At 62.2% G+C, this 55,314-nt stretch carries 56 protein-coding genes and 1 tRNA gene (2 of these 57 only partly in view); 35 read left to right on the top strand and 22 right to left on the bottom strand.

All coding sequences use genetic code 11. The features are described from left to right. Positions 1–1,890, bottom strand: the 5' portion of a protein-coding gene (gene rnr / locus AB7828_RS08890; protein WP_441229957.1) for a ribonuclease R. Its footprint begins 507 nt before the window's first position; 1,890 of the gene's 2,397 nt are visible here — the first part of the coding sequence; its start codon is at positions 1,888–1,890; its stop codon lies beyond the left edge, outside the window. Between the two features lie 11 nt (positions 1,891–1,901). Continuing rightward, positions 1,902–4,646 carry a type I DNA topoisomerase gene (gene topA / locus AB7828_RS08885; RefSeq protein WP_089263759.1) on the bottom strand — a complete coding sequence of 915 codons (2,745 nt, stop codon included), beginning with the start codon at positions 4,644–4,646 and terminating at the stop codon, positions 1,902–1,904. 232 nt (positions 4,647–4,878) lie between these two features. Here topA and AB7828_RS08880 point away from each other — a divergent pair, with 232 nt between their 5' ends. Continuing rightward, positions 4,879–5,085, top strand: coding sequence for a hypothetical protein (locus AB7828_RS08880; protein ID WP_441229956.1), 207 nt, complete (start codon positions 4,879–4,881; stop codon positions 5,083–5,085). On the opposite strand, the gene AB7828_RS08875 is transcribed toward AB7828_RS08880, so the two are convergent. Further along, the gene (locus tag AB7828_RS08875; RefSeq protein ID WP_441229955.1) at positions 5,074–5,523 is read right to left on the bottom strand and encodes a winged helix-turn-helix transcriptional regulator; all 450 of its coding nucleotides are present in this window, start codon (positions 5,521–5,523) and stop codon (positions 5,074–5,076) included. The genes AB7828_RS08880 and AB7828_RS08875 overlap by 12 nt on opposite strands. Positions 5,524–5,649: 126 nt before the next feature. Between AB7828_RS08875 and AB7828_RS08870 the strand changes: the two genes are divergently transcribed. After that, positions 5,650–6,423: a glucose 1-dehydrogenase gene (locus tag AB7828_RS08870; RefSeq protein WP_120292057.1), complete on the top strand. Its 774-nt coding sequence runs from the start codon at positions 5,650–5,652 to the stop codon at positions 6,421–6,423. A gap of 172 nt (positions 6,424–6,595) precedes the next feature. On the opposite strand, the gene AB7828_RS08865 is transcribed toward AB7828_RS08870, so the two are convergent. Further along, positions 6,596–7,204: an FMN-dependent NADH-azoreductase gene (locus AB7828_RS08865; RefSeq protein WP_120292059.1), complete on the bottom strand. Its 609-nt coding sequence runs from the start codon at positions 7,202–7,204 to the stop codon at positions 6,596–6,598. 97 nt (positions 7,205–7,301) lie between these two features. Here AB7828_RS08865 and AB7828_RS08860 point away from each other — a divergent pair, with 97 nt between their 5' ends. Further along, a complete protein-coding gene (locus AB7828_RS08860) occupies positions 7,302–7,682 on the top strand; it encodes a winged helix-turn-helix transcriptional regulator (RefSeq protein WP_244528459.1) in 381 nt (126 codons plus the stop codon). Positions 7,683–7,686: 4 nt separating this feature from the next. Here the strand turns inward: AB7828_RS08860 and dprA are convergent, their stop codons facing one another. Beyond that, the gene (gene dprA / locus AB7828_RS08855) at positions 7,687–8,829 is read right to left on the bottom strand and encodes a DNA-processing protein DprA (RefSeq protein WP_441229954.1); all 1,143 of its coding nucleotides are present in this window, start codon (positions 8,827–8,829) and stop codon (positions 7,687–7,689) included. Positions 8,830–8,912: 83 nt separating this feature from the next. Here dprA and AB7828_RS08850 point away from each other — a divergent pair, with 83 nt between their 5' ends. Further along, entirely contained in the window at positions 8,913–9,374 is a 462-nt protein-coding gene (locus AB7828_RS08850) for a hypothetical protein (RefSeq protein WP_441229953.1), read from the top strand. 28 nt (positions 9,375–9,402) lie between these two features. Here the strand turns inward: AB7828_RS08850 and AB7828_RS08845 are convergent, their stop codons facing one another. From AB7828_RS08845 to AB7828_RS08815, 7 genes are all read right to left on the bottom strand, one after another. After that, positions 9,403–10,599, bottom strand: a complete 1,197-nt coding sequence (locus AB7828_RS08845; protein ID WP_441229952.1) for a carboxymuconolactone decarboxylase family protein — start codon at positions 10,597–10,599, stop codon at positions 9,403–9,405. Positions 10,600–10,750: 151 nt separating this feature from the next. Then, positions 10,751–11,182 carry a MerR family transcriptional regulator gene (locus AB7828_RS08840; protein ID WP_441229951.1) on the bottom strand — a complete coding sequence of 144 codons (432 nt, stop codon included), beginning with the start codon at positions 11,180–11,182 and terminating at the stop codon, positions 10,751–10,753. 214 nt (positions 11,183–11,396) lie between these two features. Continuing rightward, positions 11,397–11,987 (bottom strand): glycerol-3-phosphate 1-O-acyltransferase PlsY, encoded by a 591-nt coding sequence (gene plsY, locus AB7828_RS08835; RefSeq protein WP_441229950.1) that lies wholly within the window; start codon positions 11,985–11,987, stop codon positions 11,397–11,399. A gap of 85 nt (positions 11,988–12,072) precedes the next feature. After that, positions 12,073–13,374, bottom strand: coding sequence for a dihydroorotase (locus tag AB7828_RS08830; RefSeq protein WP_089263768.1), 1,302 nt, complete (start codon positions 13,372–13,374; stop codon positions 12,073–12,075). A gap of 5 nt (positions 13,375–13,379) precedes the next feature. Next, on the bottom strand, positions 13,380–14,333 hold the full coding sequence (locus AB7828_RS08825) for an aspartate carbamoyltransferase catalytic subunit (protein WP_089263769.1): 954 nt from the start codon (positions 14,331–14,333) through the stop codon (positions 13,380–13,382). A gap of 226 nt (positions 14,334–14,559) precedes the next feature. Beyond that, positions 14,560–15,699: an MFS transporter gene (locus AB7828_RS08820; RefSeq protein WP_441232214.1), complete on the bottom strand. Its 1,140-nt coding sequence runs from the start codon at positions 15,697–15,699 to the stop codon at positions 14,560–14,562. A gap of 99 nt (positions 15,700–15,798) precedes the next feature. Then, the gene (locus tag AB7828_RS08815; RefSeq protein ID WP_175368475.1) at positions 15,799–16,416 is read right to left on the bottom strand and encodes a TetR/AcrR family transcriptional regulator; all 618 of its coding nucleotides are present in this window, start codon (positions 16,414–16,416) and stop codon (positions 15,799–15,801) included. Between the two features lie 271 nt (positions 16,417–16,687). On the opposite strand from AB7828_RS08815, the gene AB7828_RS08810 reads away from it, so the two are divergent. The 3 genes from AB7828_RS08810 (at position 16,688) to AB7828_RS08800 (ending at position 19,936) form a co-directional block, all read left to right on the top strand. Further along, entirely contained in the window at positions 16,688–17,431 is a 744-nt protein-coding gene (locus AB7828_RS08810; RefSeq protein ID WP_441232213.1) for a M15 family metallopeptidase, read from the top strand. Positions 17,432–17,498: 67 nt separating this feature from the next. Further along, positions 17,499–19,145, top strand: coding sequence for an isovaleryl-CoA dehydrogenase (locus tag AB7828_RS08805; protein WP_441229949.1), 1,647 nt, complete (start codon positions 17,499–17,501; stop codon positions 19,143–19,145). Continuing rightward, complete coding sequence (locus AB7828_RS08800) at positions 19,142–19,936, top strand: lysostaphin resistance A-like protein (protein ID WP_441229948.1); 795 nt, start codon at positions 19,142–19,144, stop codon at positions 19,934–19,936. Before AB7828_RS08805 ends, AB7828_RS08800 begins: the two co-directional genes overlap by 4 nt. Before the next feature lie 62 nt (positions 19,937–19,998). Here AB7828_RS08800 and AB7828_RS08795 read toward each other — a convergent pair whose 3' ends face one another. Genes AB7828_RS08795 through AB7828_RS08785 form a run of 3 tightly spaced genes read right to left on the bottom strand, consistent with a single transcriptional unit; the run spans position 19,999 to position 22,026 of the window. Then, positions 19,999–20,925, bottom strand: a complete 927-nt coding sequence (locus AB7828_RS08795) for an AEC family transporter (RefSeq protein ID WP_441229947.1) — start codon at positions 20,923–20,925, stop codon at positions 19,999–20,001. 4 nt (positions 20,926–20,929) lie between these two features. Further along, positions 20,930–21,421, bottom strand: coding sequence for a Holliday junction resolvase RuvX (gene ruvX, locus AB7828_RS08790; RefSeq protein ID WP_441229946.1), 492 nt, complete (start codon positions 21,419–21,421; stop codon positions 20,930–20,932). A gap of 47 nt (positions 21,422–21,468) precedes the next feature. Beyond that, the gene (locus AB7828_RS08785; RefSeq protein ID WP_441229945.1) at positions 21,469–22,026 is read right to left on the bottom strand and encodes a GNAT family N-acetyltransferase; all 558 of its coding nucleotides are present in this window, start codon (positions 22,024–22,026) and stop codon (positions 21,469–21,471) included. An 83-nt stretch (positions 22,027–22,109) separates the two neighbouring features. Here AB7828_RS08785 and AB7828_RS08780 point away from each other — a divergent pair, with 83 nt between their 5' ends. The 9 genes from AB7828_RS08780 to AB7828_RS08740 all read left to right on the top strand — a co-directional run bounded on the left by AB7828_RS08780 (position 22,110) and on the right by AB7828_RS08740 (position 31,711). Further along, on the top strand, positions 22,110–22,334 hold the full coding sequence (locus tag AB7828_RS08780; protein ID WP_068732430.1) for a hypothetical protein: 225 nt from the start codon (positions 22,110–22,112) through the stop codon (positions 22,332–22,334). A 148-nt stretch (positions 22,335–22,482) separates the two neighbouring features. Beyond that, entirely contained in the window at positions 22,483–23,559 is a 1,077-nt protein-coding gene (locus AB7828_RS08775; protein WP_439064165.1) for an NAD(P)H-dependent flavin oxidoreductase, read from the top strand. A 90-nt stretch (positions 23,560–23,649) separates the two neighbouring features. Further along, positions 23,650–23,937: an Asp-tRNA(Asn)/Glu-tRNA(Gln) amidotransferase subunit GatC gene (gene gatC / locus AB7828_RS08770; RefSeq protein WP_093761362.1), complete on the top strand. Its 288-nt coding sequence runs from the start codon at positions 23,650–23,652 to the stop codon at positions 23,935–23,937. A 31-nt stretch (positions 23,938–23,968) separates the two neighbouring features. After that, positions 23,969–24,202, top strand: coding sequence for a hypothetical protein (locus tag AB7828_RS08765; protein WP_068732436.1), 234 nt, complete (start codon positions 23,969–23,971; stop codon positions 24,200–24,202). After that, entirely contained in the window at positions 24,203–25,681 is a 1,479-nt protein-coding gene (gene gatA / locus AB7828_RS08760) for an Asp-tRNA(Asn)/Glu-tRNA(Gln) amidotransferase subunit GatA (RefSeq protein WP_441229944.1), read from the top strand. It abuts the gene before it with no gap. A gap of 87 nt (positions 25,682–25,768) precedes the next feature. After that, positions 25,769–26,866 (top strand): sensor histidine kinase, encoded by a 1,098-nt coding sequence (locus AB7828_RS08755; RefSeq protein WP_309945308.1) that lies wholly within the window; start codon positions 25,769–25,771, stop codon positions 26,864–26,866. Between the two features lie 201 nt (positions 26,867–27,067). After that, the gene (locus AB7828_RS08750) at positions 27,068–28,456 is read left to right on the top strand and encodes a patatin-like phospholipase family protein (RefSeq protein WP_441229943.1); all 1,389 of its coding nucleotides are present in this window, start codon (positions 27,068–27,070) and stop codon (positions 28,454–28,456) included. An 86-nt stretch (positions 28,457–28,542) separates the two neighbouring features. After that, a complete protein-coding gene (gene gatB / locus AB7828_RS08745; protein ID WP_441229942.1) occupies positions 28,543–30,027 on the top strand; it encodes an Asp-tRNA(Asn)/Glu-tRNA(Gln) amidotransferase subunit GatB in 1,485 nt (494 codons plus the stop codon). A gap of 1,414 nt (positions 30,028–31,441) precedes the next feature. Beyond that, entirely contained in the window at positions 31,442–31,711 is a 270-nt protein-coding gene (locus AB7828_RS08740; RefSeq protein ID WP_068732448.1) for a hypothetical protein, read from the top strand. A 65-nt stretch (positions 31,712–31,776) separates the two neighbouring features. Here AB7828_RS08740 and AB7828_RS08735 read toward each other — a convergent pair whose 3' ends face one another. Then, positions 31,777–32,169, bottom strand: coding sequence for an AprI/Inh family metalloprotease inhibitor (locus AB7828_RS08735; protein WP_231080355.1), 393 nt, complete (start codon positions 32,167–32,169; stop codon positions 31,777–31,779). A 151-nt stretch (positions 32,170–32,320) separates the two neighbouring features. Here AB7828_RS08735 and AB7828_RS08730 point away from each other — a divergent pair, with 151 nt between their 5' ends. After that, entirely contained in the window at positions 32,321–32,647 is a 327-nt protein-coding gene (locus tag AB7828_RS08730; RefSeq protein WP_231080356.1) for a hypothetical protein, read from the top strand. Positions 32,648–33,111: 464 nt separating this feature from the next. On the opposite strand, the gene AB7828_RS08725 is transcribed toward AB7828_RS08730, so the two are convergent. Then, positions 33,112–34,011: an AraC family transcriptional regulator gene (locus AB7828_RS08725; RefSeq protein WP_231081111.1), complete on the bottom strand. Its 900-nt coding sequence runs from the start codon at positions 34,009–34,011 to the stop codon at positions 33,112–33,114. 173 nt (positions 34,012–34,184) lie between these two features. Here AB7828_RS08725 and AB7828_RS08720 point away from each other — a divergent pair, with 173 nt between their 5' ends. The 4 genes from AB7828_RS08720 to AB7828_RS08705 all read left to right on the top strand — a co-directional run bounded on the left by AB7828_RS08720 (position 34,185) and on the right by AB7828_RS08705 (position 36,664). Further along, positions 34,185–34,943 (top strand): SDR family NAD(P)-dependent oxidoreductase, encoded by a 759-nt coding sequence (locus AB7828_RS08720; RefSeq protein ID WP_309945317.1) that lies wholly within the window; start codon positions 34,185–34,187, stop codon positions 34,941–34,943. Positions 34,944–34,972: 29 nt separating this feature from the next. Next, positions 34,973–35,647 carry a glutathione S-transferase family protein gene (locus AB7828_RS08715; RefSeq protein ID WP_120287780.1) on the top strand — a complete coding sequence of 225 codons (675 nt, stop codon included), beginning with the start codon at positions 34,973–34,975 and terminating at the stop codon, positions 35,645–35,647. A gap of 39 nt (positions 35,648–35,686) precedes the next feature. Then, the gene (locus AB7828_RS08710; RefSeq protein ID WP_441232212.1) at positions 35,687–36,271 is read left to right on the top strand and encodes an isochorismatase family cysteine hydrolase; all 585 of its coding nucleotides are present in this window, start codon (positions 35,687–35,689) and stop codon (positions 36,269–36,271) included. A 78-nt stretch (positions 36,272–36,349) separates the two neighbouring features. Continuing rightward, positions 36,350–36,664 carry a putative quinol monooxygenase gene (locus AB7828_RS08705; RefSeq protein WP_309945319.1) on the top strand — a complete coding sequence of 105 codons (315 nt, stop codon included), beginning with the start codon at positions 36,350–36,352 and terminating at the stop codon, positions 36,662–36,664. A gap of 408 nt (positions 36,665–37,072) precedes the next feature. On the opposite strand, the gene AB7828_RS08700 is transcribed toward AB7828_RS08705, so the two are convergent. Next, a tRNA-Ser gene (locus tag AB7828_RS08700) sits at positions 37,073–37,163 on the bottom strand. 658 nt (positions 37,164–37,821) lie between these two features. Between AB7828_RS08700 and AB7828_RS08695 the strand changes: the two genes are divergently transcribed. Beyond that, entirely contained in the window at positions 37,822–39,348 is a 1,527-nt protein-coding gene (locus tag AB7828_RS08695) for a porin (RefSeq protein WP_441229941.1), read from the top strand. A 172-nt stretch (positions 39,349–39,520) separates the two neighbouring features. On the opposite strand, the gene AB7828_RS08690 is transcribed toward AB7828_RS08695, so the two are convergent. After that, positions 39,521–41,680, bottom strand: a complete 2,160-nt coding sequence (locus AB7828_RS08690; RefSeq protein ID WP_441232211.1) for a transglycosylase SLT domain-containing protein — start codon at positions 41,678–41,680, stop codon at positions 39,521–39,523. A 336-nt stretch (positions 41,681–42,016) separates the two neighbouring features. On the opposite strand from AB7828_RS08690, the gene dapA reads away from it, so the two are divergent. From dapA to AB7828_RS08670, 4 genes are all read left to right on the top strand, one after another. Next, the gene (dapA, locus tag AB7828_RS08685; protein ID WP_441229940.1) at positions 42,017–42,910 is read left to right on the top strand and encodes a 4-hydroxy-tetrahydrodipicolinate synthase; all 894 of its coding nucleotides are present in this window, start codon (positions 42,017–42,019) and stop codon (positions 42,908–42,910) included. A 100-nt stretch (positions 42,911–43,010) separates the two neighbouring features. Next, on the top strand, positions 43,011–43,427 hold the full coding sequence (gene mscL, locus AB7828_RS08680) for a large conductance mechanosensitive channel protein MscL (protein WP_441229939.1): 417 nt from the start codon (positions 43,011–43,013) through the stop codon (positions 43,425–43,427). Between the two features lie 65 nt (positions 43,428–43,492). Further along, positions 43,493–43,966, top strand: a complete 474-nt coding sequence (gene smpB, locus AB7828_RS08675; protein ID WP_068732465.1) for an SsrA-binding protein SmpB — start codon at positions 43,493–43,495, stop codon at positions 43,964–43,966. 38 nt (positions 43,967–44,004) lie between these two features. Then, positions 44,005–44,580 carry a peroxiredoxin gene (locus AB7828_RS08670; protein WP_441229938.1) on the top strand — a complete coding sequence of 192 codons (576 nt, stop codon included), beginning with the start codon at positions 44,005–44,007 and terminating at the stop codon, positions 44,578–44,580. 6 nt (positions 44,581–44,586) lie between these two features. On the opposite strand, the gene AB7828_RS08665 is transcribed toward AB7828_RS08670, so the two are convergent. Then, on the bottom strand, positions 44,587–45,471 hold the full coding sequence (locus AB7828_RS08665; protein ID WP_441229937.1) for an NmrA family NAD(P)-binding protein: 885 nt from the start codon (positions 45,469–45,471) through the stop codon (positions 44,587–44,589). Positions 45,472–45,581: 110 nt separating this feature from the next. Here AB7828_RS08665 and AB7828_RS08660 point away from each other — a divergent pair, with 110 nt between their 5' ends. Continuing rightward, positions 45,582–46,475 carry a LysR family transcriptional regulator gene (locus tag AB7828_RS08660; RefSeq protein WP_441229936.1) on the top strand — a complete coding sequence of 298 codons (894 nt, stop codon included), beginning with the start codon at positions 45,582–45,584 and terminating at the stop codon, positions 46,473–46,475. Position 46,476: 1 nt separating this feature from the next. On the opposite strand, the gene AB7828_RS08655 is transcribed toward AB7828_RS08660, so the two are convergent. Both AB7828_RS08655 and AB7828_RS08650 read right to left on the bottom strand, forming a co-directional pair. Next, positions 46,477–47,184, bottom strand: coding sequence for a uracil-DNA glycosylase (locus tag AB7828_RS08655; protein ID WP_093761396.1), 708 nt, complete (start codon positions 47,182–47,184; stop codon positions 46,477–46,479). After that, entirely contained in the window at positions 47,165–47,791 is a 627-nt protein-coding gene (locus AB7828_RS08650; RefSeq protein WP_068732474.1) for a LabA-like NYN domain-containing protein, read from the bottom strand. Before AB7828_RS08650 ends, AB7828_RS08655 begins: the two co-directional genes overlap by 20 nt. Positions 47,792–48,160: 369 nt before the next feature. On the opposite strand from AB7828_RS08650, the gene rpoZ reads away from it, so the two are divergent. From rpoZ to AB7828_RS08610, 8 genes are all read left to right on the top strand, one after another. Continuing rightward, entirely contained in the window at positions 48,161–48,553 is a 393-nt protein-coding gene (rpoZ, locus tag AB7828_RS08645) for a DNA-directed RNA polymerase subunit omega (RefSeq protein WP_068732476.1), read from the top strand. A gap of 153 nt (positions 48,554–48,706) precedes the next feature. Next, positions 48,707–51,028, top strand: coding sequence for a RelA/SpoT family protein (locus AB7828_RS08640; RefSeq protein ID WP_093761398.1), 2,322 nt, complete (start codon positions 48,707–48,709; stop codon positions 51,026–51,028). Between the two features lie 32 nt (positions 51,029–51,060). After that, complete coding sequence (locus AB7828_RS08635; protein ID WP_441229935.1) at positions 51,061–51,825, top strand: pyridoxine 5'-phosphate synthase; 765 nt, start codon at positions 51,061–51,063, stop codon at positions 51,823–51,825. Then, complete coding sequence (acpS, locus tag AB7828_RS08630; protein WP_093761400.1) at positions 51,822–52,241, top strand: holo-ACP synthase; 420 nt, start codon at positions 51,822–51,824, stop codon at positions 52,239–52,241. Before AB7828_RS08635 ends, acpS begins: the two co-directional genes overlap by 4 nt. Before the next feature lie 285 nt (positions 52,242–52,526). Further along, positions 52,527–53,285, top strand: a complete 759-nt coding sequence (gene lepB, locus AB7828_RS08625; RefSeq protein ID WP_089264616.1) for a signal peptidase I — start codon at positions 52,527–52,529, stop codon at positions 53,283–53,285. Then, on the top strand, positions 53,282–54,103 hold the full coding sequence (gene rnc / locus AB7828_RS08620; protein ID WP_089263817.1) for a ribonuclease III: 822 nt from the start codon (positions 53,282–53,284) through the stop codon (positions 54,101–54,103). The genes lepB and rnc overlap by 4 nt, the downstream gene beginning before the upstream one ends. Further along, on the top strand, positions 54,093–55,046 hold the full coding sequence (era, locus tag AB7828_RS08615; protein ID WP_175368495.1) for a GTPase Era: 954 nt from the start codon (positions 54,093–54,095) through the stop codon (positions 55,044–55,046). Before rnc ends, era begins: the two co-directional genes overlap by 11 nt. A gap of 33 nt (positions 55,047–55,079) precedes the next feature. Next, on the top strand, positions 55,080–55,314 hold the 5' portion of the coding sequence (locus AB7828_RS08610) for a hypothetical protein (protein WP_175368496.1). The gene runs 158 nt beyond the window's last position; the window shows 235 of its 393 coding nt (coding positions 1–235); its start codon is at positions 55,080–55,082; its stop codon lies off the right edge, out of view.

The following is a 55,314-nucleotide window of genomic DNA, read 5'->3' as shown; positions in this document are numbered from 1 at the left end:
CCGGTCGGACGTCTCGCGCTCGGCCTTCATGGCTCGGCGTTCGGTGGCCGAAATCTGCGCCGAGATTTCGCTCAGCGTTTCCACGGTTTCCGTCTCGGGCAGTGCGCCTTCGCCAAGCCCGAGCGCACGGATCAGTGCGCGATGTACGATCAGATCTGCGTATCGCCTGATAGGCGAGGTAAAATGCGCGTAGCGGCGCAGGTTCAGACCGAAATGTCCGTAATTCTCGGCGGCATATTCCGCCTGGGCTTGCGAGCGCAAAACCACTTCATTCACCAGCGGTTCGGAATCCTGACCTTTGACCTGTGACAGCACCCGGTTGAATACCGATGGCCGCAATGCGCCCGCTTTGGCGAACGGCATGTCGAGGGTCTTGAGGAATTCCTGCAGGTTGTGAACCTTCTCCACCGAAGGCTCATCATGTACCCGATAGATAAGCGGCAGAGCCTTCTTTTCAAGCGTTTCGGCTGCGGCGACGTTGGCCAGGATCATGAACTCTTCGATGAGCTTATGCGCGTCGAGCCGCTCCGGTACGATGACGCGATCGACGGTACCGTCCTTCTTCAGCAGGATTTTTCGCTCTGGGATGTCGAGATCGAGCGGATCGCGTTCGTCGCGCGCGAGCTTCACCTGTGCATAGGCCGCGTAAAGCGGCTTCAGGATCGGTTCGAGCAGCGGGCCGGTAGTATCGTCGGGATGGCCATCGATGGCGGCTTGCGCCTGTGCGTAATTCAGCTTGGCCGCCGAGCGCATCAGGATGCGATGGAACGTGTGCGACTTCTTGCGGCCATCGACTGATATCACCATGCGTACGGCGAGGGCGCCGCGCGGTTCGCCCGGCACCAGCGAACACAGGTCGTTGGAGATGCGCTCCGGCAGCATCGGTACGACGCGATCGGGGAAGTAGACGGAGTTGCCGCGGATCAGCGCATCGCGATCGAGCGCAGAGCCGGGGCGCACATAGAAAGCGACATCGGCGATCGCGACGCTGACAATGTATCCGCCTGTATTGTTCGGATCGGAATCGAGTTCGGCATAGACGGCGTCGTCATGATCCTTGGCGTCCGGCGGATCGATGGTAACCAGCGGCACGTCGCGCCAGTCTTCGCGTCCTTGCAATGTCGCAGGCTGCGCCGCTTCCGCTTCCTTCAGCGCATCGCGGGAGAACGCTTGCGGGATATCGTGGGAATGGATCGCGATCAGGCTGACCGCTTTCTCGGAGGAGAGCGAACCGAGCCGTTCCTTGACCTTGCCGGAGCCGAGGCCATAGCCACGGGTACGAATGAGATCGACGCTGACGAGATCGCCGTCCTCGGCGCCGTTAGCGTCTGACGCGGCGATGTTGAGTTCGCGCCCGGCCTGCTTCTTGTCGACCGGGATCAATCGTCCGCCGCCATTCGGCAGCGCGCGATAGATGCCGAGCAGGCGCGTGCGGGCACCTTCGAGCACCCGCACGACGCGGCCCTGATAGCTGGCTAACTCGCCATCGTTCTCGATCTTCTCGATGCGCAACAATGCGCGGTCACCAACACCTGCCGCGGTGCCGGGGAGGGGACGGCGCGGCGTATGAATGCGAATTTTCGGTACGATGCCGTCTGCCTCGTCCCATTCGACGGGCGTGGCGATCAACTCGCCATCGGCATCCCTGGAGGTGATGTCGACGAGCACGGTGGGTGGCAGCGCTGCGGGCTCGCGCACGCTGCGGCCCTTCTTGGCGATGGCGCCTTCGTCGGCGAGTTCGCGCAGCATGCGCTTGAGCTCGACACGGGCGGCGTTCTTCAGTCCGAATTCACGCGCGATCTCGCGGGTGCCGATCTTGCCGGGATACGCGCGAACGAACGCGACGATGGCATCCCTGGTTGGAAAGCTGCTGTCACGTTTCTTGTTCACAATTGTCCGTTCTAGCCAGCGCTCTTCTTCGCGACCGTTTTCGCGGCCTTCTTCTTGGCAGGCGATGTCTTCGCCTTCACCGGCGCGCGCGCCTTGCTGGCGGCAGCCGTTTCAGCCTTGGGTTTAGCTGCGGCTTTCTTCGCAACGGCCTTCTTGGCCGCCGGCTTCTTCTCGGCCGCGTCGGCCTTCTTGGCGACAGCCTTCTTCGCCGGTGCTTTCTTGGCGCCGCGCTTCGGCTTGATGCCGCCCTTGGCCACGCGCTCGTCGATCAGCGCGATGGCCTCTTCGAGCGTGATCGTCTCCTGCGTCTTGTCGCTCGGGATCGTCGCATTGACGCCGCCCGCGGTGACATAGGCGCCATAACGCCCGCCCTTCACGGCAACGCCGCCGAGGGTCGGATGGTCGCCGAGCGGCTTGCCGGGATCGGCGCCGAAGCGGCGACCTGATGGGCCCTTGGCGATCTTCTCGGCGATCAGCGTGACCGCGCGGTTGAGGCCGATGTCGAACACCTCGTCGCCGGCTTCCAGGCTGGCATAGGTTTTCTCATGCTTCACGAACGGTCCGAAACGGCCGAGGCCCGCGGTGATCGGCTCGCCGGTCTCCGGATGCTTGCCGATCTCGCGCGGCAGCGACAGGAGCTTGAGTGCCAGATCGAGTTCGACATCGCTGGGCGACGTGTTCTTCGGAATGCCGGCACGCTTCGGCTTCTCGCCTTCTTCGTAATCCTTGGCGTCGCCAAGCTGAATATAGGGCCCGAAGCGTCCGGCCTTCACCGCGACTTCGAGACCTGACACCGGATCGGGGCCGAGCACGCGATCGGCGTTGGCGCCGCTATCGGCGGCGAGCGGACGCGTGTAGCGGCATTCCGGATAATTCGTGCAGCCGACGAAGGCGCCGAACTTGCCGGCCTTCAGATTGAGACGACCGGTGCCGCAGGTCGGGCACTGGCGCGGATCGCCGCCATCCTCGCGCGGCGCGTAGATGTGCGGGCCGAGCATCTCGTCGAGCGCGTCGAGCACCTGCGCCACGCGCAGATCCTTGATCTCGTTCACGGCGCCGATGAAGTCGGTCCAGAAATCCTTGAGCACCTGCTGCCAGGAAATCTCGTTGTTGGAGATCCTGTCGAGGTTCTCTTCCAGCGCTGCGGTGAAATCGTATTCCACATATTTGGCGAAGAAGTTTTCGAGGAAGGCGACGACGACGCGGCCCTTGTCCTCGCCGTACAGGCGCTTCTTTTCGAGACGGACGTAACCGCGATCCTTCAGCACCTGCAGGATCGATGCATAGGTCGAGGGACGGCCGATGCCGAGCTCTTCCATGCGCTTGACCAGCGAGGCTTCCGAGAAGCGCGGCGGCGGTTCGGTGAAATGCTGGGTAACCGCGAGGTTTTCTTTCTTCAGCGCTTCACCTTCGCTCATGGCGGGCAGGCGGCGTGAATCTTCATCCTCGGCGTCGTCGTCCTTGCCTTCCTGATAGACGGCAAGGAAACCATCGAACTTCACGACCTGACCGGTGGCGCGCAGTTCGAGCAGGCGCGATCCTGCCTTGGCAGCGATATCGACGGTGGTGCGCTCCATCTCGGCTGATTCCATCTGGCTGGCGATGGTGCGCATCCAGATCAATTCATAAAGCCGCGACTGATCGCTATCGAGACGGCCGCGCAGGCTCGCCGGGCGACGCGACATATCGGTCGGACGGATCGCTTCGTGCGCTTCCTGCGCGTTCTTGGCCTTGCTCGTATATTGCCGCGCGGCGTCCGGCACATATTGCTTGCCGTAGTCTTCGCCGATGACAGAGCGGGCCTGCGTGATGGCGGAGGGGTCGATCTGCACGCCGTCGGTTCGCATGTAGGTGATGAGACCGGTGGTTTCGCCGCCGATGTCGATGCCTTCATACAGACGCTGCGCGATGCGCATGGTGTGCGCCGGCGCGAAGCCGAGCTTGCGGCTGGCTTCCTGCTGCAGCGTGGAGGTCGTGAACGGCGCCTGCGGATTGCGGCGTGCCGGTTTTGCATCGACGGTGGAGACCGTGAAGTTGGCGGCTTCGATGGCCTTCTTGAAGTCTTCGGCTTCCGCACCGGTGCCGATATCAAGACGCTGGATCTTCTTGCCGTCAGCGCCGACCAGGCGGGCTTCGAAACTCTCGCCGCGCGGCGTCGCCAGCGTGGTCACCAGCGACCAGTATTCGCGCGGGATGAACTTCTCGATTTCCTGCTCGCGGTCGCAGACCAGGCGCAGCGCGACCGATTGCACGCGGCCCGCGGAGCGGGCGCCGGGCAGCTTGCGCCACAGCACAGGAGAAAGCGTAAAGCCCACCAGATAATCGAGTGCACGGCGCGCCATATAGGCGTCGACCAGTGCGCCATCGATCTCGCGCGGGTTCTTCATCGCGTCGGTGACGGCCTGCTTGGTGATCGCGTTGAACACCACGCGCTCGATCTTCTGGTCTTTCAGCGCGCGCTTCTGCTTGAGGACTTCGAGCACGTGCCAGGAGATGGCCTCACCTTCGCGATCAGGGTCGGTCGCGAGAATGAGCTTGTCGGCGCCTTTGACCGCCTTGGCGATGTCGTTCAGTCGGCTGGCGGCCTTGGGGTCGATCTCCCAGATCATCTGGAAATTGGCGTCGGGATCGACCGATCCGTTCTTGGCGGGAAGGTCGCGGACATGGCCGAACGACGCCAGGACCTCATAGTCCTTGCCCAGATACTTGTTGATCGTCTTGGCCTTTGAAGGCGACTCGACAATGACGAGATTCATGTGATTCCAATAACTTACAGGGGGAATCCGGCTTGGGTCTGCGAGAGTCGCGCCAGCCGTTTCGCGGCGAACATGGGTGCGAAGGGGTCTCGTGTCAAATCGTGAGTTGTTGATGGCCACGCCTGTTGGTTCCCAATCACTTACCAAGGGTTGTAAAATGCAACCATTGGGGGTATGATTTGATGCTTCGTTGGTGCTGATTTCGCCCGGACTGCCCGGGTAGGGAATGCCTATGACACCGCCCATTCCGGACGATCAGGCGCAGGGCGATGGCGGGCCCGAGGAGGCGGCTCTTTATATAAAGAGTGCGGTCCGCGATCTGTCGCGGATGGCGCGCCGCCATCGCCACGACATGCTCGCTTACCTGCTCGACATGGCGCATCTCGAAACCGAGGAGATCCTGCGGCTGTGTGACTTGCGCAAGCCGTCAGGCCGTTGAGGGCACAATCGTGGTGTCGCCATAGCCGAGCAGCCTGCCGTCGGCCGCATGCAGTTCCAGCTTCTTGATCTGCTTGCCACGCTTGCGATCGACCATGATGGTCGTCGGTTCGCCGGGCTTGAACGCATAATCCTCGCCCCACTGGCGCAGCGCCACCATGATTGGATGAACCGCCTGGCCTTTCGGGGTCAGGACATAGTCCTGATAGGCGCTGCCGTCGGCTGCCGGCTCCAGTTTCAGGATGCCGTCCTCCACGAGGGCTTTCAGCCTGACGGCGAGAATGTTCTTCGCCAGTCCGAGACTCTTCTGGAATTCGCCGAAGCGCCGGGCGCCCAGCATGGCGTCGCGGATGATCATCATCGTCCAGCAGTCGCCGATCACCTCCATGGAGCGGGCGACGGGGCAGGTGGAGTCCTTGAGACTGGTGCGTTTGGCCATGCGACTTTCCAGCGGCGGGAAAAAGAAATGCAGTGATTAGCGGACATGTGGTTGCATTATGAAACCATCCGCCCTAAATGGCAATGTGGTTTTAAAAAGCAACCACTTGATCATCAGGAGATCACCATGCGTTTGGCGAACAAGACGGCGCTCATCACGGGCGGCAATAGCGGTATTGGACTGACCACGGCGAAGCTCTTCGTCGCTGAGGGCGCCAAGGTGGCCATCACTGGTCGCGACAAGGCGAGGCTCGACGCGGCGGTGGCCGAACTCGGCCCGAATGCGATCGGCATCGTGGCTGATGCGACTGACATTGCTGCCACCGAGAATGCCGTGGCCAAAGCTGTCGAGAAATTCGGCAAGCTCGACATCGTATTCGCCAATGCAGGCATCAGCGCGCATACGCCAGTGGGTGGCACCGCGCTCGATGTGTTCGAGTCCGTCTTGAAGACCAACATCACCGCCGTGTTCTTCACCGTGCAGGCGGCAGCCGCGCATCTCAACGATGGCGCGTCCATCATTCTCAACGGTTCGGTGATCTCCGTGCTCGGAAATCCCGGCTATGCTGCCTATGCCGCGAGCAAGGCCGGCGTGCGCGCGATGGCCCGCGTGATGGCGTCCGAACTGTCGCCGCGCAACATCCGCGTAAACGTGGTCTCGCCGGGCGCGACCGCGACGCCGATCTGGGACCGTGTTGCGCCGACGCCGGAAGCTTTCAACGCATTCGAGAAGCGCCTGTCGCAGACCATTCCGCTCGGGCGTTTCGGCAAGCCGGAAGAAGTTGCGAAGACCGTGCTGTTTCTCGCGTCGGATGATGCATCGAACATCCAGGGCGCCGAGATTTTCGTCGATGGCGGCGTGACATCGGCCCCGGCAGGTGCACCGGCCTATCGTAGCTGAATGATCGCAACGCGCATCGTCATCCCGGGGCAGGCCGAACGCGCAGCGGACGGCATGAACCCGGGATCTCGATATGTGAATCTCATTTCGAGGTTCCTCGCCACTCCAATTGGAGTGGCTGAGGTTCGCGCATTCAGCTGCGCTGAAAACGCGCCCCGGAACGACGCGTTAGTTAAGCCGCGTGCAGATCTGTCGCTGCCTGCAAGGCACCGGCAACGGCTTTCTCGCGTAGCTCCGGTCCCATCATGATGCCGTCGGCGGCGATGAATTCGAGATTGGTGACGCCGATGAAGCCGAACACCCAGCGCAGATAGGTTTCGAGATGTTCGCCGGCAGCCGTTGGCATGTCCGCGCCGTAGAAGCCGCCGCGTGAAATGGCGACGATGACGCGCTTGCTGCCCGCGAGGCCTTCGGCACCCTTGTCGCCGTATTTGAATGTCTTGCCGGCGACGAGGATGCGATCAATCCACGCCTTGAGCTGGCTCGGAATGGTGAAGTTGTACATTGGTGCGCCGATCACCACGATATCGGCAGCAAGAAACTCCTCCAGCACGGCACTACCGGCGGCGAGATCGGGCTGAAGCGCCGCATCGGGCGCTGCGCCCTGTGCGACGGCGAGATGGGAGCCGGACAGATGCGCCAGCGGCGTGGTGGTGAGATCGCGATAGGTGGTCTCAAGGCCGGGATTGGCCTTGGCCAGCCGGTCGGTAATGGCGGCGGAAACCTGCCGGCTGACGGAGTGGGGGCCGAGAACGCTGGAATCGATATGGAGCAGTTTCATGTGGTCACCTCATGGTATAGGTTTGTAACTGACGCTACATGAGTGACTGGCCGAAACCGCACAAGAAGGCACAATTTTGAAACCCGAGCACAAAAAGGTGCCTGCTTTGCCGGCGATTCCGCATCAGGAGAGCGACTGTCGCGGCGTCGCCTCGGTGCTGGCGCGGGTCGGCGACAAGTGGAGCGTGCTGGTGATCATGCTGCTCGGCGACGGTCCACGGCGCTTCAACGAGTTGAAACGGATGGTCGGCGGCATCTCGCAGCGGATGCTGACCCTGACCTTGCGCGGGCTTGAACGCGACGGTCTGGTGACGCGTACCGTGTTTCCGACCGTGCCTCCGCGTGTGGACTATGAACTCACGGATCTCGGCCGAGGCCTGAGCGATCCGGTCATAAAGCTCGGCGAATGGGCGCAGCAACATCTGCCCGATATCGACACCGCACGAAAAAACTTCGACGGGCGCAATTCGGAGGACTGAGTCCTCAGATCATCGACACCAACCCTCCGCCATGACGCTCCAGCCGTCCGGCAAGCTCGAGCTCCAGCAGCACGATGCGTACGGTGGCAGCCGATGTACCGGCAAGGCGAATAAGATCGTCGATGCCGACCGGGCTTGGGCCGAGCAATGCGATCACGCGTGCACGGTCGCTGCTGTCTGGTTCATCGAATGACGTGATGTCATCAGGTTCACGGCTCGGCAATTCGATCGGCCGCTCCATGATCGGCGCGACCGCATTGATGACGTCGGAGGCTTCGGTCACCAGCGCTGCGCCTTGCTTGATGAGGTCGTTGGTGCCGGCGGCGCGGGGATCGAGCGGCGAGCCCGGCACGGCAAACACTTCGCGGCCCTGTTCGGCGGCCATCCGCGCGGTGATCAGCGAGCCCGAGCGATGCGCCGCTTCGATCACGACGACGCCGAGCGCTGCACCCGAGATCAGGCGATTGCGACGCGGGAAGTCGCGAGCACGTGGGACATGGCCGAGCGGCATCTCGGAAATCGCGCCGCCGTTGTCCAGCAGGGCGAACAGCAGGCCCTCGTGTTCGGCCGGATAGATTTTGTCATGACCGCCAGCCAGCACAGCGACCGTCCCGCTGGTGGTGCTGGCGCGATGCGCGGCCTGATCGATGCCGCGTGCGAGGCCCGACACGATCACGAAGCCGGCGTCGCCGAGATCGCGCGCCAGTCTCTCGGCGAACTTCAGTCCTGCGCCGGACGCATTGCGCGAGCCGACGATGGCGATCATCGGCCGCATCAGCGCATCCACTTTGCCGCGGATGCCGAGCAGCGGCGGTGCATCGTCGATCCCCGCCAATCGCGGCGGGTAGCCGGGCTCACCGGGCGCGACAAGCGCGACATCCATCTTGCGTCCGAGGTCGAGTTCACGCTGTGCGTCGTCGGCGCTGCAGATCCGGCCGGCGCGGGCAGCGCCGCCGCGGCGCGCCAGATCGGGCAGCCGCTCCAGCGTGGCGCGTGCGCTGCCGAAATGGTTGATCAGCGATCGAAAAGTACGCGGCCCCACATTGTCGCTGCGGATCAGCCGCAACCAGTCGAGCCGCTGGGCGTCCGTGAGCTGTGTGCTGCTCTGTGAGATGCTGTCCAAACCATGCTCCCCCGTGGAGAGCATCTATCAACTTAAGGATGCATTCAATTGACATTCGCACTTAAGGTGCGAGAGTAGGGGTGAGCCCTGATGGCTTGTGTTCAGTGATGGCAATGCTTTGGGACGTGAACAACTTCCAGCGGATCGGTGCATCGAGCAACGCCGTTGGGCGTGAGTTCGAGGAAGCGGCGCAGATCTTCTTTCATTCCGAGGGCGTGCAGCTTGCGCGCAATTTCGTCGTACCCGTCGGCCACCGGCTGCAGAAGAACAAGCGCTTCGATCTCGGCAGCGCCAGCCCGCGCATCCTGGTGGAGTGCAAGTCCTACACTTGGACAGTGTCCGGCAATCGGCCGAGCGCCAAGATCCGCGGCATGAACGAAGCCATGCTGCTGTTCGGTGCGGCGCCGCGCGACTATCGGAAGATTCTGTTCGTGCTCAAACATCTTCACCCGCATTCGAAGGTGAGTCTGATCTCGCACTATATCAAGAACAACGGTCACCTGATCAGCCGCGGTGTCGAGATCTGGGAGTTCGATCTCGACGCGAAGCAGGGCGCGCGGGTGTTTTAAACTGACACTGACGCCGGGTTGGCCGCGGCTAGCTTCGTTTGCCGAATTCCTCAGCCGCGATCCGGACCGCCTGTTGGACGGCAGGATAGCCGCTATAGGGTGCTAGGTTGAGCAATGTCTCCAGAATTTCGTCTCGGCTGGCTCCCACATTCAGGGCGGCATTGATGTGCACGCGAAGCGGTGTCTCGGCGGTCTTCGATCCGACGGCGGCGAGGGCTGCGCAGGCGGTTAGCTCTCGCGTCCTGGCGTCAATCCCCGTGCGCGAAAAGATCTCGCCATAGGAGTGTTCGACAATCATTCGCCCGAGGTCAGGGGCGATATCGTCAAAGCTTCGGACTACGGCATCTCCGGATGCGCCCGAGGTCTTTCCGAGCGCCGCGCGTCCGCGCTCCAATCGCATCTGCCGGGTTTCGGCATTGGCCGGGCGGAACGATATTGGCTGGCTTGCGGCGGTGTCGCCAAAGGCTTCCTTGGCAACCGCAAAGGCATTCAAGGCGCACGGAAAGCCGCGATAGACGCTAACCTGCGTCAAAAGTTCGACCACTTCGTCTCGCGTTATGCCTAGGGCTAGTGCGCCTTGGATGTGCTGGCGAAGGGCAGCTGCATGATTGCCACCTGCCGCCAGCATGGCGACGATCACAAGCGCCTTGGCCTTGAAATCCAGACCCTGTCGGGAAAGTGCTTCGCCGAAAGCGAACTCGACCGAGAGCCGCGCCAGATCGGGCGAGGCTTTTTCAAACTCGCCGAAATATGCCTGCATGTCGCCGCCGGTGAGGCGGCTTGCAGCTTCGCTGCCGTTCTGCGCACGTCCGGTTCCATCGTCCGTGGCGGGCTCGACCGGCACAAAAGCGAGCTTTCGTTCGGCGAAAATGCTGCGCAACAGTCCGACCGCATTGATGGTCGGAGGAAAACCGAGCAAGGCGACGGAGACGAACATCAGTTCGATGAGGACGCGCGGCTCGCCGCCGACATTGAGATAGCCCGCCATATGATACTTCAGTTGCGGCTGGGCACTCCCATCGGCGAGCAGCATTGCCGCCGTACAAAGTTGTCGCAGCGGAAGCGCGAGCCCGGGGCGAGACAGCACGTCGCCATACGGATACTCAACAGTGAAGCGCGCTAGATCCGCAGATACTTCCGCCAGGCTGTTGACGGGGCCGTCGAAATTCTCGCCGCCGACCTTGCGCAGTATGTCGAGGCCGCGTGCGAATCGCTCATTGCCCATTGCTGTTGTTCCTGCATTGGCTTCTTGCGCGCGAACGGCCAACGAAGCCCCCGCTGCGCCTAGCGCTGTGAGAAAGTTGCGGCGGGAGGCAATTTTGTCCGGCGGACTGTCCTCGCTGGCGGGGGCGTCCGCGTTCTCCGGCGGGGCGATCTCAATCTTTAAGGGCGCGCGCGAGCGTTTCGCGGATGTGCCGTGTCTGGTGATCCGTGGCAGCGTCATTGTCCTTCTCCACCGTGTTCAGGCCGGAATAGCCGGCGATTTTGGTGTCGAGGACGGCAAGGCAGTCATGAAGTTCGGCCAGACGAGCACGGACATTGGTCCGATGTTGCTCGAGGATGAGCCGGCGGTCTTCCGTGGTTTGCGAACCTCGCTCGCGCAGCTGAGCGTATCGCAGCATGTCGCGGATCGGCATCCCGGTCGTCCTGAGGCGTCCGAGAAAGGCAATCCACACCAAGATGGAAGCGTCATATTCGCGTTGACGGGAGGCGTTGCGCGGTGCGCCAGGAAGCAGCCCGATCCGCTCGTAATAGCGGATCGTGTATGCTGACAAACCGGCGCGTTTTGCGAGTTCTCCGATTTTCATGTTCTGTCTTCTCGTCACGACGCTGACCTTGCTACAGGTTAGAGTGCGCTCTAAGTCAACAGCAAATACTTCTTCGCTCGGAGCTGATGAAGCGGCATTTCCATGCAGTTATCGGCATCGAAAGCGGCGATGCCGGATCGGGATCAGTCCGTGCAGGCAGCACACCGGCGAAGGACGTCAACTGTTCACGATCACGAAGCCCAAGCGGCCTCACTCAATTTTTCGCGCCGATCTTGCCTTCGGTGCCGTTCAGCAATCGCTTGATGTTCTCGCGGTGCATGAACCACAGCAGCAGCGTCAGCACGGTGGCCAGCACGGCGAGCTGTGGTGCCTTGGCCCACCACAGGAAGATCGGCGTGATGGCGCTGGCGGTCAGCGCGGAGAATGACGAGTAGCGCGAGGTGAAGGCGCAGGCGAGCCAGGCAAGGCAGAACACGATGGCGGCCGGCCAGTACAGGCCGAACATGATGCCGATATAGACGGCGACGCCCTTGCCGCCCTTGAAGCCGAGCCAGACCGGGAAAAGGTGCCCAAGGAAAGCGAAGAGACCGGCGATCATGGCCGGGACAGGACCGCCGACACTGCCGGCGATGATCACGGCGACGGTGCCCTTGAGGGCGTCGAGCAGCAGCGTCGCCGCTGCGAGGCCCTTGCGGCCGGTGCGCAGCACGTTGGTGGCGCCGATATTGCCCGAGCCGATGGTGCGGATGTCCTGCGTGCCGGCGAGCTTGGTCAGCACCAGTCCGAACGGGACGGAACCGAGGAAATAACCGAGCGCGGCGGCGAATATGTAGAGAACGATCATTGGACCTCTATTCTAAGACGCGCTTCGCACTTTCGTGCTCCAGACGCGCTCCGCGCTTTCGGTGTCCTAAGACACGCATATGGCGTTAGACGTGCTCGTAAACGGTGCGTCCGCCGACAATAGTGCGTGCGACGCGCCCCGTGAAGCGGGCTTCGTCGAATGGTGTATTCTTGCATTGCGATTTCAGATCCGCGGGATCCAGCACCCACGGCACATCGGCGTCGATGACAATGATGTCGGCGACAGCGCCGGGGCGTAGTGTGCCGCCCGGCAGGCCGAGCAGTTCGGCCGGGCGTGTCGACATCGCACGGATCAACTGGGTGAAGGTGAGCTCGCCATTGTGGATCAGCCGCAATCCCGCCGACAGCATTGTTTCGAGGCCGATGGCACCCGGCGCGGCTTCGGCGAATGGCAGCCGCTTGGTCTCGACATCCTGCGGATTGTGGTCGGACATGATGACGTCGATCAATCCTGACGCGACGGCCTCGACCAGCGCGCGGCGGTTCTCTTCGGTGCGGAGCGGCGGCGACAATTTGAGATAGGAGCGATAGGGCCCGATATCGTTTTCGTTCAGCGTCAGGTGATTGATCGACGCCGAGGCGCTGACACGCAAGCCGGCGTCGCGGGCGCGCTTCAGGATCTCGATGGATTCGATGCAGGTCAGTGAGGCCGCATGGTAGCGCCCGCCGGTGAGGGCGACGAGACGCATGTCGCGCTCCAGCATGATGGCTTCGGCGGCATTGGGAATGCCCATCAGGCCGAGCCGTGACGCGCGCTCGCCTTCATTCATCACGCCTTCGCCGACGAGGTCGGGATCCTCGGTGTAATGCACGATCAGCGCGTCGAAATCGCGCGCATAGGTCAGCGCACGGCGCATGATCTGCGCGTTGGTGATGCTCTTGTCGGCATCTGTGAAAGCGACGGCGCCGGCCGCTTTCAGCAGCCCGATCTCGGTCATCTCGTGGCCTTCGAGGCCCTTGGTCAGGGCGGCCATCGGATGGATGTTGACGATGGCGGTGTCGCGGGCGCGGCGCAGGACGAAGTCGACGGTGGCAGAATTGTCGATGGTCGGCGAGGTGTCCGGCTGGCAGATGATGGTGGTGATGCCGCCGGCTGCGGCTGCACGGCTGGCGGAGGCGAAAGTCTCGCGGTGGCTGGCGCCGGGTTCGCCGACGAAAGCGCGCATGTCGACGAGGCCGGGGGCCACGACCTTGCCGACGCAATTGATGATGTCGGTGCCTTCAGGCACGCCGGCCGCGCCGATGCCACGGCGGGCATCGCGGATAACGCCGTCGGCGATCAGGACGTCACCGACGCCGTCGAGATCGCTGGATGGATCGATCAGGTGCGCATTGGCGAGGAGGATAGGGCGGCGATCTGTCAGCATGGGCATCACGCGTTCGGCAGGTTGCGCGCGAGCGCTTCGAGCACGGCCATGCGGACCGCTACACCCATCTCGACCTGTTCGCGGATCAGCGACTGCGCGCCGTCCGCGACGAGGGAGTCGATCTCGACACCGCGGTTCATCGGGCCGGGATGCATCACCAGCGCATCGGGCTTGGCGTAAGCGAGCTTCTTCTGGTCGAGGCCGAAATACTGGAAGTATTCGGCGGACGACGGCACGAAGGAACCGTTCATGCGCTCGCGCTGCAGCCGCAGCATCATGACGATGTCGGCGCCGTTGAGGCCCTCGCGCATATCGCGCGCGACCTCGACGCCCATGCGCTCGATGCCCGGCGGCAGCAGCGTGGAGGGCGCGACCACGCGGACGCGCGCGCCCATGGTGTTGAGCAAGAGAATGTTGGAACGCGCGACCCGCGAATGCAGCACGTCGCCGCAGATCGCGATCACGAGACCTTCGAGGCGGCCCTTGTTGCGACGGATGGTCAATGCGTCGAGCAGGGCTTGCGTCGGATGTTCATGGGCGCCGTCGCCGGCATTGATGACGGAGCCGTCGACCTTGCGCGCCAGCAGTTCGACCGCGCCGGAGGCATGATGGCGCATCACGAGAATGTCCGGATGCATCGCGTTCAGCGTCATCGCGGTGTCGATCAGCGTCTCGCCCTTTTTGATCGAGGACGATGACACCGACATGTTCATGACGTCGGCGCCAAGTCGCTTGCCGGCCAGTTCGAACGACGACTGGGTGCGCGTCGAATTCTCGAAAAACAGATTGATCTGGGTGCGACCGCGCAGGCTGGAGCGCTTCTTGTCGACCTGGCGGTTCAGCTCGACATATTCCTCGGACAGGTCGAGGAGGCCGGTGATATCCGCGGCGGAAAGGCCCTCGATGCCCAGCAAATGCCGGTGTCCGAGGACGAAAGAGGATTTCGTGGCTTGGGTCATTAAAACGAAAGCTATAGGCAGAGTTGAAAAGCGGAGCAAGCGCGATTCGCCCGCTTTTCGGTTATCCCCCGGTCAGTCCGACCACATTCTTGCCGTCATGCCCGACGAATGCCGGGTATCCTCTCCACGGCGTACCGTTTTGGGACCACCTTCAGTGAGGGGCGACGCCGAGGCCGACAAGCCGCGTCCAAAGAGCTGACAGCGGCTGGGCAGTCTCGGCATCGTTCTATTCCGTTGCGAAGTACACGACCGCCACGACGGGGAACGCAAAACCGACCCATGAGGCGAGTGTCCATCCTCCCTGCGCGTAGGCCCATCCGCCTGCCGCCGAGCCAACCGCCCCGCCGACAAAAAACGTCGCCATGTAGAGCCCGTTGAGACGGCTGCGGAATTCCGCACTAAGTGAGAAGATCGCGCGCTGCCCGAGAGTCAGATTAGCCGAGACGCCGAAATCGAGGAGGATCGCTGCTGCGACGAGAAGACCGAGGGCCAGCGTCGAACCTTCAGGCGCGATGTGCGTCATCAGGAAAGCACCGGCCACCGCAAGCATGGCGACAGCGGTCGCAGGGCGACTCCATCCGCGATCGGCAATCCGGCCCGCGATCGGGGCGGCGACAGCACCGGCAACACCCGCCAGCGCGAAAAGCGCGATCCCGCCTTGCGACAGGTGGAATTCCGGCCCCGCGAGCAACAGCGGCGTCGTGGTCCAGAACAGACTGAACGCACCGAACAGGCAGGCGTGATAGAGCGCACGCCTTTGCAGGATCGGCGTCGTCACCGCCAGATGCCCCATCGAGGCCAGCAGTTCTCCGTAACGAAGTTTCGACGTCGGCATACGCCGTGGCAGCGCGCGGCTGAGAACCAATGCGAGGACAATCATCGCACCCGCCGACAGGAAGAACACGGCGTGCCATGACGACAATTCAGCGATGAAACTGGACACCGGGCGGGCCAGCATGATGCCAAGCATCAACCCGCTCATGACGTTGCCGACAACGCGGCCCCGGCTCGCTTCAGGAGCCATATGAGCTGCATAGGGAACGAGAACCTGCACCGCGACCGACCCGAGGCCGATGAAGAGGGCTGCGATCAGGAATGGAAGTGCGTGAGGTGACAGTGCCGCGCCCAGCAGCCCTAGGGTGGCGACGCCAAGCATAATGAGGGTGAGATGACGGTTCTCGATGAGATCGCCGAGCGGCACGATCAGCAGCAGACCCGCCCCGTATCCGATCTGCGTCAAGGTGACGATAAGTCCCGTCGCCTGCGGCGAGAGGCCGAGGGCGGCACTGATCGGCCCGGCCAGTGGCTGGGCATAATAAACATTGGCCGCGATAAGCCCGCAGGCGGCGGCGAGGAGGAAAGTCATTCCAGTGGAAACAATCCGCCTGTCGGGCAGGTGGTCGGTGATGGTGGTCACGGTCGTCCTCACAATAGGAAACATTCGTTTTCTAATTTGGCAAAAAAATCAGGTGAGCGTGCGCATGGCAACCTCCACTACGGCTGCCATCTCCGCGCGGGTTCGCCCGGTCTTCCCGATGACCCTCATGCCTTGAAGCAGGCAGAGCATCAGCCGGGCGGTTGCCTTGCTGTCGATCCCGGTGGGAATGGAGCCGTCAACCTGCCCTTGTTGAATCAACTCGGCCATCATGGCCTCATTCCGCTTGAAGGATGCCGTGACACGCTCGGCGACCTCCTTGTCGAAGATCGCAAGTTCCGTTGCGCTCCCGACGACAAGGCATCCCTGCAGCCCCTCCGCGCCGTGTGACGATTCGACGTAGAAGGCCAGGGCATTACGAATACGCTCCAGTCCCGTTGCGCCATTTTTGATGGCGCGAGCTAGCTTTTCATTGCGAACCGCCTTGTTCCGATCGAAGGCGGCAATAAAAACCGCGCGCTTGTCTTTGAACGCCTTGTAGATGCTGCCTTGGGTCAGTTCCATTGCATCTGTCAGATCGCCGATCGACGTGGCGTGATAGCCACGCTCACAAAACACCCGAACGGCTTTATCGAGAGCTTCGTCTACGTCGAACTCACGCGGTCGGCCGGGGCCCCGGGAAGCGGATGATGGTACGGCGTTCGACATCACTCCTTATAGAAAATGAACGTTTCCAAATCAAGGGCTTTGAGCAGGTAAAGCGCTAAGCTTCCGGTCCTTTCCAAACGGTCAGCACGCCGATACGACTGTCTCCTGACGCGGGGTGCGCCCTGTTCGGTCAATCATTGGCGGCGGGTCCGTCAGCTCGAACCACTATGACCCGACTTATCGGTGCGTTCGCCCTAGCGCCTTTGCATCAAGTCGCCCCGATTGGATGGCGGAAGCCCTGATGATCAATTGTCTCAAACGATCCGTTGCGATGATGTGGGGCCTTTCCGCGATCATGCTTGGCGTTACGCCCGCGCAATCACAGACGCTGCCTGACGATTTCGTGTTCCTGCGCGATATCGATCCCTCGATCCGGCAGGACATCCGCTATGCCGGCGTCAACAATTTCGTCGGCCGCAAGCTCAGCGGCTATGATAGCGCGGAATGCGTGGTGAAGCGCCCGGTCGGCCTCGCTCTGCAGAAGGTGCAGCGCGAGTTGATGGCGCAAAACCTGTCGCTGAAAATGCTGGATTGCTATCGGCCGGCGCGGGCGTCGCGCGACATGGTGGCGTGGGCGCGCGATGGCAACGAGACGCCGGCGCAGAAGCGCTATAATCCAGCCTTCAGTAAAACCGATCTGTTCAGGCTCGGCTATATCGCCGAGCGCTCGGGCCACTCCACCGGCGCGGCGCTCGATCTGACGTTGGTCGATCTGCGTGCGCCTGCGTCGGCGGCATTCGATCCGAACAAGGCCTATGCAAGCTGCATCGCGCCGGAAGCACAGCGCGCGCCCGAGGGCAGCGTCGACATGGGCACGGGTTACGATTGCTCCGATGCCAAGGCGCATACCGGATCGCGCGCGATCTCACCCGCGCAGCGGCGCTGGCGCGATCTCCTGGCGACTGCGATGGGCAGGCAGGGCTTTGTGAATTATTCCAAGGAATGGTGGCACTTCTCGCTCCCGGGCACAGGTGCGCGCGCCTACGATTTCCCGATTGCACGGCAGGCAAGATAGCCCCGTGAAATCCCGGTCGATCCGGCGTAAAATGATTCGCAATACCGCCTCCAGCCGGAACTGATTCATGACCGACGCCACCTCTGCCATTCATGCGGTGCTCAACCAGTCGCCACCATTCGAGGACGTCAATCTGTTCGAGCTGGACCGGCCGCTCGTGGAAGCGGTTGCGATGAATGAGGGCTCGTTCGCCTATGTCGACCACGCCGAATTCGGTCAGCTCTGGGGATCGGCCGAGATGGCGCAACGCGCGCGGCTGGCCAACGAGAATACGCCGAAGCTGCGGACTTTCGATGCGCGCGGCAATCGGCGTGATGAGGTCGAGTTTCATCCGGCCTATCACGAGCTGATGGCACAGAGCATTGCAGCGGGAATTCACAATTCGACATGGACGCGTGACGGCAAGTCCGCACGCGGCGCGTCCGAAGTGGCGCGCGCCGCAAAATTCTATATAGCGGCGCAGGTCGAGACCGGGCATCTATGCCCGATCACCATGACGCGCGCTGCCGTGGGGGCATTGGCGATGCAGCCGGATGTGCTGGCGCAGGTGATGCCGGTCATTGCCAGCCGCGACTACGATCCGAGCTTTGCGCCATGGTCGGCTAAGCGTGGCATGACGCTGGGCATGGGCATGACCGAGCGGCAGGGCGGCACGGACGTGCGCAGCAACATGACGCGCGCCGTGCGCGACGGCGATGCGTATCGGATCAGCGGGCACAAATGGTTCATGTCGGCACCGATGTGCGACGCGTTTCTGGTACTCGCGCAAGCCGAAGATGGCCTCAGCTGTTTCTTCATGCCGCGATTCCGGCCCGACGGCTCGCTCAACGCGCTGAACTTCCAGCGCCTGAAGGACAAGCTCGGCAATCGCTCCAATGCGTCGTCGGAAGTCGAGTTCAACGATGCCTATGCACTGCGCGTCGGCGACGAGGGCAAGGGCATCCGCACCATCATCCAGATGGTGCAGCTGACGCGGCAGGATTGCGCCACAGCATCCGCCGGTTTGATGCGCTCGGGTCTGGTCCATGCGCTGCATCACGCAAGACATCGCAGCGTGTTCCAGAAACACCTCGCCGATCAGCCGATGATGCAAAGTGTGCTCGCCGACATGGCGCTGCATGTGGAGGCGTCGACGGCGCTGGTGATGCGGCTGTGCCGCGCCTTCGATCTCGCGCCGGAGGATACGTCCGAGGCGGCGTATATGCGTTTCCTCACGCCGGTGGTGAAATACTGGGTCTGTAAATCGGCGCCGGGCTTCCTCTATGAAGCCATGGAATGCATGGGCGGCAATGGCTATGTCGAGGAAGGCATTCTGGCGCGGCATTATCGCGAGGCGCCGGTCAATGCGATCTGGGAAGGCTCCGGCAATGTGATGTGCCTTGATGTGCTGCGGGCGCTGTCGCGCGAAGGCGACGCATCGACCGCAGTGCTGCAGGATCTGATGCTGGAGACGCGCGGACTGCCCGGCGCGGCCGACACTGCGGCCTTTATCATTCGCACCTTGCTGCGGCCCGACAGCGAGCGTGTAGCGCGGCAGGCGGTGGAATCGCTGGCATTGCTGGCGGCCTGCGCGGCGCTGAACATGGTGCATCCGCCCCATGCCGAACTGTTTGCGCGGACACGCCTCGATGGTGCGCGTGGTGCGATCTACGGCACCCCTGAATTGACCGAAGCTCAGGGCCGGGGGCTGCTCGAGCGGGCGTTGCCGCAGTGAGTGCGCTGGAGACGCCGATCACGCCCGACGCATCGTCAGACCTGCCACCCGCGACGAAGCCGCCGCGGGTCTGGAAATTCTGGGGTACGAGCCTCTGGGGGCTGTTCGCTTTTGCAGCGATGTTTGTCGGTCAGCTGACCGTCGTCGCCTATTACCTGCTGATCAAGGATGCGCCACTCGACGCGACGCTGCTGATCAAGGCCATGAGCAGCGGCACGACCATCGCCGCGTCCGTTCTCATGGGGCTTCCGGCAGTGTGTCTGGCGCTGTGGCTGGCGACGCGCATGGCGCGGCAATCCTTTGCGGACTATCTGGGGCTACGCGGCACGTCCTGGAAAAACTATGTCATTGGCACGGTGGCGCTGATCGTGCTGGTCGGTGCCTGGGAGCTGGTCGCAAAAGGCATGGGTCGCGACTCCGCGCCGACTTTCATGCTGGAAGTGCTGAAGTCGGCCCGTGCCGACGGCGCGCTGTGGCTGCTCGTGATCGCGTTCTGCGTCGGGGCGCCGATGACCGAAGAGTTTTTCGCGCGTGGCTTCCTCTATCGCGGCTGGTCGGAATCGTTTTTGCGGCCGTTTGGCGCCATCGTGGCGTCATCGCTGGTCTGGACGGCGATGCATCTGCAATACGATTGGTTCTTCTTCGTCGAGATTTTCACCATCGGCCTGCTGTTCGGCTATATGCGCTATCGCAGCCACTCGACATGGCTGACGATCTTTCTGCATGGCCTCAACAATCTGGCGGCGACTGTTCAGACGCTGCTCATCGCGAACGGTGTGATATCGCCCTAGAGCATGATCCCGAAAAGTGGGAACCGGTTTTCGGGCAAGATCATGCTCAAAAAAAGAAAAACCTATTCCGCCAGCGCAATGAAGATGGGCATGGTCAGGACCGCCAGCGTGGTTTGAATAGTCAGGATCTGCGCCAGGAGGGGCGCGTCGCCGCCCATCTGCCGCGCCAGAATATAGCCGTTCGACGCCGACGGCACCGACGCGCAGCAGACGACCACCGCGAGATTGGCGCCGGACAGGCCGAAGGCGATGCCGAGGCCCATGGCAATCAGCGGCATCACGGCCAGTTTCAAGACGACCGTCAGTGCTGCAGCCATGCCGGGTCTGTGCAGGCCTTCGAGTTGAAGACCGGCGCCGACAATGAGCAGGCCCATCGCCAGCGAACAGCGCCCGAGCGCATCGAGGAACTCGTGGGCGGGCTTGGGGACCGGCAGACCGACCAGGTTGATCGCGAGGCCGATCACGCAGGCCCAGATCAGCGGGTTCTTGGCGATGGTCAGCAGCAGCGCCGGCCACGCCATCCGCTGCGGTGAGGCGTAATGCGCCAGCACCCAGACCGCCAGAATATTCAGCAGCGGGATCATCGCCACCATGGCGACGGAGGCCAGCGTGATGCCGAGGTCGCCCCACAGATTGCCGGCGACCGATAGTGCCACGAAGGTCTGCCAACGCGTGGCGCCCTGAAACAGCGACGTAAATGCCGGCCCATCGAGGCCGATGGCCCGCGCCAGCAACGGACGCAGCGCCAGACATAGCGCGGACATCAGGATGACGGAGAGCAACAAGGCACCGCCGACACCTGCGATGGGCACCGACGCCAGATTGGCGCGCGCCAGTGTGTCGATGAGCAGGGCGGGGAACAGGACATAATAGACGAGCTGTTCCAGCCCGACCCATTCGATGTTCTGTTTCAGCAGCAGGCGCCGCAGCGCGTAGCCGAGCACGATGAGCAGGAAGACCGGGACGAGAGCGGCAAATACCGTCAGCATGGGGTCAGCGAATATCCGGCGTGCGCAGCAAGGCGGCGAGGCGATCTAGCGCGCCCTGAAGAATGAAGATCGCGGCATGTTCGTCGATGACCTTGGCGCGTTTGGCGCGGCTGACATCGTTGGCGATCAATTCGCGCTCGACCGCTGATGTGGACAGACGTTCGTCCCAGAAGGCGATCGGCAGTTCGGTCAGTTTCGAGAAGTTGCGGGCGAAGGCGCGGGTCGATTGCGCGCGCGGTCCCTCGCTGCCGTCCATATTGATGGGAAGACCAAGGACGAAGCCGCAGACATTTCGCTCAGCGGCAAGCTTGATGAGGCGTGCGGCATCGGCCTTGAAGGCAGTTCGCTCGACAGTCTCAATGCCGGTCGCGAGACGGCGATCGGGATCGGACACCGCGACACCAATGGTCTTGGTGCCGAGATCGAGACCGATCAGTGCGCCGCGGGCGGGCAGATGTGCGGCGGCTTCGACGAGGGGAAGGATGACTGCAGGCATGGTCCCGCATAACACGCGGAGCCATCAGATCAAACGCTGCGCCGCAATTATCGGGGCGGACGGCGGCTGCGCCATTCCTCGGCGGTCATTTCCCAGATTTCCGAGGACCAACGGCCGGAGACGTAGTCGCGATCCTCGGTGGCGATCACGCGCATGCCGGATGTTTCCGAAATCCGGCGCGATGCGGTGTTGGCGATGGCCTTGATGACGCGCAACACGGGCCGCTGCAGGGTGTCGAACCAGAAATCTGTCACGGCGTCGCTGGCCTCGGTCATTAGGCCTTGTCCGTGCCAGGCGGGATCGAGCCAGAAGCCGCGGTTGTCGTCGCCGCTGTCCCTGACATTGATCATGCCGATCAGTTGCTCCGGTGCGCTCTTCAGGCGGATCGACCAGTGCCATTCGGTGCCGCGCTCCATGCCTGGCAGCACGACATCGCGCAGGAAAGTGAAGGCGCCGTCAGCCGGGTAGGGCCATGGCACGCGGCTGGCCAGGAAACGCACCACCTCTATTCGCGGGAAAAGCCTTTGCACGGCATCGGAGTCACCCAGCACGAGTGGGCGCAGGATCAGTCTGGGCGTGATGAGTTCGGGAATGGCAGCGGTCATCGGTCGCGTTTCACATCGGTGGTGATTTGCGGCAAGGTAGCATCGTTCCCGCGTTTCTGCGTCTTACGTCACGAGCCCGATCTATGGACGCCCTCAGCCTGTTTGGATTGTTCGCGGTCAGCGCCATGCTGGTCTGCTACGCGCTGGAAGCACGCAGTCCGTGGTTCACGCTGGCCTTTGCCGGCGCCTGCGGGCTCGGATCGCTCTACGGCTTCCTGCAGGGCGCCTGGCCGTTCGGGCTGGTGGAGGCGATCTGGGCTGGCGTTGCGCTGCGCAAGTGGATGCTCATCCCCCGCGCAACCGCATAGCTCACGCGGGTGCGGCCGTGTTAGCCTGAGCAAGGCTCGGCAATGATGCGCGTGCCATTTCCTCACGTTTGTCTCAAGATCGTCACTGCTTTGCCGCTGGATTCAGAGGCATTGCCGCAAGATTGTCGCAAGAATCCGGAGATCCCCCATGTGGCCCGACCGCCGACTGATCGACTTATTCGGCACCGAATTTCCCATCGTGCAGGCGCCAATGGCAGGCGTGCAGGATGCCGACATCATGATCGGCGCAGCGGAGGGCGGCGCGCTGGCCTCGTTGCCGTGCGCAATGATCTCGCCGGAGAAAGCCCGTGAGCAGATCAATATCGTGCGCCAGCGCGTCTCCGCGCCGGTCAACATGAATTACTTCTGCCATACGGCGGTGGACGCCGATCCGGCACGCGAGGCCAACTGGCGCAAGCGGCTGTCGTCCTATTACGCCGAACTCGGGCTCGATCCGAATGCAGACATCAATGCGGCCAACCGCGCGCCGTTCGATGAGGCGATGTGCGCGCTGGTGGAAGAGCTGAAGCCCGAAGTGGTCAGCTTTCACTTCGGCCTGCCGGACCCGGCGCTCTTGAAGCGCATCAAGGCAGCCGGCTGTCGGGTCATCGCCTCTGCGACCATCGTCAAGGAAGCCGTCTGGCTCGAAGAGCGCGGCGTCGACGCGGTCATTGCGCAGGGGGCGGAGGCCGGCGGTCATCGCGGCATGTTCCTGACCGAGGATATCGCCACGCAGCCCGGCCTGTTCGCGCTGTTGCCGCAGGTGGTGGATGCGGTGAAGGTGCCGGTGATCGCGGCCGGCGGTATCGCCGATGGGCGCGGCATTGCCGCAGCCTTTGCGCTCGGCGCAGCCGGTGTGCAGATCGGCACCGCCTATCTGCGTACGCCGGAATCGAAGGTCAGCGGGCCGGGTCGTGCAGCCCTGGCCGGGGCGTCGGATGCCTCCACCGTCATTACCAATGTCATGACCGGGCGGCCCGCCCGCGGCGTCATCAATCGCGTGATGCGCGAGGTCGGGCCGGTCTCGCCCGATGCGCCGGCATTCCCGCATTCGGCGACCGCGCTGGGGCCGCTGAAAGCCGCCGCCGAGAAGCTCGGTCGGGCCGATTTTACCAATCTCTGGGCCGGACAGTCGGTCGGAATGGGCAGCGAACGGCCTGCGGCGGAGCTGACGCGGTCGCTGGCGGCGGCGGCATTGGCGCGGATGGCCGAATTGCGGGGCTAGGGCGTCAAACAAGGCGGAGGCGTCCGCCGGTTGCGGCGCGAAACCTCCGTCTGCTATACGGCGGACAGATGTTGCCCTGAGGCCTATATAATGTCCGTCGATGCTGCCACCGTTCGCCGTATCGCGCATCTCGCGCGGATCGCGGTCACAGACGCTGAAGTTCCCCATCTGCAGGGCGAGCTGAACGCGATGCTGGCCTTTGTCGAGCAGTTGCAGGAAGTGAATGTCGACGGCGTCGAGCCGATGACCTCGGTGATGCCCATGGAAATGAAGAAGCGCGCCGATGTCGTCAATGACGGCGAGATCGTCGACGCGGTGACGGCGAATGCGCCGGAGTCCGAAGATCATTTCTTCCTGGTGCCGAAGGTCGTCGAGTAATCGAGCAAGAACCGTTCGAACGGAAACCGCCATGTGCCTGCTTTGCGACGATGAAAAGTCCTATCAGCTCTATATGGACTACCTCGACGAGATGGAGCGTCAGGGGAAGGTCAAGGACGTCGACGCGGCGATGGATGCCATCCTCGACAAGGTTCAGGCCGCACAGGAGGCTGACGACAAGCTTCGCCGCAGCTCTTTCAAAAAAGATGCACCTGAAAACGACAAGACGCTCTCTCCCTTCTTTTGCAGCCCGGTCAATAAATAGATGACAGATCTGACGTCGCTGACACTCGCCGAGGCGCGTGACGGCCTTGCGACCAAATCCTTCACGTCAGTCGAACTGACCGATGCGCATCTCAAGGCGATGGAAGCCGCACGCGTGCTGAACGCCTATGTGCTGGAGACGCCGGATCAGGCGCGCGCCATGGCGCAGGCGGCCGACGCGAGACTCGCCAAGGGCGAGGGCGGCTGGCTTGGCGGCGTCCCGCTGGGGATCAAGGATCTGTTCGCGACCAAGGGCGTGCGCACAACCGCGTGTTCGAAGATCCTCGGCAATTTCGTGCCGCCTTACGAGTCGACCGTGACCGCGCAGCTCTGGCGCGACGGTGCGGTTATGCTCGGCAAGCTCAACAATGACGAATTCGCCATGGGCTCGGCGAACGAGACGTCGTTCTTCGGTCCGGTGATCAATCCGTGGCGGCGCGACGGCTCCGACGTCAATCTGGTGCCCGGCGGCTCGTCCGGCGGTTCGGCATCGGCCGTTGCCGCAGGTCTCTGCCTTGGCGCCACTGCGACCGACACCGGCGGTTCGATCCGCCAGCCTGCGGCGTTCGCCGGCATCGTCGGTATGAAGCCGACCTATGGCCGCTGCTCGCGCTGGGGCACGGTCGCTTTCGCGTCCTCGCTCGACCAGGCCGGGCCGATCGCGCGCACCGTGCGCGATACCGCGATCCTGATGCGCTCGATGGCCGGCTACGATCCGAAGGACTCGACGTCCGTGGATCGCGACGTGCCGGACTACGAGGCGGCGATCGGCAAGTCCGTGAAGGGTATGAAGATCGGCATTCCCAAGGAATATCGCATCGACGGCATGCCGGCCGAGATCGAAAAGCTTTGGTCGGAAGGCGCTGCGCAGCTCAAGGCCGCCGGTGCCGAACTCGTCGACGTGTCGTTGCCGCACACTAAATACGCGCTGCCGGCCTATTACATCGTGGCGCCCGCCGAAGCCTCGTCGAACCTCGCGCGCTATGACGGTGTGCGCTACGGCCTGCGCGTGCCCGGCCGCAGCATCAGTGACATGTATGAGAATACCCGCGCTGAAGGCTTTGGCGCGGAAGTGCGCCGCCGCGTGATGATCGGGACCTATGTGCTCTCCGCCGGCTATTACGACGCCTATTATCTGCGCGCGCAGAAGGTGCGCACGCTGATCAAGCGCGACTTCGAGGAGTGCTTTGCCAAGGGCATCCATGCGATCCTGACGCCGGCGACGCCGTCGGCGGCCTTCGGCATCGGCGAGAAGGGTGGCGCCGATCCGATCGAGATGTATCTCAACGACATCTTCACGGTGACGGTGAACATGGCCGGCCTGCCGGGCATCGCGGTTCCCGCCGGCAAGGACGCGCAGGGATTGCCGCTCGGGCTGCAGCTGATCGGGCGTCCATTCGACGAGGAAACGCTGTTCTCGCTCGGCGAAACCATTGAGCAGGCATCGGGGCGTTTCACGCCAACGAAGTGGTGGGCCTGACATCATCATCCGCGTGAAGTGTTGCGCGTTTGACATTGCGTTTTGCGGTGCACTTGGCCATGGTTTGCCTATGAGCATGGACCGTGCATGAGCACCGACGACGGGCTTCCGCCTTCCCAACAGGTCGATCAGATTCTGGGTTCCCCGAAGCTTGCGCAGGCGATCGAGAATGATCGCTACAAGCATCTGCTGGATCATGTTCCCGTTGCGCTCGCCATCTCGCGCGGATTGGGCAGCGATCAGCAGGTTGTCTATATCAACAAGGCCTTCGAGCAACTGATGACAATGGCGCCGGCCGATGTCGAAGGCCAGAGCTGGACCTGTCTCGACGGCTTTCTCAACGAAGACAACCAGAGCCAGACGCTGGGCGAAGCGATCCGCGACGGCGAGGACTTCATCGGTGTTTTCCGTCCTTCGGTGCCGGTCGATCGGCTGGTGATCGTGCAGGCCTATGCCTCGGTGATCGAGAGTGACGACGGCGTCGAGAATTTCCGGATCGCCGCGCTGGTCGATGTCGGTGGCCGCGAGCGTGCGCAGATCGAGCAATTCGAGAACCAGATACGCGACCGCGACATGCTGATGCGCGAGCTGCAGCATCGGGTGAAGAACAATCTGCAACTCATCACGGCGCTGGTGCGGCTCGAAGCCCGCTCGGCCGTGGAAGGCGAGGCTGTTGCGCTCGGCCGGCTGGCGAGCCGGATCGATGCGCTGACAGTGCTGTACCGGACGCTGTCCGACGAGAATGCGACGCCCGAGATCGATCTCGGACAGTATCTATCGGACATCGCCAATGCGGTGATGGCTGCCAGCGCGACGGCGGATATCACGCTCGATCTGCAGGTCGGCTATTGCCCGATGTCGATCAATATCGCGATGCCGGCGGGACTGCTGGTCAACGAGATGCTGACCAATGCGCTGAAATACGCCTTCATCGGCCGTGCCGGCGGTCAGATCAAGCTGATCTGCAAGCTGGAAGGCGGCCACGTCACGGTGGTTGTCGCCGATGACGGCATCGGCCTTGGCGAAGGCCAGGACTGGCCGTCGCCGCGCAAGCTCGGCGCGCTGATCCTGCAGACGCTCAAAGAGAATGCGCCGAACGTGAAGTTCAACGCCGAGAGCATTCGCGGGCAGGGCAGCTGGTTCACGCTGGTATTTGATGCCGCGCCAGGCACGCAGCTGAACTGAGGATTGGCGCTGCGCCATTTGCCGCGCACCTTGTTTCACCATTCATTAGCCACGTTGCTGGCGCGATTGGTGCCGGATCGTCAGTTTGCATCGAATTGCAATGCTTTACGGTAATATCTGATTGAGATTCCGGATTGGGGACCGTCCGGACACGGTCCGTGCCGTTTGGTGCGGCCGTCTTGTGGGATCGGTAGAGAAGTGATGAGTGCGTTGCGTTCGATCGGTGTCGTGGTCACGACCTGTGCGCTGCTGCTGGGCTGTACGTCGGTCTACAACCTTCCCGCCAACGTGCCGCTGGCCGGCGCCTCCCTCGATCCCAATCTCGACGCCGTTTTCAAGGATGCTGCCGAGCAGGACGACCTGCTGATCGGTTTTTCGTTCTCAGGCGGTGGCACGCGCGCCGCGGCATTCTCGTTTGGCGTGCTGGAAGAGCTTGGCAGCATCCGCATGCGCGGCGCATCCGACACCATGCTGGAGCGCATCGACTTTCTGTCCGGCGTTTCCGGCGGTTCGGTCACGGCGGCCTATTACGGTTTGAAGAAGCGCGCGGCGCTGTCGGACTTCCGTGAACGTTTCCTGCTGCAGAATGCCGAGGCCGGACTGACCACACAGTTGTCGCTAGGTACTATCGGCCGTGCCTTGGGCGGCGGCATCAATGACTCCAAGGGCTTCACCAGTTGGCTCGACGCCAATCTGTTCCAGAATGCGACTTTTGGCAGCCTGCGAAATAGCGGTTCGCCACGGGTCTGGATCAACGCCTCGGATATCTATAACCGCGTGCCGTTCGTGTTCGACAACACGGCCTTCGCCGCGATCTGCAGCGATCTCAGCAAGTATCCGCTGTCGGGCGCCGTGGCTGCGTCGGCTGCGGTGCCGCTCGCCTTTGCGCCGGCCGTGGTGCAGGCCTTCCCCGGCACATGCAACGAGCCGCTGCCGCCTTGGGTCGCGCGCGCAGCCGCGAACCGCAATGCGTCGCCGATGTTGAGTGCCTATTCCAAGGCAGTGATGCGTTACCGCGACGGCGCGGTGCCCTATATCAAGCTGATGGATGGCGGGCTGGTCGACAATTACGGCGTCTCTGCGCTGACCATCGTGCGCGAATCCTCCGAGACGCCCTATGGCCCGATGACACCGCAGCAGGCGGTCCGGCTGCGCCGCGGGATCTTCATGGTGGTGGATTCCAAAGTCGGTCTCTCCGGCAACTGGATCAATACGGTGGAAGGGCCTGAAGGCGTCGATCTGATCAAGGCTGCGGTGGACACCACCATGGATGCCAGCATCGGCTCCAGCTACACCGCATTCGACCGAACCATGAAGGACTGGCAATCGTCGCTGATCAAGTGGCGCTGCGGCTTGTCGGCGGCAGAGCGAGCCCGCTATGGCGCGGGGCCCGGCTGGCGCTGTACCGATCTGCAGCTCTTCGTCGGCCGGCTTGGGTTCGATCAGCTAGATCCGGCGCGTGCCGCAGTGCTCGAAGCCGTTCCGACGCGTTTCCAGCTGCCGCAGGGGCAGGTCGATGACTTGATCCTCGCCGGTCGCGAGACGTTGCGTGCCAGCTCCGTGTTCAGGGCTTTCGCTTCGGGCATCTGATCGGTAGGGGCAAATGCCCTGGAAGCGACGCTGGAAAGCCTCACTGGGGGTTTTCCCGCGCCCGCGGTCGCGGTAGAAACCGCTCCATGAACGCACCTGTCAAACCTTCGAAGCTCATCAAGGGCGCCACCGGCGACTGGGAAATGGTCATCGGTCTGGAGATCCACGCCCAGGTCAATTCTCACGCCAAGCTGTTCTCCGGCTCGTCCACGGAGTTCGGAGGTGCGCCGAATAGCCATGTGTCGCTGGTCGATGCGGCGATGCCGGGCATGCTGCCGGTCATCAACGAGGAATGCGTGAAGCAGGCGGTCCGTACCGGGCTCGGCCTGAAGGCGCAGATCAACCGGCGCTCGACCTTCGACCGCAAGAACTACTTCTATCCGGACCTGCCGCAGGGCTACCAGATCAGCCAGTACAAGTCGCCGATCGTCGGCGAGGGCGAGGTGACGATCGAATTGGCCGATGGCGAGACCGCCACCGTGGGCATCGAGCGCCTGCATCTCGAACAGGACGCCGGCAAGCTGGTGCACGACCGCAATCCGTCCAGTACCTCGGTCGATCTCAACCGCTCGGGCGTCGCGCTGATGGAGATCGTCTCCAAGCCGGACATGCGCTCCAGCGAGCAGGCCCAGGCCTATGTGTCGAAGCTGCGCACCATCCTGCGCTATCTCGGCACCTGCGACGGCGACATGGAGAAGGGCAACCTGCGCGCCGACTGCAACGTCTCGGTCCGCAAGCCGGGCGATCCCCTGGGAACCCGCTGCGAGATCAAGAACGTCAACTCGATCCGCTTCATCGGCCAGGCCATCGACTACGAGGCGCGCCGCCAGATCGGCATCCTGGAGGATGGCGGCAGCATCGAGCAGGAGACGCGGCTCTACGACCCGAACAAGGGTGAGACCCGCTCGATGCGCTCCAAGGAAGAGGCGCATGACTACCGCTATTTCCCGGATCCCGATCTGCTGCCGCTGGAATTCAGCGAGGACTATGTTGCCGCGCTGAAGGCCGAGCTGCCGGAACTGCCGGACGAGAAGAAGGCACGTTTCATCAGCGCGTTCGGCCTGTCGGCCTATGACGCCGCCGTGCTGGTGGTCGAGCGCGAGAGTGCCGAGTTCTTCGAGACGACGCTCGCCGGGCTTGCCGACAAAGCGCGCGACGGCAAGCTCGCCGCCAACTGGGTGATCAATGAACTGTTCGGGCGCCTCAACAAGGAAGGCCAGGACATCGCGTCGTCACCGGTGTCGGCGGCGCAGATGGCTGCCATTATCGACCTGATCGGCTCAGGCGTGATCTCCGGCAAGATCGCCAAGGACCTGTTCGAGATCGTCTGGACGGAAGGCGGTGATCCGCGCGCGCTTGTCGAAGATCGCGGCATGAAGCAAGTGACGGACACCGGCGCCATCGAGAAGGTCGTCGACGACATCATCGCAGCCAATCCCGACAAGGTCGCGCAGGCGCAGGCCAAGCCGGCTCTGATGGGCTGGTTTGTCGGCCAGGTGATGAAGTCCTCGGGCGGCAAGGCCAATCCGCAGGTCGTCAACGACCTCCTCAAGAGCAAGCTCGGTATCTGACGACGGCCTTGCGATGACCGCGGCGCCGCCTCGAGCGGCGCCGTTTTCGTTTTGGCAGACCTCGTTGGCGCGTCGTAACCTACGCGATGAACGGTCACGAGCGCGGGATCAGATCGCGAATCGGCGTGCCGTCAGTCGACAAAAAGTGCGGTTGTGGCCAGCACCGATAAGTCGCGAACGCGTTTTCCCGAAAAATATTTTCATTGCCAAAAATCCCGACTCAGAGTCTGCGGCACCTGTTTTCAGTGCCCCGACTCACGCTTGGGGACGGCAGAAGTTTGTGTAGTTGTTTGATAGTACGAATTGCGGGCGTACGGAAAAAATAAGCACTTTCTGCAATCTTGACATTTGTGGACGCAACGTTTTCGGGCGTTTCTCGCGTCGCCTCGCGTGCCGGATTTCAAGTTGTGACTGAGCCCGTGGGGGAAGTGGCGCGTTGCGCTCATCAACACTTCCTTAAGCGGGAGACTGTTCTTTTGAAATCGTTGGTGTATTCGGGATGAAGTGCATTTCGATTCCCGAGTGCACGCAGCGATCAAGTCATCTCTTTATGGAGGGCAACATGGCCAAGAAAGCTACGAAGAAGGCAGTCAAGAAGACCGTCAAGAAGGCAGCGAAGAGCGCTGTGAAGAAGACCGCGAAGAAGACCAAGAAGGTCGCCAAGAAGAAGTAACTTCTTCTGCCACGATCGACGCCGGTGGCAACGCCGGCGACGTCACGAGAGCCTCGACGACAATTTGCTTCTCGAAGCGGATATTGATCGCAGCTCTGGTCGACGAAAGAGGGTGTCGGCGAGACATCAGGTCAAACGGCTGGACCGTCACTTCGAGGCAGAGCTTGCTCTCGCCGCGAGCCGGTCCGGCAAAGAAGCCGGTCATTCCGTGATTGGCGTTCTTTATTCGGTGCGGATCATTGGTCCGCAGTTTCATCGGTGGCTCCGGCCACATGAGATATGATCCTGACGTGTTGCCGACGCCCTCGTTTTTGCCGGTGCGGTTCATCCCCGGCGCTTTGAATGTCCCGATCCCGAATAGCTTTTGATCTGCTCGCTGTGACGTATCTCGCATTGGCGTCGTCGCATGTGCGGAGCAGGCCCTTTTAATATCCCTGGTCGCCGACGCTTACCTCTGGTCGCTGACGCTGCCGAGATGGTTACGGTATCCCCAAACAGCAGGGTAAACCGAATTCCGCAAAAATGCAGAAAACCCGCATAAATACTGGGTTTCTGGCCGCGTACGGGCCGATTCAGGCTTCGGCTCTTCAGATTTCGTTCATCCCGATACTTAAACTGCTCTTCAAATTTGATCGGTCATATTGATCCCAACAAGCCGGCAAACGGCGGTTGGGATTGCATCAAATAACGGACAGGAGCCGCGCTCGGTTGGGGCGGCAAAAGCAAAAAAAGGAATGACCGATGTTTCAGGGGCAGATCGATTTTGAAGCTGCGATGCCGATCGCAGAGACCGCCATCCAGGACGTGCTGTTCGAGCGCGGTCTGTACTGGGCGTCGGGCCGTTCGGGGATCGTTGACCTCGTCGCCGCGCACAAGTGGTTCAACCTCGCTGCCCTCAAGGGCCGGGTCGACGCCATCCCGATGCGCCGCGAGGTCGCCGAGATGATGTCGGATGTCGAGATCGCCGCCGCGCAGCGCGATGCCCGCGCCTGGCTGTCGACGGTTCACTGATCCGACTACGTGTTTTCGCGGTGGTTCGGCAGGCGCGATGCCCGCCGGGGCAGTGTGATGAGCCGCTACTTCTTGACGATGGTAAAGATGCCGTCGGTCTCCGGCTCCGCCACATAGCGGTTGTCCGGCGTCGAGAACTGGATGCGCAGTTTGCGGGTCGCGTCGGCAAAGCCGATCGTCCAACCCTCATAGAGCCGCCACGCCGCGATTTCCTCCATGACGGGGAAAGTCCTGGCGCAGTCCTTGGCCACGTCGATCTGTGAACCGCCGATGGTGTTGTCGCTCTTCAAAACGACGCGGCAGCGTTTGCTGCCTTTGGCGTCCTGGAGTTCCCAGGTCCCGTAGATATCCCTGAGCAGCGCCGGATCGACCTCCTTGAGATCCATCAGCTTGAGGGTCTGCCCCGAGGCGGCAGATGAGATCGCCATCGCGACGGCCATCGCGGCAGCCCATTTCATATCGCGCACTCCCTCGCATGTTTCCGAATGTACCGTAGCCACGTCACGGCCTTGTTACGAGCATCACGGTTGTAACGGGCATGTGCGCCCCAATGTCTGTCTCGTCGCTTGCAACGAGGCTGAGAGGCCGCGCAACAAAAAGGACAATGCTATGTCGACGAAGAAACTCACGCTCGCATCGATCATCCGCGCCAGCGGCCTCGCGACTCTGGTGGGTATTGCCATCAGCGGAGCCCAGCCTGCAGTTGCTGCATCGGCACCCGCATATCCGCAATCGATCCGCGCGCCCATTGCTGTCGCATCCACCGATATCAGTGCGGCACGCAAGAACCGGCAGGTGAGGCGCGCATCTCCGCGCGATGCCTATGGCAGCTATCTTGGCGGGGGCAGCTATGTCGGCGGGGGAGGCGGGGTATCGCAGTCCTATCCCGGCTACGGCTATGGCGTTGGCGACAATTCGCGGAATCAGACCTGGTAGATCCGTCATCCAGGATTTGACGCCTCGGCGGCGACCGTGAGCGTCGTCCGGGGAGGGTGTCCATGCTGTCGTGGACGGTGAGGGCGGGCCGCACGGCGATGATGAGCAATATTGCTCCGCCTTAGCGCTATGACGCCGGAGACCAAGCACTCAAGAACAGCGGAATATACGACTGCCCACGATCTGGCGCTTCGCCCACAGGGGACGGCTTCCGATGTCCCGGTCGTCCCTATGGGTCTCCATAGCTTTAGCCAGACAGAGCGCCGAAAAATCCAGTCGATTAGTAGGCGGCAGTCTTCGTCCGTCCCGATCATTGGGTCCTGTGCCATCGGCACGACGTTGCGCCTCATACTTGCCGAAGAGGCTGGTAAACTCGGAAGTCGAACGCGACAGCTCGCCATTTCGCGATGACCGCCGGCTCCCTTGAACAGTCTGGAGCCAGCAGCTTCGAAGCTGACGGCCGACTAATTGATCATTTGATTGTCGATCGACTGCCTGAGCTTGCGCACGTCGCGTGCGGGCGGAGCCCCGAACTGCCGCAGATATTCGCGGCTGAACTGAGAGGCGCTTTCATAGCCGACCGCATAGGCGACGTCGGATGCACTACGGTCGCCGGCGAGCAGCAACTGGCGCGCCTCCTGAAGGCGTATCTGCTTCTGATACTGGATCGGGCTCAATCCAGTCAGCGCGAGAAAGTGGCGATGCAGGCTCGCACGGCTCATGCCAGAAGCTTCGCACAGAGCCTCGATCCGCAGCCGCGTGTTGCCGTGGTCCCGAATCCATTCGACCGCGCGCCGGATGCCGCCGATCGCGCCTTCTGGGCGGGCGATGTGGCGCAACAGTCGCCCCTGCGAGCCCTGCAAAAGACGATAGAGCAATTCGCGTTCAGCCAACGGTGCGAGCGCCGGGATGTCCGCCGGCGTGTCGAGCAACGCCAGCAGTCGCAGCAGCGTGTCGCGCAGCGGCGGAGTCATCGGATTGATCGCGATGCCGCTGCCTGGCGCGTCCGTGTCGCGCATCGCTGGCATCGTTGATGCGACCTCGGCGAGAAGCGCCGGATCGAGGACCAGCGAAACCGCCACAAAAGGACTGCCGTCGTCAGCGTCATGGATCTGTCCGCTCAAGGGAAGATCGAGTGCGCTGACCAGGTATTGAGACGCGTCGTAGCGCAGCAGGTTGTCGTGGATGGCCACCTCTTTCGATCCCTGCAGAATGAAGCAGATCATCGAGCGGTAGAGACATGGTGACGTCCCCGAGGTCGCCTGTCCCACGCCGATTTCCAGGCGCGGGATTGGCGTCAAATTCATTCCGATCCGCCCGTGGCGGAGGGCGAGATCGCGATGCGGCTGTAGGTTGTCGGTCATGCCAACAAGCATGACACCAATCTTCACGCCTGCAAAGAGTCTGAGACAATTAGGCAAGCAATTGAGAGCATCAGGCGGGGTGTCGCACACAGCAATCGCCTATCTGACTGGCAGCCAATACGACGCCTCAGCGGCGTGCCGTCCGGAAAACCAAAATCACAAGGAACGTAGCCATGTCTCAGAAGATTGCACTCGTTACTGGCGCCAGCCGCGGCCTCGGTCGCAGCATGGCGCTGCACCTCGCCCGTCGCGGCGTCGGCATCGTCGGCACCTATCGCCAGGGCGCGGCGGAAGCCGATGCGCTGGTAAGCGAGATCGAGGCGCTGGGCGGCACGGCGGCGATGCTCGCGCTCGACGTCACCAAGGTGGCGAGTTTTCCGGCCTTCGCCGCATCCTTCGCCGAGACGCTCCGGAGCCGCTTCGGCAGCGACCGGTTCGACTATCTGGTCAACAACGCCGGTGCCGTCGTCCACGTGCAGGTCGCTGACGCGAGCGAGGAACAGTTCGATGCGATGATCGACATGCACCTGCGCGGACCGCTGTTCCTGACGCAGGCATTGCTACCGGTTCTCGCCGATGGCGGACGCATCCTCAACGTCTCGTCGGGCTTCACGCGCACGTCGATGGCCAGCTTCGGCCTTTATGCGGCGGCCAAGGCGGGGCTCGAGACGCTGACCCGGTTCATGGCGCTGGAACTCGGCGCGCGGCAGATCCGCGTCAACGCCATCGCGCCCGGTGCCATCGCCACCGATTTCGGCGGTGGTAGGGTCCGCGATAACGAACAGGCTCATGCCTTCGTCGCGAGCAAGATCGCGCTAGGCCGCGTCGGTCAGCCCGACGACATCGGCGGCGCGGTCGCAGCCATCCTGTCCGACGATTTCGGCTGGGCCAACGGCACGACGTTCGACGTGTCGGGCGGCCAGTCGCTCTGATCTCTGTTCCAGCACATCGAGACACCATCATGACCGAGCAAAACCTCACTCTCGTCAGCCATCCGCTGTGCCCATTCGTCCAGCGTGCCGCGATCGTCCTGCTCGAAAAAGGGGTGGCGTTCGACCGGGTCAACGTCGATCTATCGGCCAAGCCCGACTGGTTTCTGGCCCTGTCGCCGACCGGCAAAGTGCCGGTGCTGAAGGTGCGCCAGCCGAACGGTGAGGATGCGATCCTCTTCGAAAGCGTGGTCATCTGCGAATATCTGAACGAGACGCAGGGTGGCGCGGCGATGTATCCCGACGATGCATTGCTGCGTGCCCGGCATCGCGCCTGGATAGAATTCGCCACCCAGACCTTTACGGAGGGCTGGCAGTTCCTCCACGCCAAGGACATGGCGACCGCCGACGCGAAGCGGGCCGCCTTCCGTGATCGGCTGAGCAAGATCGAGGCCGAGCTGGGCGACGGCCCGTATTTCGCCGGGCCGGACTTTGGTCTGGTCGATGCGGTCTACGCACCGCTGTTCCGCTATTTCGGGATCATCGATCCGGAAGTGGCTGACCCGATCTTCGCGGGCCTGCCACGCGTTACGGCGTGGCGCGCGGCGCTCGCTGAGCGACCTAGCGTCAAGAACGCCGTCATCGACACCTATCCCGACCTGTTTCGCGACCACCTGCGCCAGCAAGGCGCGATGATCGCCGCCTGATCCTAACCAACATCGCAGGAGTTATACCATGACCGACGCATCCAGAGCGCGCTGATCCTAATCGAATATGTCAACGACTGGCTCTCGCCGACCGGTGGCATCTATCCGGCGTTCCAGGACCGGGAGCAGGTCGACACCGCTATCGCCAATTCGAAGATCATCCCCGAAGAGGCCCGCCGTCGCGGCCTGCACGTGATCCACGCAGCGCTGAAGTTCGAGCCGACATTCAAGGTGCTGGGCGAGGCCAAGTACGGCCTGCGCAAGATGACGCGCGACCATGGCGCGTTCCTGGGTGAGCAGGCCGATTTCTTCCCCGGGTTCGAGCCGGCGGCGGGCGAGCATGTCGTTCGCGAGCGCGCCGGCGGCAGCAGCGTTTTCGTCGGAACCACGCTCGACGGCTACTTGCGCAACAACCGCATCGACGAGATCTACCTGTCGGGCTTTTCGCTGCGCCAGTGCGTCGAGTCTTCGATGCGTAATGCCCACGACCTCGGCTGCCACACCAACGTCATCTACGACGCGTCGGCCGGCTATACCCGCAAGCAGCGGGACGATTTCGTGGCCGAGATCGCTCCCTTCTACGCCAACGCCATCACCGCGCAGGAGTTCGTGGGCAAGGCATAATCCATCGCTGGATCCGGCCCGGTGATGGGCCGGGCTGCCGTCGGGCCGTAGATGCGAGACGATACAATGATCGGGATAATGGTCGAACTCACAGTCGCGCCGGGTAGCACCGACGCATTTGAACACGCCTTCGCGGTCCAGGCTGCTGCGGTGCGTGCCAACGAACCGGGTAACCGCCTGTACGAACTGCTCAAGTCGCGCACCTTGGCCGACAGCTACACGCTGATCGAAATCTACGAGGACGAGGCCGCGCTCGCCGCGCACCGGACATCGTCGCACATGGCGGCCAATCGACCGCTGACCGCGCCGTTCTTCGCCGCACCGCCCGTCATGCACATGTTCACGGTTGTGCCGCACGCATTGGGACCGACCGACGGTCGAGCTATAGCGTGATGACGGCGATACAGGTTCTCCACTAGCTAGGTGCGATCACCGTACAGCACCTGGCCGCGAACGGCACTAAGCTTTTCTTTGGGGGGGGGGAAAAAACGACACAGTCGTCGTGGCCGACACCTTCGAAAACGTCACTTCGCTGTTAGGCGCGGCGCGTCCGTCAATATAAACGACTCGGCCGGGGTGTACATCCGGAGGCCTTGGTATCGGGCGCTGCAGCTCTGCTCCACGGCTCCAGGCCTGAGCTGCAAGATCAGTGGCTTAGGTGATACCCCCACGGGTTATAGTCCGGCAGCCAAAATCACTGAAAAAGTCTAAAACGGGCAACAATTCGCGCAACAAAACGTACAACGCCGGGATTTGAACGGCGTTGTTTTAGTTGCGTTATTTCAAGCGAAAAAGAGGTAATGGCGGAGCCGGAGGGATTCGAACCCTCGATACCCTTGAGAGGTATGCCGCTTTAGCAAAGCGGTGCCTTCAGCCACTCGGCCACAGCTCCATCATTGCTGCATATGCCCGACACCGTCGCGAGCCGCAAGCGCCAGATCGCAGTCTTCAGCGCATGTTCGCAGAAATCGGACACGTCCGATGTGGATGTGTCTTTATAATATTCAGATGCCGCGCCCGCCTGTGGTGCATTTGCCGCTGGGAAATGGGCCCCGAGGCCGTTTATCGATTGCCATCCGCCCGGAATTTATCGCTCCGGCAAATGCGAGGCGATTCGGCCGATGGGCCAGCAAAGTCGGCCAGATACATCGAATGCGAGTGGGAATGTGTTTCTGCTCGTTACGGGATGGATCGGTGCCCTGAAATGCGGCGCTGGAAATTCTGATTTTGAAACAATTGCTTGCCGAGAATTCGCATTCACGAGTCCGTGTGATTTAAGCAACACAGCCTAGGAAACGGCCGAATGGAGGCCGCTTTGAGGCGTTCCATTGTTGCGGAGCGAGAAGCCTTAGGAGATGGTCTCGGTGCGACGGAGGGGGGCATCCCGAGGTCGTCCCGTAAGGTGGTTCGTCCTGAATCTCGTCGGCACGCTCGTGCGACGGGTTTTGCGTTTCGGAGCGTTTGCGGGTTGTCAGGGATTAAGGGGACTTGTCTTCAGGGTGGCCTCCACCCCGTTGCAGAACCTTCCCTAAAGCAACTTGGAGGTTTACATGAAGACGATTAAGGGCCTTATTCTCGGCTCGACGGCAGCTTTGCTCGCCGTTGGCGGAGCTCAGGCAGCCGATCTTCCCGTCAAGGCCAAAGCGGTCGAATACGTGAAGATCTGCTCCCTCTACGGCGCGGGTTTCTACTACATCCCGGGCACCGACACCTGCATCAAGATCGGCGGCGCGATCCGTTTGGACACCTCGTTCAACGCCGCAGCTTACGACACCCCGTTCTGGCAGGGTGGCGCTGGTGGCAATAATCTTTGGACCAAGGATTATTTCATCACCCGCGAACGTATCAACCTGACCACCGATACCCGCACTGCCACCGAATACGGTGTCGTTCGTACCTACGCGAACATGCAGTTCGACTTCTCGCAGAACCGTGAATCGATCGCTGGTGGCTTCACCGAAGTCGACTACGCCTTCATTCAGTTCGCCGGCTTCACCTTCGGTAAGGCCGTCTCGCAGTTCGATCCGCAGTGGGCCCTCAACAAGCCTTACATCTCGTCGGGCTTCATGGCAGGTTCGAACAACACGACCGGTATCCCGCAGATCGCCTACACCGCTTCGTTCGGTAACGGCGTGTCGGCGACGATCTCGCTCGAAAACGCTTCGGCCTACCGCAACGCCGGCCTCTGGAATACCAATTCTTTCATCACCGGACCGGGCGCGAGCACGTTCACGGGTGCGTTCTACGGCACGACCTCGAACACGTTCCTCGGCAATGCCTACGGCGGCAACCACATTCCTGACGTCGTCGGCAACATCCGCCTCGACCAGGCTTGGGGCACGCTGCACTTCGGCGCTGCGATGCACACTGCTACCCCGGGCTTCTACGGCGCGAACGAAGCTACCGGTCACGCTGACGACAAGTACGGTTTCGCAGTCAACGGTGCGGTTGAATTCAAGAACCTGCCCACCGGCGCTGGTGACACTCTGAAGCTCGAAGCAACCTACGCAAAGGGCGCAGCGAAGTACGCGATCGCTGGCGGCACCACCGATACCTCGGGCGGCGGTCGTTTCGCGAAGGTCGACGGCAACACCATCGGCTTCGGTTACGTTCTCGATGGCGTCTACACCACCAATGGCCAGATCATCCAGAGCGAAGCCTGGTCGGTCGCCGGCTTCTACGAGCACTACTGGAACCCGGCATGGCGCACGTCGCTGTTCGGCAGCTACAGCAGCATCTCGTACGGTGACGGCAATGCTCTGATGCTCGCCGCATTCCAGGGCCTCACCACGGGTGGCCCGGGCACCAGCAGCTCGTCGGCTGCAGCATCTCGCGCTGGCACCTTCGCCGGCACCGGCAACTTCGACTTCGCCGTGGCCCAGATCGGTACCCGTACCGCCTGGACCCCTGTCAAGAACCTGACCCTGTCGGCTGAATTCACCTACAGCCGCCTCGAGCAGAACCTCAACGGCACCTACACCGTGACGAGCATGTCCGGCAAGCCGGCTGGTACGGTCCTGAACACGAGCAACCAGAACCTCTACAACGGTTCGGTTCAGATCCTGCGCTCGTTCTAATATCGACTGCCTCACGGCAATCGCTATCTGAAACAATGACCCCCGGCAGGAAACTGCCGGGGGTTTTTGCTTGCGTGATCGATCGCTGTGCCAAGGCGTAGGATGGATTTCGCTCGACGCTTACGCGTCTGCGGTCTACCCATCCGACTTATTCGCACTGTCCTGGTTGATGCTACTCGACGCTGCTGCTGGCACCGCGATGCAGGTCGGCCTCGATCTGCAGCCGTGAGCCACCGCCGAAGCGGGCGCGATAAACCTGCAGATTTTCCATAATGCGCTGGACGTAGTTGCGCGTTTCCGAGAACGGAATCGACTCGACCCAGTCGACCGGATCGACCTTGGGGTCACGTGGATCACCGTAGCGTTCGATCCATTTGCGCACGCTACCGCGGCCCGCGTTGTAACCGGCAAAGGTCATGATGTAGGAGCCGCGATAGTCTTCGAGCAGGCCACCGAGTTCGGCGGCGCCCAGCGTCGCATTGTAGACCGAATCGCCCTTGAGGCGTGAGAGGTCATAGGTGCCGCCGTGCCGCTTGGTGACGTATTGCGCCGCGCTCGGCGTCACCTGCATCAGACCATAGGCCTGGGCCGGCGACACGACGGCCGGATTGAAGGCGCTTTCCTGCCGTGCGATCGCATAGACCACGGCAGACTCGACTTCGGGCCCGATCGGGCGGTAGCTCGGAATGCCCGTTGTCGGATAGGCATAGTGATCGAACGGCAGGCCGCGATTGAGCGCCGCCTTGCCGACCAGCAATGTGCCGCGGGCATCCTTGTTCTGTTGCGCGAGCTCGGCAAGGCCGAGCACCGCTTCTGGATCGCCGTTCTCGCCGACATCGGCGAAGATCGGGATGGCGACTTCGCGCTCGTCCATAGCGTAGAGCAGTTGCACCGCGCGGACGATTTCCAGTCGATCGAGCCCCCGCGCGCGGGCGGTCAACGCGCCGCTGATGTCGAGCTGCTGCAGGCCAAGCTTCGCGCGGGCGAGCTGGCCGTAATAGCTGGTGGATTGCTCTGCTGCGCGCGTGTAGGCGGCACGCGCTTCCTGGCTGCGGCCTGCGGCTTCCGCAGCACGGCCCTGCCAGTAACCGGCGCGGGCGAGGGCTGTCGGATTGACGCTGCCGACGCCGATACGTGCGAAGTGCTGAGCGGCAGTTGCGGGATCTTTCAGGAAGCGCAACGCGATCCAGCCGGCGGTGAACTCCTGCTCGGTCTTGTAGATGTCGCGCGCGGGCAGGGCGGCATCGCGTGCCACGAGATAGGCCGAGCGATGTTCGCCGACGTCGAGTAGTTTGCGCGCCGTGAGACGTCGCTCGATCCACCATTCGTCGAGATTGTGCAGGCGCTGCGGTTCGCGCGGCGCTGCAATCATCAGCCGCGCTGCTTCGCCGAATTTCTCCTCGCGGCGCAGCTGCTGAATGTGGCTGAAGATGTAGCCGGGGTCGCTATGCAGCTCGGACGGCACTGCGGCGAGCAGCGCGTTGGCGTTCGATGCCTTCTTGGTGACGCCGATGCGCGCCCGCGCGAGCGCCATCTGCGCGCCGCCGAGGCGCTTGGCAGAGCGCAGCGCGGCATCTGAATCGCTGCCATAGAGCAGCATGTCCATGCGCGCCTTGTGATCGCCGGGTGTGATCAGCGGACCGAACATGTCGATGGCCATGTTCTCGGTATCGCCCGATAACGGATCGCTGCGCCATGCATCACGGATCAGCCGCTCCGCGCCGGCGCGGTCGCCGCGCGCGAGGAGCGACTTGGCCAGAGCGAATTTGCCCTTGGCGGAAATCGGCTTCTCGCTCTCGAAATAGGACTGGATCGCGGAGTCGTCGCGCTTGTCGTCCCACAGCGCCGCTTCGATGCGGCGTCGCAGGAAGGTCTGCGATGGCCAGCTCGGATTGGCGGCGACGAAAGCGCGGTAGCGCTCGACCGAAGCGCCATTGTCATCGCTGCGCAGATAGATCCATTCGCCGAGCTTGCGCGCAACTGGATCGCCAATCGTTTGCACGACCTGCGCGGCTTCCGACCCCTTGCGCTTGCGGATCAGCTCGATGACGTTTTCAAGCGTTTCGGCATCCGCCTGTGGGGTGGATGTTGTTGCCGCCACCGCGGCGCGGGCGATCGGCTTCTTGGCAGCAGGTGGAATTGCCGCATGCTGGCGTGTGGCGGGCTGGATTACGGGAGCCGGGCTCGCAGCATCCGGCGCGAGCGGCTTCGCCGGGGTCGCCACGGCCGTGGGGGCCTGTGCGGCACTGCGCGCAATGGGGCGCGCTTTCGGCAATGGAACCTTGGTGGCCGCCCAGGCCTCGACGGCCAGCACCGATACTCCGACCGCCAGCGCCAGACCGGAGCCCAAGGCTGTCCGTTGCAAGGCCGTCCGCCGCGCAGTCGAGGTGAGGAGCAGGTGCTTCACGGCGTTCCCTCGCGGCGAATCAGACAATCGCACGCATTCCCATGATGTATTTGATTGAAACGGTGACCAAATCGTCAATTTCTGTAACCGCTTGCTCCTCTCTGCCCGGCCACGGCGGCGAAATCACGGCCAAACAGCCGGTAAACTGCGCTGAAACCGCTTCGGGCGGTCTTTCGCCGCAGCCACAGACTCGGTAAGACTTGCTGTTCAATCAATCGGTTCAAGCAGACGGCTAAAGCCGCATCGCGTTCGGAGCAGACCATGGCAGCCACCAAGACGAATTTCCGGGGGTCTTACACCGCGCTGGTCACGCCGTTCAAAGATGGCGCGCTGGACGAGGCAGGCTTTCGTGCGCTCGTCAGCTGGCAGATGGCCGAGGGCAGCAACGGCCTCGTTCCGGTTGGCACCACGGGCGAGAGCCCGACGCTGAGCCATGAAGAGCATTACAAGGTCGTCGAATGGTGCATCGACGAAGCCAAGGGCCGCGTGCCGGTGATCGCTGGCGCCGGGTCCAACTCCACCAAGGAAGCGGTGGCACTGGCGATGCACGCCGAGAAGGCCGGTGCGGATGCGGTGCTGGTGGTGACGCCGTATTACAACAAGCCCACGCAAGAGGGCATGTATCAGCACTTCAAGGCGGTGAACGATGCGATCGGCATTCCGATCATCATCTACAATATTCCGCCGCGGTCGGTGGTCGATATGTCCGTCGACACCATGGCGCGCCTATATGAGCTGAAGAACATTGCCGGCGTGAAGGATGCCACTGCCGATCTCGCGCGTGTGTCCAAGCAGCGTCACGCGATGGGACCGGATTTCATCCAGATGTCCGGCGAAGACATGACCGCGCTGGCCTATATGGCGGCGGGTGGCCATGGCTGCATTTCGGTGACGGCGAATGTTGCGCCGAAGCTGTGTGCCGAACTGATGTCGCTGGTGCTCAAGGGCGACTATGCCGGGGCACTCAAGGTCCAGGATCGCCTGACGCCGCTGCATGACACGATCTTCAAGGAGCCGGGCCTTGCCGGCGCCAAGCACGGCCTCGCTTTGCTGGGCCGCATCAAGGAAGAGGTACGTCTGCCGCTGATGACGGTGACGCCGCCGACCGGCAAGGTGATCCGCGACGCCATGGTCTTCGCCGGCCTCATCAACTAGGCATCTGCATCAACCGGATGTTGAGTGATTTTGGCTGCGTCATCTCTCCCTATTTGTAAGCGCGTACTTGTCGTTCGTTGAAAACAAAAAGGAATTGCAGATGCTGAAGGAATTTCGTGATTTCGCGATGAAGGGCAATGTGGTCGATCTCGCCGTCGGCGTGATCATCGGCGCGGCCTTCGGTGCCATCGTCTCGTCGATGGTGGCCGACGTCATCATGCCGATCATCGGCGCGATCACCGGCGGTCTCGATTTCTCGAATTACTTCATGGGTCTCTCGAAATCCGTTACGGCAACCAATCTGGCCGACGCCAAGAAGCAGGGCGCCGTACTGGCCTGGGGCAGCTTTCTGACCCTGACGCTGAACTTCATCATTGTCGCCTTTGTCCTGTTCTTGGTGATCCGCTTCATGAACCAGCTTAAGCGCAACGATGCCGCCAAGCCGGTTGAACCGCCGAAGCCGACCCGTGAAGAAGAACTGCTGACCGAGATCCGCGACCTGCTCAAGAAGGCCTGAGCCCAAGGCTTGGGTCGGGCATTCGGGGCACCTATATTCGGTCGGCACGCTGAAAGTATTGAACGATGGCCGAAAAGAACGAACGCCCGATCAAGGTGATCGCCGAGAACCGCAAGGCGCGGTTCAACTATGCCGTCGAGGATACAGTCGAGGCAGGCATCGCCTTGACCGGGACCGAGGTGAAGTCGATCCGTAACGGCAAGAGCACCATTGCGGAATCCTATGCCGATCCGAAGGACGGCGAGATCTGGCTGATCAACTGCAACATCCCTGAATATCTGCAGGCCAACCGCTTCAACCACGAGCCGAAGCGGCCGCGCAAGCTGCTGCTGCATCGCAAGCAGATCAACAAGCTGATGGGTGCGGTAGAACGTCAGGGCATGACCCTTGTGCCGTTGAAGATGTACTTCAACGAACGCGGCCGGGTTAAGCTGCAGCTTGCGCTGGCAAAGGGCAAGCAGCTCCACGACAAGCGTGCGAGCGAGAAGGACCGTGACTGGGGCCGCGAGAAGGGCCGTCTGTTGCGCGCGCGGGGATAAGGCTGGGCGTCGCCCATTCTTTCAAACAAGAGGATGAGATGACGCAAGGTAACCTGCTCGAAGTCGACTGGAGCAAGATCCCGGCACCGAAAGACGACGGCGCCGCCAATCATCTGACCGGCATGACGATCCCTCCGGTCAGCCTGCGCGCCACGAACGATACGGCGGTTACGCTGTCCGAACTCACCGGCCGCACCGTGGTGTTTGGCTATCCGCGCACAGGCGAGCCCGGTAAAATCGGGCTGGTCGATGACTGGGACATGATCCCCGGCGCGCGTGGCTGCACGCCGCAGACCTGTTCCTTCCGCGATCTGTTCGCGGAGCTGAAGGCCGCTGGCGCCAAGCATGTGTTTGGCCTGTCGACGCAGAGCAACGCATATCAGACCGAAATGGCTGGACGGCTGCATCTGCCGTTTCCGGTACTGTCCGACGAGCAGCTTGAGCTGAGCGACGCACTCAGCCTGCCGACTATGGACGTTGCCGATCTCACGATGATCAAGCGCATGGCCATGATCATCGACGACGGCAAGATCACCCATGTGTTCTATCCGGTGTTTCCGCCGGACCGGAACGCAGGCGATGTTCTGGAATGGCTGAAGGCGAACCCGGTCTAGCCCAGGCTAGGACGAGCCTGCTTTGACGGGTGTCTCGACAACGAGCGCTTTGATCGCTTGATCGATTGTGATCGTGCCCTTGCGCGATTCCGCCTCGCGTTTGGGGAAGTCGATCCAGCCTTCGTTGAAGCCATCGAGCATCTGCATTCGCGGTGTCGGATTCGTCATGCCTTGCTCGCGAAATAGTCTGTCCCAGCCATCGCGCGCAACGATGCGAGTTTTGACGGGACCGCCGAGCGCGTTCGTGAACGCCTTGGCGATATCGTTCGGCGACACGCGGCGGGGGCCTTCGAGATCGATCACGCGATGGCCCACCCAGCTTTCGAGCAAGAGCTCTGCTGCTGTGCGGCCGACGTCTTCCACGGAGACCATCGGGAAGGTTTTATCCAGCGGCTGGAGATAGCTCGAAATGACGCCATCCGTGCGTGCAGGTGTGACATCCCACGCCGCGTTCTCCATGAACCATGCCGCGCGCAGGAAGGTCACGGGCATCGGCAAGTCGGCGAGTGCGTGTTCCAGCAGTCCGAGCTGGTTGAGTAGGTTCGGCTGCGGCGCATCCGCTCCAATAGTTGAAAGCACAACCAGTTTCGGCGGCTGCGCCACGCGGAGTGCGGTGTGGAGGGCTTCGATCATCGCGCGGCCCTCGGTAAAACCGGGGCTCGGGTCAAATGTCGGCGGCAGCATCGCGAACGCGCCGTCGACATCCGAGAAAGCTTTTGTCAGCGCCGAGGCATCGCGGGTGTTGGCGAGGGCGATATCCGCGCCACGTGCTGCCCACGTTTCGCTTTTGCTGAGATCTCGAACGACGACGCGGATGGATTGATCGGCGGCAAGCAGCGTGCGGGCGACAGCGCCGCCGACTTTGCCGGTGGCTCCTGTGATGGCGAACATGGTGGCTCTCCGAATGGGTGGGAATGCCGGTGTTGTCCCATTTTTCGATATTTGACTGAAACGAGAACAGGTCACATCATTGCTGACTGAATATCAGGAATGATGTTGCGATGGACGGACGACTTTTGACCGGCGTGACCGTGCTGGATGCTGTGATCGCAAGTGGGGGCTTCTCGCGGGCGGCAGAGGCGCTGGGTATGTCGGCATCCGGCGTCAGTCACGCGATCGCGCGGCTGGAGGCCCGGCTCGGCGTAAGACTGCTGGACCGCACGACGCGTTCGATTGCGCTCACCGATGAGGGGCGCAGGTTTTACGAGCGGGTGCGGCCGTCGCTGGAGGAGATCGAGGAGGCGGCAGTCGATGCCTCCGGCGCTTCGGCTCGGGTGCGAGGTCGGCTCCGGGTCAATATCGATCCATTCTTCTCACGCCTGGTGCTGGCCGGGCATCTCGGCGGTTTTCTCGCGACATATCCTGAATTGGCACTGGAGACGATCACCCGCGAACACGTCGGCGATCTGGTGGCGGATGGCGTTGATGTGGCCGTGCGGTTCGGCGAGCCACTTGGCGCATCCCTTATCTCGCGCAAGCTTGCGGATATTCAGGTGCTGACCGTTGCGTCACCGCGCTATCTGAAACGCCATGGCCGACCGCAGGCGCCGCTGGATTTGTTGAAGCACCAGTGCATCGATTTCCGCGATCCGCAGACCGGTCGCCCCTACGACTGGGAGTTTCATCGCAAGGGCAAGGTCCTTCCTGTCAGGATCTCAAGCCGGCTGGTGTTGAGCGATGCGGGGACCATGCTGACCGAGTGCCTGGCGGGGACCGGGATTTGCCAGGTGCTTGCCATTGCCGTGAAGGACCAGCTCGCGAAAGGCAGCCTGGTCAATCTGTTTCCGGATTGGGCCGACGAGACCTTTCCGCTCTACGTGCTATATCCTTCGCGGCATCATCCGCCGGCGAAGGTGCGCGCCTTCATCGACTTTGTGTCGCGAACGGTTCGCTGACTTACTGCGCCAGATCCGCCTTCACCCGCGCAAACACCGCACGGAACATCTCGGGCGTCAGCACGCGCGTATTCGTGTTGTAGCGCGAGCAGTGATAGCTGTCGTAGAGCTTGAAGCGGCCGACATCGTGAACGGCACCGTGCGCAAAAGGCGCTGTCACGGCGCGAATGCCGAGCGTCCTCAGCATCGTGTCGTGGGCGACGCGGCCCAGCAGCACGATGGCGCGCAATCGCGGCATGGTGTCCATCGTGGCAATCAGAAACGGCCGGCAGGTGGTGATCTCGACGGGCAGGGGCTTGTTCTGTGGTGGCACGCAGCGCACGGCATTGGTGATCCGGCAATCCTGCAGCATTAGCCCGTCATCAGGACGTGCTTCATAGGTGCCGGAGGCAAAGCCGAAATCCAGCAAAGTCTCGTAGAGCAGGTCGCCAGCATAGTCGCCGGTAAAGGGACGTCCGGTACGATTGGCGCCCTGCACGCCGGGAGCGAGGCCCACGATCAGCAGTGCTGCGTCCGAGGTGCCGAAGGACGGCACAGGGCCGTTATAGCCACCAGGATCCTTCTCGCGCACCGCCATACGGTACTCGACAAGACGTGGGCAGAGGGGACAATCGCGCCCGGGGTCGATGGGAGTACCGGCGGAAATCGCGGATGCGACCACCGCCGGCTGTTGTCTGCTGAGTTGCGTCTTAGTCTTCGAAATCTTCATCGCCTCGTGGCGCCATGGTGGTCGCGCGCTGCAGGAATTGCGGCGTCTGATGACGCGGCTCGCGCGGAGCAGGGCGCTCTGCCGGATCGCGGCCAAGCTTGCTCTGCAGTTCCATGAGATCGGTAAACACGTCTGCCTGCCGGCGCAACTCGTCGGCGATCATTGGTGGCTGGCTCGAGATGGTGGACACCACGGTGACGCGGACGCCGCGACGCTGCACGGCTTCGACCAGGGAGCGGAAGTCGCCATCGCCCGAGAAAAGCACGATCTGGTCGACATGTTCGGCCAGTTCCATGGCATCGACGGCGAGCTCGATGTCCATATTCCCCTTCACCTTGCGTCGGCCGGACGCATCGATGAATTCCTTGGTGGCCTTGGTCACCACCGTATACCCGTTGTAATCGAGCCAATCGATCAGCGGGCGAATCGACGAGTATTCCTGATCCTCGATAATGGCGGTGTAATAGAAGGCCCGGACGAGGGTCCCGCGGCTCTGAAATTCCTTGAGGAGGCGCTTGTAGTCGATATCGAAACCGAGGGTCTTGGCGGTGGCGTACAGGTTGGCGCCGTCGATGAAGAGTGCGATCTTGTTAGATGTGAGGGACATCAAGTTTTCTCATGTGGTTTGTTGTTGTTAGCGTTTTTGGCGCGACTTCGTCGTTGCGCATTTGAATCACATTTGTCGTCCGCTCTTCGTCGGATCGGCTTTATTGACGCCACGCAATCAGCTGGTCTGGAACTGCCCGAATATGCCGATCCATCTTCCCTTGCAATGAAGCCTTTTGGTGTCGAGATATCCGCTTCTGGCCAGATGGTGCCACCGCTTCTGCGGTCTTTTCGAGGGTACCATAGTGCGGCAGAAAACCAAGCCAAGAAGGACGCAATTCCAAATTGGTCCTTGCGAATGCCGCAAAGCCCCTATACCTACGGGACTTAATCATCATATTCGGTCCCACAACAAACGGAGCGACATTTTATGGCGCGCGTAACCGTCGAAGATTGCATCGATAAGGTCGACAACCGGTTCGACCTGGTGTTGCTGGCAGCACACCGGGCACGAATGATTTCGTCCGGTTCACAACTTACGATTGATCGCGACAACGACAAGAATCCCGTTGTTTCGCTGCGCGAAATCGCTGATCAGACCATTTCCCCGGAAGATCTACGTGAGGAACTGGTCCATTCGCTGCAGAAGTTCGTGGAAGTCGACGAGCCGGAGCCGGATACGATTCCGCTGATCGGTTCCGCTGGCGCCAGCGTCGATGCCGACGATACCGAAGTGGCCGTCGAGCGCATGACCGAAGAAGAGCTCCTCAAGGGTCTCGAGGGCCTCGCTCCGCCGGAAGAGCAGCCCGAAGAAGACGAGTAAAGCGATACACACGGTTTTTTGCTTAACCGTTTTGATTATCAGTCATCACAAAGGCCCGGACATGCTTCCGGGCCTTTGCTTTTGCAGTCCGTTTCGGGGCAAACTTGAGATGAAGAATCCAGGTCGCTGCTGACCGGATCGAACGAGGCTAGGATGGCGACTTCGCGCCGTAATAAACGGCAGATGCAGGCTGCGAACGACACGGTCGCCGCGGTCTCGCCAGTTTCGCCTGAAGCGCTGTCTGCAGAGACGCCAATTCCGGCCAAGGTGCCGCGGACGTCCCGTGTCCGGATGATGCGGCAATACGATCTGGTGGACCGCGTCCGGGCCTATAACCCGAACACCGATGAGGATCTGCTCAACCGCGCCTATGTCTATGCCATGGTCGCCCATGGCGAGCAGACACGGGCCTCCGGCGACCCGTATTTCTCCCATCCGCTGGAAGTGGCGGCGATCCTCACCGACCTCAAGCTCGACGACGCCACCATCGTGGCGGCGCTGCTGCACGACACGATCGAGGACACCGAGGCCACCCGGACCGAAATCGACAAGCTGTTCGGCGCCGAAATCGGCGCGCTGGTCGAGGGGCTGACCAAGCTGAAGCGGCTTGAACTGGTGTCGCGCGAAGCCAAACAGGCCGAGAACCTGCGCAAGCTGCTGCTGGCGATCGCCGACGACGTCCGGGTCCTGCTGATCAAGCTCGCCGACCGTCTGCACAATATGCGGACGATGGAGTTCATGCCGCCAGCCTCGCGCCGTCGCATCGCCGAGGAGACCCTCGACATCTATGCGCCGCTCGCCGGCCGTATGGGTATGCAGGCGATGCGCGAGGAGCTTGAGGAACTGTCGTTCAAGGTGCTCGATCCCGACGCCTATCTGGTGGTGATGCAGCGCTTGGACTCGTTGACCGAGCGCAATCGCAACCTCATCGACATGATCGAGAGCCATCTCTCTACGAAGCTGGAGAAGAACGGCATCACGGCGCGGGTCACTGGCCGGCGCAAGAAGCCGTTTTCGATCTGGACCAAGATGAAGCGCAAGTCGGTCGGCTTCGAGCAGCTGTCGGACATTTACGGCTTCCGCGTCGTGCTGCAGGATATGGAGGCGTGCTACCGCGCACTCGGCGTGGTGCACACGACCTGGCCCGTCGTGCCGGGCCGCTTCAAGGACTACATCTCGACGCCGAAGCAGAACGATTATCGCTCGATCCACACCACGGTGATCGGCCCCGGCAACCAGCGCGTCGAACTGCAAATCCGCACCGAGGACATGAACAGCATCGCCGAATACGGCATCGCGGCGCATGCGTTCTACAAGGATGGCATCGGTTCGCCGACCGAAATGCTCAAGCGCGAATCCAACGCGTTCTCGTGGCTGCGCCATACCATCGGCATTCTCTCGGAGAGCACCAATCCGGAAGAATTCCTGGAGCATACCAAGCTCGAACTGTTCCACGACCAGGTGTTCTGCTTCACGCCGAAGGGCAAGCTGATCGCGCTGCCGCGCAACGCCAATGTCGTCGACTTCGCCTATGCCGTGCATACCGACGTTGGCAACAGTGCGGTCGGTTGCAAGATCAACGGCAAATTCGCGCCGCTGTCGTCCGAATTGCAGAATGGCGACGAAGTCGAGGTGCTGACTTCGGCCGCACAGCAGGCGCCGCCATCCGCGTGGGAAGGCCTGGCGGTCACTGGCAAAGCGCGCGCCGCCATTCGCCGTGCGACGCGAACAGCGGTCCGTGATCAATATGCCAGCCTCGGCCGCCGGATCGTCGAGCGCCTGTTCGTGCGCGCCAAGATGGAATATTCGGACGACCAGTTGAAGGGCGCGCTGCCGCGTCTGGCGCGCACGTCTATCGACGATGTGATGGCCTCGGTCGGCCGCGGCGAATTGCGCGCCGCGGACGTCGCGCGTGCGATGTATCCCGACTACAAGGAAGAGCGCATCGGCCGCTTTTCGGCCAACAACAAGAAGTCGACGGCGGACAAGGTCAGAACGCCGGATGGCGCGGCACGCTTCACCTCGATCATCTCGATCGGTGGCGTCGATTCCGATCTGCCAATTAAATTCGCTCCGAACGGTGGCGCCGTGCCAGGCGACCGCATCGTCGGCATCGTTACGCCGGGCGAGGGCATCACGATCTATCCGATCCAGTCACCGGCGCTGAAGGATTTTGAGGAAGAGCCGGAGCGCTGGGTCGACGTGCGCTGGGATATCGATGAATCCTCGCCGCAGCGTTTCCCGGCCAGACTCTTTTTGCAGAATGTCAACGAGCCCGGCAGTTTGGCGCAGATCGCCCAGGTGATTGCCGACCATGACGGCAATATCGACAATATCAGCATGCATCGACGCTCGCCCGATTTCACCGAACAGACCATCGATCTTGGTGTCTATGACCTCAAGCATCTCAGCGCGATCATCAATCAGTTGCGCGCCAAGGCTGTTGTCGCCAAGGTCGAGCGGGTCAATGGGTAGCGTCTTCCCTTAAGGTCTTCTGGAATTCCGTCATGTCATCATCCTCGCTGCGCCTCGGCGTCAACATCGATCACGTCGCGACCCTGCGCAACGCGCGGGGCGGCAAGCACCCGGATCCGGTCCGCGCTGCGCTGGAAGCTATTTCGGCTGGTGCCGACGGCATCACGGCGCATTTGCGTGAGGATCGTCGCCACATCCGCGACGCCGATATGGAGCGATTGAAAGCGGAGATCTCCAAGCCGCTGAATTTCGAAATGGCGGCGACGCCGGACATGGTGCGGATTGCGCTGTCGGTGAAGCCACATGCGGTCTGTCTGGTGCCGGAGCGGCGCGAAGAATTGACCACCGAGGGCGGCCTCGACGTGGTCGGCCAGCGTGAATCGCTGGAGCCGTCGATCGCACGCTTCACAGAGGCAGGCGTTCGGGTGTCGCTGTTCATTGCGGCTGATCCCAAGCAGATCGAAATGGCTGCCAAACTGAAGGCCCCCGTGATCGAACTCCACACGGGCGCCTGGTGCGATGCCATCACCGATGGCGATACGGCCAAGGCCGCCAACGAGTGGCAGCGCATTGCCGCCGGCGCCAGGCTGGCGAAGTCCGCAGGCCTGGAAGTGCATGCCGGCCATGGCCTCGACTATGCGACCGCCGAGACGATTTCGGCGCTGCCCGAAATCATGGAGCTGAACATCGGCTACTATATGATCGGCGAGGCACTGTTCATCGGTCTGTCCGATACGGTGCGCCTGATGCGCGCCGCGATGGATCGCGGGCGGATGCAGTCCAAGAGCGCCTCATGATCATCGGCATCGGTTCCGATCTGATCGACATTACGCGCGTTGCCAAGGTGATCGAACGCCATGGCGATCGCTTCCTCGATCGCATCTTCACCGAGGCCGAGCGGGCGAGGGCGCAGCGCCGCGCGAAGAGCGAGAGGATGGTGGTCGCGACCTATGCCAAGCGTTTCGCTGCCAAGGAGGCCATGTCCAAGGCGCTGGGCACCGGCATCCGTCAGGGCGTCTGGTGGCGGGATATGGGCGTCGTCAATCTGCCGGGTGGCAAACCCTCCATGAAGCTCACCGGCGGCGCGCTGGAACGCCTGCAGGCCCTGATACCGCCCGGCCACGAGGCCCAGATCGATCTGTCGATCACGGACGATTGGCCCCTGGCGCAGGCTTTCGTCATAATTTCGGCCGTCCCGTCGCCCAAGCCCTGAGGGCTGGCCGGGAGCCGCACCTGAAGCGGTGCGATCACAAGCCGGCACGTCAAACTGGCGGGAAATAGCGGCTTTTCGGGGCGGTTCATTGCACCGTTACCAACAACCGTTTAAACCTGCGAGGACACCGAACCGACGCCAATTCTCGCTGACGCCGCTCATGGCATTTGCAGGACTTTGCCGTAATTATATGAATCTAATGCATTTTTCGTGCGAGGCGCGACGCCGCCTTGCCCCAAAATGCGCTACCAGCCGCGCGGCGACGCTGCGGGAATCGGGAAAGCGATGAGTGTGACATCCGGGACCAAGACTGAAAGCGGCGTCGGCGAGACCATCCGTGTTGTCATCAACGCACTGCTGATCGCGCTGGTGATCCGGACCTTCCTATTCCAGCCCTTCAATATCCCGTCGGGCTCGATGAAGGCCACGCTTCTGGTCGGCGATTACCTGTTCGTCTCGAAATATTCCTACGGCTACAGCCACTATTCGATCCCGCTGTCGCCGAATATCTTCTCCGGCCGCGTCTTCGGTTCCGAGCCGTCGCGTGGTGACGTCGTGGTGTTCCGTCTGCCGAAGGACGACTCCACCGACTACATCAAGCGCGTGATCGGTCTGCCCGGTGACCGCGTCCAGATGAAAGAGGGGCTACTCTACATCAACGAGAAGCCCGTGCAGCGCGAGCGTATGAGCGACTTCGTCGGCGAAGATCCGTGCGGTTCCGACGCAACGGCGCGCGTCAAGCGCTGGAAGGAAACGCTGCCCAATAACGTCACCTATGAGACGCTCGATTGCGTCGACAACGGTTTCTACGACAACACCAATGTCTACACCGTGCCGCCTGGCAATTTCTTCATGATGGGCGACAACCGCGACAATTCGACGGACAGCCGGGTGCTGTCGGCCGTCGGCTATGTGCCGTTCGAGAATCTCGTCGGTCGCGCGCAAATGATCTTCTTCTCGATCGCCGAAGGCGAACATGCTTGGCAGATCTGGCGCTGGCCGACCGCCGTACGCTGGAATCGAATTTTCTCTATCGTGCGATGACCGACGACTCCAACAATCCCATCGAGACCGCGCCGAAGACCGACGAAGTTAGCTCGACGACCGAGGCTACGCCGGAGACGGCTGCTGCCCGGAAGAAGAAGGCACGCGCAGCGGCGAAGGTCGCCGCAGCCGAGATCGAAACGCGCATCGGCCACAGCTTCAAGGATCCTCTGCTGCTGGCGACAGCCTTCACCCATGTGTCGGCCCTGAAGTCGCAGCGCAGCCGGACCGAGAGCTACCAGCGTCTCGAGTTTCTCGGCGACCACGTACTCGGCCTCGTGGTCTCCGACATGTTGTTTCGCGCTTTCCCGAATGCGGATGAAGGCGAGTTGTCGAAGCGGCTCGCCGACCTCGTCCGCAAGGAAGCATGCGCCGACGTCGCACGGCTGTTGGGTCTCCTCGAGGGTATTAAGCTCGGCACGGTCGGCGCCGGCGCCGGTCAGCGGTTGCGCAAGTCGGTCCTCGGCGATATCTGCGAAGCCGTGATCGGCGCGATCTTCCTCGATGGCGGCTATCCGGCTGCGGAAAGCTTCGTGCAGCGCAACTGGACCGAGCGCATGCGCAAGCCAGTGCGCCCGCTGCGCGATCCGAAGACGGTGCTGCAGGAATGGGCCCAGGGCCGCGGTCTGCCGACACCGGCCTATCGGGAGGTCGAACGCTCCGGTCCGCACCACGATCCACATTTCAAGATCGAGGTGGATGTGAAGGGGTTTGCGCCGGCCGAAGGCGAGGGCGGCAGCAAGCGCGCCGCCGAGAAGGCCGCGGCGCAGGCGATGATTGCGCGTGAAGGCGTCAGCAGTGGCGGCAATGAAGGATGATGTCGTGAACGATGCTGAACCAGACCATGAGTCCGCAGGGACACCTACCGAGACCCGCTGCGGCTTTGTCGCGCTGATCGGTGCGCCCAATGTCGGCAAGTCGACGCTGGTCAATGCGCTGGTCGGCTCCAAAGTCACCATCGTCTCGCGCAAGGTGCAGACCACCCGCGCACTGATCCGCGGCATCGTGATCGAGAACCACGCCCAGATCATTCTGGTCGATACGCCCGGCATCTTCCTGCCGAAGCGGCGCCTCGACCGGGCGATGGTCAAGACGGCATGGAGCGGTGCGCATGATGCCGACGTCGTTTGCGTGCTGCTCGATGCCAAAGCGGGCATCAACGAAGAGGCCGAGGCGATCTTCGCGCAGCTTGCGAGCGTCAATCACCCGAAGATCCTCGTCATCAACAAGGTCGATATCGTCTCCAAGGAAAAGCTGCTGAAGCTGGCGCAGATGGCCAATGAGCGGCTGAAGTTCGAAGAGACCTTCATGATCTCGGCGATGACCGGTGACGGCGTCGACGACCTGCGCCGCAGGTTGGCAGCCGACGTTCCCGCCGGCCCGTATCATTATCCCGAAGACCAGATGTCGGATGCGCCGATGCGGCATCTCGCGGCGGAAATCACCCGCGAGAAGATCTTTCGCCAGTTGCATCAGGAACTGCCGTACCAGTCGACGGTGGAGACCGATAGTTGGACTGAGCGCAAGGACAAGTCGGTGCGGATCGAGCAGACGATTTTCGTCGAGCGCGAAAGCCAGCGCAAGATCGTGCTCGGCAAGGGCGGCGCGACGATCAAGCAGATCGGTGCGGACTCGCGCAGGGAGCTGACCGAGATCGTGGGCGCGCCCGTGCATCTGTTCCTGTTCGTGAAGGTGCGGGAAAACTGGGGCGACGATCCCAATCGTTATCGCGAAATGGGCCTCGAATTTCCTCACGAGTGATCGAGGAGCGATGATGGAAGTGCAGCCGACACGATGACCGCTCCCGCCAACCTTCCGAAGAACGTCTTCTATTTCGAAGTCCTGCTCTACATGTCGCTGATCCTCGACGCGCTGTCGATCGCGTTCCAGGACCGCACGCCTGACCTTGCGATGTCCGAGAGCACCATCATGGCGGCGAATCTGGTCGCCGCTTGCATGCTGTTGTTCTTCGTCTGGCTGGTGTGGCTCGCCGCCTATCGCCGCAAGGGCTGGCCGCGCTGGGTTCTGA

The sequence above is a fragment of the Tardiphaga sp. 215_C5_N2_1 genome (genome assembly GCF_052076055.1).
GTDB lineage: Bacteria > Pseudomonadota > Alphaproteobacteria > Rhizobiales > Xanthobacteraceae > Tardiphaga > Tardiphaga robiniae.
Note: the sequence above shows the minus strand (reverse complement) of the source record. Positions and strands in the feature narration are given on the sequence as shown.

What these genes read in the sequence shown, in the direction of transcription:
- ruvX (WP_441229946.1), bottom strand. Translation starts at nt 21,421, where the DNA reads ATGCCTGCAGTCATCCTTCCCCTCGTCGAAGCCGCCGCACATCTGCCC.
- smpB (WP_068732465.1), top strand. Translation starts at nt 43,493, where the DNA reads ATGGCCGAAAAGAACGAACGCCCGATCAAGGTGATCGCCGAGAACCGC.
- AB7828_RS08775 (WP_439064165.1), top strand. Translation starts at nt 22,483, where the DNA reads ATGTGGCCCGACCGCCGACTGATCGACTTATTCGGCACCGAATTTCCC.
- AB7828_RS08755 (WP_309945308.1), top strand. Translation starts at nt 25,769, where the DNA reads ATGAGCACCGACGACGGGCTTCCGCCTTCCCAACAGGTCGATCAGATT.
- AB7828_RS08640 (WP_093761398.1), top strand. Translation starts at nt 48,707, where the DNA reads ATGGCGACTTCGCGCCGTAATAAACGGCAGATGCAGGCTGCGAACGAC.
- dapA (WP_441229940.1), top strand. Translation starts at nt 42,017, where the DNA reads ATGGCAGCCACCAAGACGAATTTCCGGGGGTCTTACACCGCGCTGGTC.
- rnc (WP_089263817.1), top strand. Translation starts at nt 53,282, where the DNA reads ATGACCGACGACTCCAACAATCCCATCGAGACCGCGCCGAAGACCGAC.
- AB7828_RS08730 (WP_231080356.1), top strand. Translation starts at nt 32,321, where the DNA reads ATGTCGACGAAGAAACTCACGCTCGCATCGATCATCCGCGCCAGCGGC.
- AB7828_RS08795 (WP_441229947.1), bottom strand. Translation starts at nt 20,925, where the DNA reads ATGCTGACGGTATTTGCCGCTCTCGTCCCGGTCTTCCTGCTCATCGTG.
- AB7828_RS08725 (WP_231081111.1), bottom strand. Translation starts at nt 34,011, where the DNA reads ATGACCGACAACCTACAGCCGCATCGCGATCTCGCCCTCCGCCACGGG.
- AB7828_RS08735 (WP_231080355.1), bottom strand. Translation starts at nt 32,169, where the DNA reads ATGAAATGGGCTGCCGCGATGGCCGTCGCGATGGCGATCTCATCTGCC.
- era (WP_175368495.1), top strand. Translation starts at nt 54,093, where the DNA reads ATGAAGGATGATGTCGTGAACGATGCTGAACCAGACCATGAGTCCGCA.
- AB7828_RS08785 (WP_441229945.1), bottom strand. Translation starts at nt 22,026, where the DNA reads ATGACCGCTGCCATTCCCGAACTCATCACGCCCAGACTGATCCTGCGC.
- AB7828_RS08850 (WP_441229953.1), top strand. Translation starts at nt 8,913, where the DNA reads ATGGCAATGCTTTGGGACGTGAACAACTTCCAGCGGATCGGTGCATCG.
- AB7828_RS08670 (WP_441229938.1), top strand. Translation starts at nt 44,005, where the DNA reads ATGACGCAAGGTAACCTGCTCGAAGTCGACTGGAGCAAGATCCCGGCA.
- AB7828_RS08880 (WP_441229956.1), top strand. Translation starts at nt 4,879, where the DNA reads ATGACACCGCCCATTCCGGACGATCAGGCGCAGGGCGATGGCGGGCCC.
- AB7828_RS08740 (WP_068732448.1), top strand. Translation starts at nt 31,442, where the DNA reads ATGTTTCAGGGGCAGATCGATTTTGAAGCTGCGATGCCGATCGCAGAG.
- gatB (WP_441229942.1), top strand. Translation starts at nt 28,543, where the DNA reads ATGAACGCACCTGTCAAACCTTCGAAGCTCATCAAGGGCGCCACCGGC.
- AB7828_RS08720 (WP_309945317.1), top strand. Translation starts at nt 34,185, where the DNA reads ATGTCTCAGAAGATTGCACTCGTTACTGGCGCCAGCCGCGGCCTCGGT.
- rpoZ (WP_068732476.1), top strand. Translation starts at nt 48,161, where the DNA reads ATGGCGCGCGTAACCGTCGAAGATTGCATCGATAAGGTCGACAACCGG.
- AB7828_RS08830 (WP_089263768.1), bottom strand. Translation starts at nt 13,374, where the DNA reads ATGCTGACAGATCGCCGCCCTATCCTCCTCGCCAATGCGCACCTGATC.
- AB7828_RS08820 (WP_441232214.1), bottom strand. Translation starts at nt 15,699, where the DNA reads ATGACTTTCCTCCTCGCCGCCGCCTGCGGGCTTATCGCGGCCAATGTT.
- gatC (WP_093761362.1), top strand. Translation starts at nt 23,650, where the DNA reads ATGTCCGTCGATGCTGCCACCGTTCGCCGTATCGCGCATCTCGCGCGG.
- AB7828_RS08635 (WP_441229935.1), top strand. Translation starts at nt 51,061, where the DNA reads ATGTCATCATCCTCGCTGCGCCTCGGCGTCAACATCGATCACGTCGCG.
- acpS (WP_093761400.1), top strand. Translation starts at nt 51,822, where the DNA reads ATGATCATCGGCATCGGTTCCGATCTGATCGACATTACGCGCGTTGCC.
- dprA (WP_441229954.1), bottom strand. Translation starts at nt 8,829, where the DNA reads ATGCTCTCCACGGGGGAGCATGGTTTGGACAGCATCTCACAGAGCAGC.
- AB7828_RS08650 (WP_068732474.1), bottom strand. Translation starts at nt 47,791, where the DNA reads ATGTCCCTCACATCTAACAAGATCGCACTCTTCATCGACGGCGCCAAC.
- AB7828_RS08840 (WP_441229951.1), bottom strand. Translation starts at nt 11,182, where the DNA reads ATGAAAATCGGAGAACTCGCAAAACGCGCCGGTTTGTCAGCATACACG.
- AB7828_RS08715 (WP_120287780.1), top strand. Translation starts at nt 34,973, where the DNA reads ATGACCGAGCAAAACCTCACTCTCGTCAGCCATCCGCTGTGCCCATTC.
- AB7828_RS08815 (WP_175368475.1), bottom strand. Translation starts at nt 16,416, where the DNA reads ATGTCGAACGCCGTACCATCATCCGCTTCCCGGGGCCCCGGCCGACCG.
- AB7828_RS08695 (WP_441229941.1), top strand. Translation starts at nt 37,822, where the DNA reads ATGAAGACGATTAAGGGCCTTATTCTCGGCTCGACGGCAGCTTTGCTC.
- mscL (WP_441229939.1), top strand. Translation starts at nt 43,011, where the DNA reads ATGCTGAAGGAATTTCGTGATTTCGCGATGAAGGGCAATGTGGTCGAT.
- AB7828_RS08810 (WP_441232213.1), top strand. Translation starts at nt 16,688, where the DNA reads ATGATGTGGGGCCTTTCCGCGATCATGCTTGGCGTTACGCCCGCGCAA.
- AB7828_RS08780 (WP_068732430.1), top strand. Translation starts at nt 22,110, where the DNA reads ATGGACGCCCTCAGCCTGTTTGGATTGTTCGCGGTCAGCGCCATGCTG.
- plsY (WP_441229950.1), bottom strand. Translation starts at nt 11,987, where the DNA reads ATGATCGTTCTCTACATATTCGCCGCCGCGCTCGGTTATTTCCTCGGT.
- AB7828_RS08660 (WP_441229936.1), top strand. Translation starts at nt 45,582, where the DNA reads ATGGACGGACGACTTTTGACCGGCGTGACCGTGCTGGATGCTGTGATC.
- AB7828_RS08825 (WP_089263769.1), bottom strand. Translation starts at nt 14,333, where the DNA reads ATGACCCAAGCCACGAAATCCTCTTTCGTCCTCGGACACCGGCATTTG.
- AB7828_RS08870 (WP_120292057.1), top strand. Translation starts at nt 5,650, where the DNA reads ATGCGTTTGGCGAACAAGACGGCGCTCATCACGGGCGGCAATAGCGGT.
- AB7828_RS08845 (WP_441229952.1), bottom strand. Translation starts at nt 10,599, where the DNA reads ATGGGCAATGAGCGATTCGCACGCGGCCTCGACATACTGCGCAAGGTC.
- AB7828_RS08750 (WP_441229943.1), top strand. Translation starts at nt 27,068, where the DNA reads ATGAGTGCGTTGCGTTCGATCGGTGTCGTGGTCACGACCTGTGCGCTG.
- AB7828_RS08655 (WP_093761396.1), bottom strand. Translation starts at nt 47,184, where the DNA reads ATGAAGATTTCGAAGACTAAGACGCAACTCAGCAGACAACAGCCGGCG.
- AB7828_RS08865 (WP_120292059.1), bottom strand. Translation starts at nt 7,204, where the DNA reads ATGAAACTGCTCCATATCGATTCCAGCGTTCTCGGCCCCCACTCCGTC.
- AB7828_RS08765 (WP_068732436.1), top strand. Translation starts at nt 23,969, where the DNA reads ATGTGCCTGCTTTGCGACGATGAAAAGTCCTATCAGCTCTATATGGAC.
- topA (WP_089263759.1), bottom strand. Translation starts at nt 4,646, where the DNA reads ATGAATCTCGTCATTGTCGAGTCGCCTTCAAAGGCCAAGACGATCAAC.
- lepB (WP_089264616.1), top strand. Translation starts at nt 52,527, where the DNA reads ATGAGTGTGACATCCGGGACCAAGACTGAAAGCGGCGTCGGCGAGACC.
- gatA (WP_441229944.1), top strand. Translation starts at nt 24,203, where the DNA reads ATGACAGATCTGACGTCGCTGACACTCGCCGAGGCGCGTGACGGCCTT.
- AB7828_RS08875 (WP_441229955.1), bottom strand. Translation starts at nt 5,523, where the DNA reads ATGGCCAAACGCACCAGTCTCAAGGACTCCACCTGCCCCGTCGCCCGC.
- AB7828_RS08805 (WP_441229949.1), top strand. Translation starts at nt 17,499, where the DNA reads ATGACCGACGCCACCTCTGCCATTCATGCGGTGCTCAACCAGTCGCCA.
- AB7828_RS08665 (WP_441229937.1), bottom strand. Translation starts at nt 45,471, where the DNA reads ATGTTCGCCATCACAGGAGCCACCGGCAAAGTCGGCGGCGCTGTCGCC.
- AB7828_RS08705 (WP_309945319.1), top strand. Translation starts at nt 36,350, where the DNA reads ATGGTCGAACTCACAGTCGCGCCGGGTAGCACCGACGCATTTGAACAC.